The organism is Mycobacterium sp. NGS17 (assembly GCF_059813205.1).
Genome location: NZ_JCALED010000004.1, coordinates 57,672 through 115,342 on the forward strand (window position 1 = coordinate 57,672; position 57,671 = coordinate 115,342).

At 67.3% G+C, this 57,671-nt stretch carries 41 protein-coding genes and 1 pseudogene (2 of these 42 cut by a window edge); 13 read left to right on the forward strand and 29 right to left on the reverse strand.

What is annotated here, in order from left to right:
- A protein-coding gene (locus AC5Y7E_RS10355) for a non-ribosomal peptide synthase/polyketide synthase (protein ID WP_499948857.1) crosses the window boundary here: on the reverse strand, positions 1-10,883 show its beginning. 12,130 nt of this gene lie to the left of the window's left edge; only the first 10,883 of its 23,013 coding nucleotides appear in the window; its start codon is at positions 10,881-10,883; its stop codon lies off the left edge, out of view.
- Positions 10,884-10,911: 28 nt separating this feature from the next.
- Complete coding sequence (locus AC5Y7E_RS10360; protein ID WP_499948858.1) at positions 10,912-11,142, reverse strand: MbtH family NRPS accessory protein; 231 nt, start codon at positions 11,140-11,142, stop codon at positions 10,912-10,914.
- Positions 11,143-11,899: 757 nt separating this feature from the next.
- Between AC5Y7E_RS10360 and AC5Y7E_RS10365 the strand changes: the two genes are divergently transcribed.
- From AC5Y7E_RS10365 to AC5Y7E_RS10375, 3 genes are read left to right on the forward strand one after another with little or no spacing between them, the layout of a single operon-like run.
- Positions 11,900-12,319, forward strand: coding sequence for an MmpS family transport accessory protein (locus AC5Y7E_RS10365; RefSeq protein WP_499919849.1), 420 nt, complete (start codon positions 11,900-11,902; stop codon positions 12,317-12,319).
- Complete coding sequence (locus AC5Y7E_RS10370; RefSeq protein ID WP_499948860.1) at positions 12,316-15,240, forward strand: MMPL/RND family transporter; 2,925 nt, start codon at positions 12,316-12,318, stop codon at positions 15,238-15,240. The genes AC5Y7E_RS10365 and AC5Y7E_RS10370 overlap by 4 nt, the downstream gene beginning before the upstream one ends.
- Before the next feature lie 7 nt (positions 15,241-15,247).
- A complete protein-coding gene (locus tag AC5Y7E_RS10375) occupies positions 15,248-18,172 on the forward strand; it encodes an MMPL/RND family transporter (RefSeq protein ID WP_499948861.1) in 2,925 nt (974 codons plus the stop codon).
- Positions 18,173-18,219: 47 nt separating this feature from the next.
- On the opposite strand, the gene lipL is transcribed toward AC5Y7E_RS10375, so the two are convergent.
- The 4 genes from lipL to mutA form a co-directional block, all read right to left on the reverse strand.
- The gene (lipL, locus tag AC5Y7E_RS10380; RefSeq protein ID WP_499948863.1) at positions 18,220-19,506 is read right to left on the reverse strand and encodes an esterase/beta-lactamase LipL; all 1,287 of its coding nucleotides are present in this window, start codon (positions 19,504-19,506) and stop codon (positions 18,220-18,222) included.
- A gap of 62 nt (positions 19,507-19,568) precedes the next feature.
- The gene (gene meaB, locus AC5Y7E_RS10385) at positions 19,569-20,558 is read right to left on the reverse strand and encodes a methylmalonyl Co-A mutase-associated GTPase MeaB (protein ID WP_499919791.1); all 990 of its coding nucleotides are present in this window, start codon (positions 20,556-20,558) and stop codon (positions 19,569-19,571) included.
- Complete coding sequence (gene scpA, locus AC5Y7E_RS10390) at positions 20,559-22,811, reverse strand: methylmalonyl-CoA mutase (RefSeq protein ID WP_499919790.1); 2,253 nt, start codon at positions 22,809-22,811, stop codon at positions 20,559-20,561.
- 4 nt (positions 22,812-22,815) lie between these two features.
- Entirely contained in the window at positions 22,816-24,693 is a 1,878-nt protein-coding gene (gene mutA / locus AC5Y7E_RS10395) for a methylmalonyl-CoA mutase small subunit (RefSeq protein WP_499919789.1), read from the reverse strand.
- 180 nt (positions 24,694-24,873) lie between these two features.
- Between mutA and AC5Y7E_RS10400 the strand changes: the two genes are divergently transcribed.
- The gene (locus AC5Y7E_RS10400; protein ID WP_499919788.1) at positions 24,874-25,641 is read left to right on the forward strand and encodes a TVP38/TMEM64 family protein; all 768 of its coding nucleotides are present in this window, start codon (positions 24,874-24,876) and stop codon (positions 25,639-25,641) included.
- A 423-nt stretch (positions 25,642-26,064) separates the two neighbouring features.
- Here AC5Y7E_RS10400 and AC5Y7E_RS10405 read toward each other — a convergent pair whose 3' ends face one another.
- Complete coding sequence (locus AC5Y7E_RS10405; protein WP_499919787.1) at positions 26,065-27,564, reverse strand: sensor histidine kinase; 1,500 nt, start codon at positions 27,562-27,564, stop codon at positions 26,065-26,067.
- The gene (locus AC5Y7E_RS10410; protein WP_499919786.1) at positions 27,561-28,274 is read right to left on the reverse strand and encodes a response regulator transcription factor; all 714 of its coding nucleotides are present in this window, start codon (positions 28,272-28,274) and stop codon (positions 27,561-27,563) included. Before AC5Y7E_RS10410 ends, AC5Y7E_RS10405 begins: the two co-directional genes overlap by 4 nt.
- 104 nt (positions 28,275-28,378) lie before the next feature.
- Between AC5Y7E_RS10410 and AC5Y7E_RS10415 the strand changes: the two genes are divergently transcribed.
- Entirely contained in the window at positions 28,379-28,777 is a 399-nt protein-coding gene (locus AC5Y7E_RS10415) for a hypothetical protein (protein ID WP_499919785.1), read from the forward strand.
- Between the two features lie 104 nt (positions 28,778-28,881).
- Complete coding sequence (locus AC5Y7E_RS10420; protein WP_499919848.1) at positions 28,882-29,298, forward strand: nitroreductase family deazaflavin-dependent oxidoreductase; 417 nt, start codon at positions 28,882-28,884, stop codon at positions 29,296-29,298.
- Here the strand turns inward: AC5Y7E_RS10420 and AC5Y7E_RS10425 are convergent.
- Genes AC5Y7E_RS10425 through AC5Y7E_RS10435 form a run of 3 tightly spaced genes read right to left on the reverse strand, consistent with a single transcriptional unit; the run spans position 29,295 to position 31,258 of the window.
- Entirely contained in the window at positions 29,295-29,651 is a 357-nt protein-coding gene (locus AC5Y7E_RS10425) for a DoxX family protein (RefSeq protein WP_499919784.1), read from the reverse strand. The two genes, AC5Y7E_RS10420 and AC5Y7E_RS10425, sit on opposite strands and share 4 nt — an antisense overlap.
- Positions 29,652-29,660: 9 nt before the next feature.
- Positions 29,661-30,785, reverse strand: coding sequence for an SPFH domain-containing protein (locus AC5Y7E_RS10430; protein ID WP_499919783.1), 1,125 nt, complete (start codon positions 30,783-30,785; stop codon positions 29,661-29,663).
- Positions 30,786-30,820: 35 nt separating this feature from the next.
- A complete protein-coding gene (locus AC5Y7E_RS10435; RefSeq protein WP_499919782.1) occupies positions 30,821-31,258 on the reverse strand; it encodes an NfeD family protein in 438 nt (145 codons plus the stop codon).
- Positions 31,259-31,315: 57 nt separating this feature from the next.
- Here AC5Y7E_RS10435 and AC5Y7E_RS10440 point away from each other — a divergent pair, with 57 nt between their 5' ends.
- On the forward strand, positions 31,316-32,260 hold the full coding sequence (locus tag AC5Y7E_RS10440) for an Rv1486c family protein (protein WP_499919781.1): 945 nt from the start codon (positions 31,316-31,318) through the stop codon (positions 32,258-32,260).
- Here AC5Y7E_RS10440 and AC5Y7E_RS10445 read toward each other — a convergent pair.
- The 3 genes and pseudogenes from AC5Y7E_RS10445 to fabG1 all read right to left on the reverse strand — a co-directional run.
- Positions 32,229-33,294 (reverse strand): annotated as a pseudogene (locus AC5Y7E_RS10445) (ferrochelatase); the annotation flags it as partial. The gene AC5Y7E_RS10440 and the pseudogene AC5Y7E_RS10445 overlap by 32 nt on opposite strands.
- Before the next feature lie 21 nt (positions 33,295-33,315).
- Complete coding sequence (gene inhA, locus AC5Y7E_RS10450) at positions 33,316-34,125, reverse strand: NADH-dependent enoyl-ACP reductase InhA (RefSeq protein WP_499919780.1); 810 nt, start codon at positions 34,123-34,125, stop codon at positions 33,316-33,318.
- A 30-nt stretch (positions 34,126-34,155) separates the two neighbouring features.
- Positions 34,156-34,923 carry a 3-oxoacyl-ACP reductase FabG1 gene (gene fabG1, locus AC5Y7E_RS10455; protein ID WP_499919779.1) on the reverse strand — a complete coding sequence of 256 codons (768 nt, stop codon included), beginning with the start codon at positions 34,921-34,923 and terminating at the stop codon, positions 34,156-34,158.
- 124 nt (positions 34,924-35,047) lie between these two features.
- Here fabG1 and AC5Y7E_RS10460 point away from each other — a divergent pair, with 124 nt between their 5' ends.
- Entirely contained in the window at positions 35,048-36,598 is a 1,551-nt protein-coding gene (locus AC5Y7E_RS10460) for a hypothetical protein (protein ID WP_499919778.1), read from the forward strand.
- Between the two features lie 23 nt (positions 36,599-36,621).
- On the opposite strand, the gene AC5Y7E_RS10465 is transcribed toward AC5Y7E_RS10460, so the two are convergent.
- From AC5Y7E_RS10465 to AC5Y7E_RS10490, 6 genes are all read right to left on the reverse strand, one after another.
- Positions 36,622-37,629 carry a VWA domain-containing protein gene (locus AC5Y7E_RS10465; RefSeq protein ID WP_499919777.1) on the reverse strand — a complete coding sequence of 336 codons (1,008 nt, stop codon included), beginning with the start codon at positions 37,627-37,629 and terminating at the stop codon, positions 36,622-36,624.
- A complete protein-coding gene (locus AC5Y7E_RS10470) occupies positions 37,626-38,582 on the reverse strand; it encodes a DUF58 domain-containing protein (RefSeq protein ID WP_499919776.1) in 957 nt (318 codons plus the stop codon). The genes AC5Y7E_RS10465 and AC5Y7E_RS10470 overlap by 4 nt, the downstream gene beginning before the upstream one ends.
- Positions 38,579-39,709 (reverse strand): chaperone MoxR1, encoded by a 1,131-nt coding sequence (gene moxR1, locus AC5Y7E_RS10475; protein WP_499919775.1) that lies wholly within the window; start codon positions 39,707-39,709, stop codon positions 38,579-38,581. Before moxR1 ends, AC5Y7E_RS10470 begins: the two co-directional genes overlap by 4 nt.
- Before the next feature lie 121 nt (positions 39,710-39,830).
- Positions 39,831-40,568 (reverse strand): NlpC/P60 family peptidoglycan endopeptidase RipB, encoded by a 738-nt coding sequence (gene ripB, locus AC5Y7E_RS10480; protein ID WP_499919847.1) that lies wholly within the window; start codon positions 40,566-40,568, stop codon positions 39,831-39,833.
- A gap of 25 nt (positions 40,569-40,593) precedes the next feature.
- On the reverse strand, positions 40,594-42,042 hold the full coding sequence (gene ripA / locus AC5Y7E_RS10485; protein ID WP_499919774.1) for an NlpC/P60 family peptidoglycan endopeptidase RipA: 1,449 nt from the start codon (positions 42,040-42,042) through the stop codon (positions 40,594-40,596).
- A 239-nt stretch (positions 42,043-42,281) separates the two neighbouring features.
- On the reverse strand, positions 42,282-42,836 hold the full coding sequence (locus tag AC5Y7E_RS10490) for an Rv1476 family membrane protein (RefSeq protein WP_499919773.1): 555 nt from the start codon (positions 42,834-42,836) through the stop codon (positions 42,282-42,284).
- A gap of 233 nt (positions 42,837-43,069) precedes the next feature.
- Between AC5Y7E_RS10490 and AC5Y7E_RS10495 the strand changes: the two genes are divergently transcribed.
- Both AC5Y7E_RS10495 and AC5Y7E_RS10500 read left to right on the forward strand, forming a co-directional pair.
- Positions 43,070-45,883 (forward strand): aconitate hydratase, encoded by a 2,814-nt coding sequence (locus AC5Y7E_RS10495; protein WP_499919772.1) that lies wholly within the window; start codon positions 43,070-43,072, stop codon positions 45,881-45,883.
- Positions 45,884-45,906: 23 nt separating this feature from the next.
- Entirely contained in the window at positions 45,907-46,476 is a 570-nt protein-coding gene (locus AC5Y7E_RS10500) for a TetR/AcrR family transcriptional regulator (RefSeq protein ID WP_499919771.1), read from the forward strand.
- A 69-nt stretch (positions 46,477-46,545) separates the two neighbouring features.
- Here AC5Y7E_RS10500 and AC5Y7E_RS10505 read toward each other — a convergent pair whose 3' ends face one another.
- From AC5Y7E_RS10505 to trxA, 3 genes are all read right to left on the reverse strand, one after another.
- Complete coding sequence (locus tag AC5Y7E_RS10505) at positions 46,546-48,183, reverse strand: ABC-F family ATP-binding cassette domain-containing protein (RefSeq protein ID WP_499919770.1); 1,638 nt, start codon at positions 48,181-48,183, stop codon at positions 46,546-46,548.
- A 25-nt stretch (positions 48,184-48,208) separates the two neighbouring features.
- Positions 48,209-49,018: an enoyl-CoA hydratase gene (locus AC5Y7E_RS10510; protein WP_499919769.1), complete on the reverse strand. Its 810-nt coding sequence runs from the start codon at positions 49,016-49,018 to the stop codon at positions 48,209-48,211.
- Between the two features lie 81 nt (positions 49,019-49,099).
- Positions 49,100-49,435: a thioredoxin gene (trxA, locus tag AC5Y7E_RS10515; RefSeq protein ID WP_067132756.1), complete on the reverse strand. Its 336-nt coding sequence runs from the start codon at positions 49,433-49,435 to the stop codon at positions 49,100-49,102.
- 197 nt (positions 49,436-49,632) lie between these two features.
- Between trxA and AC5Y7E_RS10520 the strand changes: the two genes are divergently transcribed.
- The 3 genes from AC5Y7E_RS10520 (at position 49,633) to AC5Y7E_RS10530 (ending at position 53,181) form a co-directional block, all read left to right on the forward strand.
- Entirely contained in the window at positions 49,633-51,459 is a 1,827-nt protein-coding gene (locus tag AC5Y7E_RS10520) for an acyl-CoA dehydrogenase (RefSeq protein WP_499919768.1), read from the forward strand.
- Positions 51,460-51,531: 72 nt separating this feature from the next.
- The gene (locus AC5Y7E_RS10525) at positions 51,532-52,320 is read left to right on the forward strand and encodes a DUF5666 domain-containing protein (protein ID WP_499919767.1); all 789 of its coding nucleotides are present in this window, start codon (positions 51,532-51,534) and stop codon (positions 52,318-52,320) included.
- A 120-nt stretch (positions 52,321-52,440) separates the two neighbouring features.
- A complete protein-coding gene (locus tag AC5Y7E_RS10530) occupies positions 52,441-53,181 on the forward strand; it encodes a DUF5666 domain-containing protein (protein ID WP_499919846.1) in 741 nt (246 codons plus the stop codon).
- A gap of 43 nt (positions 53,182-53,224) precedes the next feature.
- On the opposite strand, the gene AC5Y7E_RS10535 is transcribed toward AC5Y7E_RS10530, so the two are convergent.
- The 6 genes in view from AC5Y7E_RS10535 to sufB are tightly spaced (at most 2 nt apart) and all read right to left on the reverse strand, a layout consistent with a single transcriptional unit that may run on beyond the window.
- Positions 53,225-53,572: a metal-sulfur cluster assembly factor gene (locus AC5Y7E_RS10535; protein ID WP_499919766.1), complete on the reverse strand. Its 348-nt coding sequence runs from the start codon at positions 53,570-53,572 to the stop codon at positions 53,225-53,227.
- Positions 53,547-54,047: a Fe-S cluster assembly sulfur transfer protein SufU gene (sufU, locus tag AC5Y7E_RS10540; protein WP_499919845.1), complete on the reverse strand. Its 501-nt coding sequence runs from the start codon at positions 54,045-54,047 to the stop codon at positions 53,547-53,549. Before sufU ends, AC5Y7E_RS10535 begins: the two co-directional genes overlap by 26 nt.
- Positions 54,044-55,297, reverse strand: coding sequence for a cysteine desulfurase (locus AC5Y7E_RS10545; protein ID WP_499919765.1), 1,254 nt, complete (start codon positions 55,295-55,297; stop codon positions 54,044-54,046). Before AC5Y7E_RS10545 ends, sufU begins: the two co-directional genes overlap by 4 nt.
- A gap of 2 nt (positions 55,298-55,299) precedes the next feature.
- On the reverse strand, positions 55,300-56,082 hold the full coding sequence (gene sufC, locus AC5Y7E_RS10550; protein ID WP_499948865.1) for a Fe-S cluster assembly ATPase SufC: 783 nt from the start codon (positions 56,080-56,082) through the stop codon (positions 55,300-55,302).
- Positions 56,079-57,272, reverse strand: a complete 1,194-nt coding sequence (sufD, locus tag AC5Y7E_RS10555) for a Fe-S cluster assembly protein SufD (RefSeq protein ID WP_499948867.1) — start codon at positions 57,270-57,272, stop codon at positions 56,079-56,081. The genes sufC and sufD overlap by 4 nt, the downstream gene beginning before the upstream one ends.
- On the reverse strand, positions 57,272-57,671 hold the 3' end of the coding sequence (gene sufB / locus AC5Y7E_RS10560) for a Fe-S cluster assembly protein SufB (protein ID WP_499919762.1). Its footprint extends 1,049 nt past the window's final position; the window shows 400 of its 1,449 coding nt (coding positions 1,050-1,449); its start codon lies beyond the right edge, outside the window; its stop codon occupies positions 57,272-57,274. Before sufB ends, sufD begins: the two co-directional genes overlap by 1 nt.

The window sequence follows — 57,671 nt, forward strand, 5'->3', positions numbered from 1 at the left end:
GCAGCGGCATCCAGCTGACCACTCAGCCGCAACGCCACCGCCATGTTGTACACGGCCGAAGGGCCCTGCAACTGGTCGATGAACCACAACCGGTTCTGCGCGAACGACAACGGCACCACCGCGGGCCGCTCCGCGGCCACCAGCGGCTCCAGCCCGCCCCCGGCGTCGCCCACCCGCAAAGCCAATTGGGCTACGGTGGGCGACTCGAACAACGTGCGGACCGAAATGTCGGCACCCGTGGACTTGTTGATCGCAGCGACCACTCGCATCGCCGACAACGAATCGCCACCCAAATCGAAGAACGAGTCCTGAACCCCGACGCGGTCGACACCGAGGACTTCCGCGTAGATGCCGGCCAGGATCTCCTCGATGCCACTGGCCGGGGCGTGGTAATCGTCGCCGGCGGCGTATTCGGGTGCCGGCAAGGCTCGCGTGTCGAGTTTGCCGTTGACGGTCAACGGCACGGCGTCGAGCACCACCACCGCGGCCGGGACCATGTAGGGCGGCACGCGCTCGGCCAGCTTCGCGCGCACCCGGGCGGGTTCGGCGGACCCGGTGATGTACGCGACCAGACGCTTGTCACCGGCGCGGTCCTCCCGCGCGATCACCACGGCCTGCTCGACCTCGTTCAGTTTGGCCAACGCCGCCTGGATCTCGCCCAACTCGATGCGATACCCGCGGATCTTGACTTGCTCGTCGGCGCGGCCCCGGTAGATCAGTTGCCCGTCACCACCCCAGGACACCAAGTCCCCGGTGCGGTACATCCGCTGCCCCGGTGCCCCGTCACCGGCGAACGGACAGGCCACAAACCGCGCGGCCGTCAGCCCCGCCCGGCGCGCATAGCCATACGAAAGTCCGGAACCGGCCACATACAACTCGCCGACGACGCCGACGGGTACCGGCCGTAGCCAGGTGTCGAGGACGAACAAAGCGGCCCCGGGCACCGGCGTGCCGATCGGAACCACGCCGGATCCCGCGCGCAGCGGCGCGCTGATCGACGCATACACCGTGGTTTCGGTCGGGCCGTAGCCGTTCATCATCAGCCGCCCCGGCGCCCACTGCTCGACCAGCTCGGCGGGGCAGGCCTCACCGGCCGCCATCAACGCCACGGAGTCCAGGCCCTCCCGCGACAGCATCGCGACCGCGGAGGGGGTTTGGCTCAGCACGGTGACCTGTTCGGCGATCAGCAACGCGTGCAGGTCTTCCGGCGACCGGACCACCGGCTCGGGGACCACGACCAGCCGCCCGCCGTGCAGAAGCGCACCCCAGATCTCCCACACCGAAAAGTCGAAGACCAGTGAATGACATTGGGTCCACACCTGCTCCGGCGCGAGCCGCAGGCCGATGTCGAGTGAGTCGAACAGGCGGACCACGTTGTGGTGGGTGACGGCAACGCCTTTGGGGACACCGGTCGTGCCCGAGGTGTAGATCAGATACGCGATGTCCTCGGGCGCCGGTGCCGGCAACGCGGTGCTGGGCCGGGCCGCGATACCCGCATCGGCCACGTCGATGACGGCCACGTCATGGCCGTCCACCCGCTCGGCCAGCTCTGCGGTGGTGACCACCGCAACCGGCGCGGCATCACCAAGCAAGAACTCGATGCGCGCCGCGGGCACCACCGGATCGATCGGCACATACGCCGCACCGGTCTTGAGCACCGCCACAATCGCCACGATCGCCTCCGCCGACCGCGACAACAACAACCCCACCCGCTCACCCGGACCAACACCCCGGTCCACCAACAGATGCGCCAACCGGTTAGACGCCTCGTCGAGCTCCCGATACGTCATCGACGAGCCCTCAAACGACAGCGCCACCGCCCCCGGCGCCCGCGCCACCTGCACAGCAAACAACGCCGGAATCGACACCCGCACAGTCGGATCGGGCCCAGCCAGCACCGCCCGATTACCGATCCGATCCAGGAGGGCGCGCTCGTCGGCATCCATCAGCTCGATCGAGGAAAGCCGCCGCGCCGGGTCGGCGGTCATAGCGGCCAACACCCGCCGCAACCGCTCGATCAGCGCGCCAATGGTTTCGGCATCGAACACGTCCGTGCGGAACTCGACCGCCCCGCCGATCCCCGCGGGCTCACCGGCTTCGCTCCAGCGTTCGGCCAACGAGAACGACAGGTCCATGCGGGCGGTGCGGGTGTCCGTCGGCACCGGGCTGACCTGCAGATCGTTCAACGCCAAGCCGGCGGCCGGGTCGCCGGCGAAGTTCTGCCAGGCCAACATCACCTGCACCAGCGGATGATGGGACCGGCTTCGGGCCGGGTTGAGCCGCTCCACCAGCACCTCGAACGGCACGTCCTGGTGCTCGAAGGCGGCCAGGCTGCGCTGGCGCACTCGAGCCAACAGTTCGGCAACCGTCGGATCACCGGACACGTCCACGCGCAGCACCAGCGTGTTGACGAATGACCCCACCAGCTCGTCCAGTGCGGGGTCGCGCCGCCCGGCGATCGGGAAGCCCACGGCCACATCGGAACTGGCGCTCATCTTCGCGAGCAGCACCGCCAGGGCGGCCTGCATCACCATGAAACCGGTCGCCTTGTGCTCCCCCGCCAGCCCAGCGACCCGCTGCTGCAACTCGGCCGGCCAATCCACCACCAACCGGGCCCCGCGGTAATCGGCCACCGCCGGATAGGGCCGATCGGTGGGCAACTCGAGCCGTTCGGGCAGCCCGGCCAACTGGTCTTCCCAGTAGGTCAGCTGCGCGGCGATCCGACTGTGCGGGTCCTGCAATTCACCGAATTGTTCGCGCTGCCATAGCGTGTAATCGACGTACTGCACCGGCAGCGGCGTCCAACTCGGGGGTCGTCCGGCACACCGACCGGCATAGGCCACCCCCAGATCACTGACCATCGGCGAGATCGACAGGCCGTCCGCGGCGATATGGTGCACCACGGCCACCAGCACGTGCTCCTCGTCGGCGACGCGCAAAAGCCTTGCTCGCAAAGGGATCTCAGAAGTGAGGTCGAACGGATCACGCACAACCGCGGCGACGGCCTGCTCCACCCGGCCGGCCGACCAACCGGTGGCATCCACGACCCGCCAACCAAAGTCGGCTTCCGCCACCGGGATCACCAGCTGCCGCGGAACGCCGTCCACCGACGGGAACAGTGTCCGCAGACTTTCGTGACGGCCCACCACATCGGCCAGCGCCGCACGCAGCGCCTCGGCGTTCAGGCGCCCGCTCAGCCGCAACGCCACCGCCATGTTGTACACCGCCGAAGGGCCCTGCAACTGGTCGATGAACCACAACCGATTCTGCGCGAACGACAACGGCACCACCTCGGGCCGCTCCATCGTCACCAGCGGCTGCAGCCCACCGCCTTCGCCGCCCAATTGCGGCGCCAACTGGGCCACGGTGGGCGCCTCGAACAAGGTGCGCACCGAAAGGTGGGTTTTCAGAGCCTTATTGGTCGCGGCGATGGCGCGCATCGCCGACAACGAATCGCCGCCCACATCGAAGAACGACTCATCGACGCCGACCCGGTCCAATCCCAAGACGTGCGCGAAGATTCCGGCCAGGATCTCCTCGACGGCAGTGGCCGGGGCCCGGTAATGATCGACATCGCCGTACTCCGGGGCCGGCAGCGCCCGCCGGTCGAGCTTGCCGTTGACCGTCAGCGGCAACGATTCCACCGCTACGATCGCCGCGGGCACCATGTATGCGGGCAGCCGCTCGGCCAACTCGGCACGAAGATCGGCCGGATCCGCGGTACCGGTGATGTAACCGACCAACCGCTTGTCGCCGGGACGGTCCTCCCGCGCGATCACCGCCGCCTGGTCGACACCATCGACGCCGGCCAGCGCGGCCTGCACCTCACCCAGCTCGATGCGATACCCGCGGATCTTCACCTGATCATCGGCACGACCCAGATACTGCAACTGCCCATCAGCGCCCCACCGCACCAGATCCCCGGTGCGATACATCCGTTGCCCCGGTCCGCCGAACGGACATGCCACGAACCGCGACGACGTCAACCCCGCCCGACGCGCGTACCCGTAGGCCAGCCCGGCACCGGCGACATACAGCTCACCCGCCACGCCGGCCGACACCCGGCGCAGCCCGGCGTCGAGCACGAACAACGCCGCCCCGGCCACCGGCGAACCGATGGGCACCACTGAAGAGCCCGGCTGCAACGGCGCACTGGCCGCCGCGTACACCGTCGCCTCGGTGGGGCCATAGGCGTTGATCATCACCCGACCCGGCGCCCACCGCTCCACCAGCTCTACCGGGCAGGCCTCACCGGCCACCACCAGCGCCGCCGACTCCAACCCCGCAGCCGACATGACCCCCACCGCCGAGGGCGTCTGGTTCAGAACGGTCACCTGTTCGCGAATCAGCAAGGCGTGCAGGTCATCCGCTGACGCGGCCACCTCATCGGGCACCACGACCAGCCGCCCGCCATGCAACAACGCCCCGAAGATCTCGTACACCGACACGTCGAACACGAGCGAATGCCATTGCGACCACACCCGCCCGGGCCCCACCGCCAGGCCGCCGGCCGCGGCGGTCAACAATCCGGTGACGCTGCGATGTGCGACTGCCACCCCTTTGGGCACACCGGTGGTCCCCGAGGTGTAGATCAGGTAAGCGACATCATCCGGGGCCGGCATCGCCGGCAACCCGGTGCCGGCTTCGCGTCCCACAGCCGGATCATCGACATCGACGACCGCCACTGCGGATCCGTCCAGTCGGTCCGCAAGCGCCCCCGTCGTCAGCGCGGCGACGGGCTTCGCGTCGGCCACCATGAACTCGATCCGCGCCACGGGCAGGGCGGGATCGATCGGCAGATAGGCCGCCCCGGACTTGAGCACCGCCAGGATCGCCACGATCGCCTCGGCCGAGCGCGGCACCAACAGCGCCACACACTCCGCCGGGCCCGCGCCCAATCCGATCAGCAAGTGCGCCAAGCGATTCGAGGCCTCGTCAAGCTCCCGGTACGAGATTGAGCGCCCGTCACAGGTCAACGCCAACGCTTCCGGCGTTCGCGTGACCTGCGCGGCGAACAACTCGGGAATCGACACCGACGCCGTCGGGCGGCCCAGCACCGCACGATTGCCCCACTCGTCCAGCCCGACCCGCTCATCCTCATCGAGCAGATCAATCGACAACAGTCGCCGAGCGGTATCGGCGGTCATGGCCGACAGCACCGTCCGCAACCGCGCGAACAGCGACTCGACCCCGGCCGCGTCGAACATGTCGGCGTCGTACTCGACGCGCAAGCCCAGTTCGGGGCCTGGAATGGCAGCGACCGCCAGCGGGTAGTGGGTGGATTCGTGCATGGCGAACCGGGTGATGGCCAGCTCATGGCCGCCAACCAACGCGGCGGTGTCCACCGGGTAGTTTTCGAAGACGAACAAGGTGTCGAACAACTGGTCGTGTCCGGTGGCGCGGTGGATCTCGGCCAGCGCCAGATGCTGGTGCTCCACCGTGTGGTTGTTGAAATCTTGCAGCTGATCCAGCAGGTCGGCGCCCGTGGTTGCCGCGGTGATGCGTGCCCGCATCGGCACGGTGTTGATCAGCAGCCCCACCATCGAATCCGCACCGGCCAATTCCGCCGGCCGCCCCGACACCGCGGTACCGAAGGCCACATCGTGCTGGCCGGTCAACCACACCAACATCTGCGCCCACGCGGCCTGCAGCACGACGGCGACGGTGGTGTGCTGCGTGCGCGCCAACTCGCCGATGGCACGGGTGAGCTCCGCAGAGATCCAAAACGATTGAACGCCTGGCGGTCCCGGCTCTGACCGCCCTGGCGGACTCACCAAGGTCGCGGCCTCGAGACCTGCCAGCACCCCACGCCAGGCGGCGTGGGCCGCCTCGCGATCCCGTTCGGCCAGCCAGCCGACGAAGTGGCGATACGACGGTGCCGCGGGCAACTGGCGTCCGTAATAGCCGGCGAAGACTTCGGCCATCAGGATGGGCAACGACCAGCCATCCAGGACGATGTGATGATTGGTCAGCACCAATCGGTGCCGGTCTTCCGCGGTGCGAAGCAACACCGCCCGGAAGGACGGCGGGTCGGTCAGGTCGCACACCGCGACCCGTTCGGCCGCACCAATCTCTTCGACCCATTCGTCGACGTCCAAGTCAACGCCGTCCAAGTCGATGTACCGCCACGGCAGCACGGGATCGGCCGGGATGATCTGCACCGGCTCGTCGAAATCTGCGCAGAATCGGGCCGCCAGGTTGGGATGCCGGGTCATCACGTTGTGCAGCGCCTCGCGTAGCCGACCCTGGTCCAGGGGGCCGCTGAAAGTGATGTCCAGCTGGACCGCGTACACATCGCGGCCGCCCTGGGCGCTGCTGGTGTGGAACAGCAGCCCCTGCTGCAAAGGGGTCAACGGCAACACGTCGGCGATGCGGTACCGCTCCTGCAGCTCATCGAGCTGGGATTGAGTCAACCGAGCGGGGGCGAAATCTGATGGCGTCCAACCACCCCCGCCACCGCGAACGTGCGCACATATCCCGGCCAGGGCCTCAAACCACAACCGGCCAAGCCGGTCGACCTGTTCGCGATCCACGGCCGACGGGGCCCATGTCCAGTTCGCGTGCAGCCGCGGGCCGGATTCGGTGTCCACCGTGCCGGCGTTGAGCTCCACGGTGTGCGACATCGGCATCGCCATCGGCATGCCCGCGACCGCGCCGCTCAGCGACAGTCCGTCCCGGCGCACCCGCCACACATCGTCGAATACCTCGGCCGCCGGACCCAGTCGGCCCAGATAGTTGAACCCGATCGCCGGGCTGGGGCCAACCAGCTCGACATCGGGATTCAAGTAGCGCAGCAAGCCGTAACTCAACGGATCCGGTAGGGCGCGCAGCTGCTCCTTGGCGTCCTTGACCAGCGCCCCCAACCCCGCCTCGCCGGCGACCACTTGGCCCCACGTCAGCCCTGAAACACTCAGCGCCGCAGGGTATTTGGTGGTGAACCAGCCCACCGTGCGGGTCAGGTCCACATCGGCGGCCAGCTCCTCGTGGCGCCCGTGGCCCTCGACGTCGATGCCGATCGGCGCGGCAGGGCGCCCGCAAAACTCCGCGACCGCCAGCGCGAACGCGATCAGCAAGATGTCGTGGACTCCGGCATGAAACGCCGTCGGCACCTCGCCGAGCAGGACCCGGGTGGTCTCGGCGTCCAGCGACAGCGACAAGTGACTGGCCGCGGCAAAAATATCCGCCCCGGGCTGCACCGCGGGCAACACCGCGGGCGTGGCCGCCACCTGGCGCCATGCCTCGACCTGCTCCACCACCGCGGGGCTTAGGGCGTGCTCCGCCAGCAGCGACGACCACCGGGCAAACGAGGTGCCCGCCGCTGGCAGAGCTATCGGCTGCCCACCGCGACGCTGGATCCACGCGAGGTTGAGGTCTTCCAGCAGGATCCGCCACGACACCCCGTCAACGGCCAGGTGGTGAATGACCAACGCCAATTCGCCCGTCGGGCCGGCCCACAGCGCACTGAGAATCACCCCGGCGGCCGGGTTCAGCCGCGACCGGGCCTCGGCCATCGCCTCCTCGGACAACACGTCCACCGTTCGCAGGCAATCGCCGGCATCCACCGACCCGGGTTCGGCAACCTCCAGCAACCAGTTTCCGGCGCCGTCGTCGTCAGCGCGCAGCCGCAACATGGCGTGGCGATCCAGCAGCGCCTGCAACATGGCCACCACATCGGGTTCGCTCACCCCGGCCGGGGCATGCACCACCACGGTCTGGTTGAACTGCTCGACCGGGCCACCGACGTCCCGCAGCGACCGCATGATCGGCGTCGCGATGACCGGCCCGACACCCTCGTCGATGCGGCCGGCTTCGCCGCTGGCCACCACGGCGACCCTGGCCAGTCGGGCCACCGTCTGCTCGACGAATACATGCCGGGGCCGAAACACCAGGCCGGCCGCCCGCGCCCGGGCCACCACCTGCATCGACAGAATGCTGTCCCCGCCCAGCTCGAAGAACGACTCGTCAACCCCGACCCGCTCGAGCCCCAGCACCTGGGCGTAGATCCCAGCCAGGATCTCCTCGGTGGCGCCGGCGGGCGCCCGGTAATGTCTGCCGTCCTGGTACTCCGGCGCCGGCAGCGCTCGGACATCGAGCTTTCCGTTGGTCGTCAGGGGCAGCGCGTCGAGGGGCACCACCGCGGTCGGCACCATGTAGGCAGGCAGCCGCTCCGCCAGCTTCGCGCGGACGGTGGCCGGGTCGGCGATGCCGGTGACGTAGCCGACCAGACGTTTGTCGCCGGGGCGGTCCTCCCGGGCGATCACCGCCGCCTGCTCGACCCCGTCCAGGCCGGCCAACGCCGCCTGCACTTCCCCCAACTCGATGCGATACCCGCGGATTTTGACCTGCTCGTCGGCGCGCCCGACATACCGCAACTGCCCGTCAACGCCCCAACACACCAGGTCACCGGTGCGATACATGCGCTGCCCCGCGCCCCCGAACGGACACGCCACAAAGCGCGACGCGCTCAAGCCCGCGCGGTCCAAATATCCGTAGGCCAGCCCGTCGCCGGCCACGTACAACTCACCCACCGCACCGGCGGGCACCGGATGCAACCACCCGTCCAGCACGAACAGGGCCGCGCCGGGCACCGGTGCGCCGATCGGCACCGACCCTGCGCCCGCCGACCCGGCCTCGAGCGGCGCGCTGATCGCCACGACCATCGTCGTCTCGGTCGGACCGTAGGCATTGCGCATCGTGCGCCCCGGCGCCCACCGCTCCACCAACTCGGCGGGGCACGGCTCGCCGGCCACCGCCACCGCCATCGATCCCAAGCCCTGCGGCGACAGCACCCCCAGGGCGGACGGGGTGCGGGCGAGCGCGTCGACGTGCTCGCTCACCAGCAACGCGTGCAGGTCGTCCGGGGAGCTGGCCACCTCTTCGGGCACCACCACCAGCCGTCCGCCACCCAGCAGCGAACCGAAGATCTCCCACACCGAGGAGTCGAACCCGTACGAATGACATTGCGTCCACACCCCGGGCCGGGGCAGGTAGGCATCGAGCACCTCGAGCAGCTGGGTGACGTTGCGGTGGCTCACGGCCACCCCCTTGGGCACACCGGTGGTGCCCGACGTGTAGATCAGATAGGCGATGTCATCGGGTGCGGGAGCCGGTAAGGCCGTGTCCGGGCAGGTCGCGATCAGGGGGTCGTCGACATCGACAACGCGAAGGCCGCATCCGTCCAACCGTGGGCGCAGGTCCGCCGAGGCGACCGCGACGATCGGCGCGGCATCGTCGACCATGAATTTGATGCGCGCGTCGGGGTGCGCGGGGTCGATAGGCACATATGCCGCACCGGTTTTGAGAACCGCCAGCATCGCGAGGACCGTCTTGGCCGAGCGCGCCAGCAGCAACGCCACCCGCTGTCCGGGACCCACGCCGTCGGCGGCCAAGAGATGAGCCAGCCTGTTGGACGCCTCATCCAGCTCTTGATAGGACATCGAGCGGCCGTCGTACGTCAGCGCTAACGCCTCCGGGGCGAGGGCGGCCTGCGCAGCAAACAACGCCGGAATCGAAACCGGCGTGCTCAGCGGCCGAGTCAACACCCCCTGGTTGCCCCAACCACCCAACCGATCGTGCTCGGTGGCGTCCAGCAGGTCGATCGTCGAGAGCCGCCGCGTCGGGTCGGCGGCCATGGCGGCCAAGACCCGTTCCAACCGTCTCGCGAGATCACGAACCTGGAAGTTCCAGGATGACTGCCCATTGGACGCTGTGCTGAGGAAGAGGTCGTCACCCGAGCTGGAAAACATGAGGCCGAAGCCGTCGACGACGCCGCTGTTGGTCAACGAAGCCGAAGCCGCGACACCGCCGAACGGCAGGGTGAATCGAGACGGGAGAAAGTTGACGGTCACCCTGTCGAATGACCGCCCATGCCCTCGAGCTTTGCGCTCGAGGGCTTCCACCGGAAACCTTTGGTGCTGCACCGCTTCCCGTATTCGGGTGTCCACGTATCCGCAGAATTCGGCAACCGTGGACGCGGGCGACAGCCTCAGCACCAGGGGCACAACTCCGGCCACCATCCCCGGCAGCGTTTTCGACTCCGGACGCACGCGCCTGCTGACGGGAAAGTCGAGTACCACCTCTGACGCATCCGCGTGGTACCCGCGGATCAGAAGCGCGCATGCCGCGGTGACGACCGATGAGCGAGGCACATTCCACGCACGGCATAACTCGTCGATACGCCGAATTGTCAACGGGTTCAACCGAACCGGGTCAGAAGGCGGCTCCGCCTGCCGCTCGCCGCCGGGTTGGGGCAAGCGATGTTGCTCTCCGCTTTCCGCCGGAAGGTTCTGCGTCCAGTAGTCCTGGTCCTCCAGATATTCCTTGGACGCCTCGTATTCGTGCTCGCAGTCGACCAAGTCCTGCAAGGAACCCAGGAGGGCGCCGGGGATGGGCGCCCCGGAGACAACCGCAGAGTAGACGGCCGCAAGCCGCTGGCCGATCAGCGCTATGCCGGACCCATCCAGGACGATGTGGTGGACGCACCAGAACAGATAGAACTCATCGCGGCGCACCTGAAAAAGTGCGAATTTGAACAGCGGCCCGGTAAAGGGCATCGGCGTGCTCTGTATGGACGACGCGATCCGTTGGGCTTCGTCTAGCGAATCGCTCGAGCAGGTCAGGTCATAGAAGTCGACCTTGACGTCCGGGTAATCGATCACGCTTTGCACAACTTGGCCGTCAACCTCGAAGAAGGCGGCCCGCAGTGGCTCGGCCTCGCTTACGGATCGGCGGATCGCCCACTCCAGGGCTTCACGTTCAATCGGGCCCTCGAACTTCACGAACAGGCCCAACTGCCATGCCGTGCCCAGCTGACCCGTCTCCTGCGCAAGCCAAATCTCGAGTTGACCCCGCGTCAGCGGAAGTGCCCGGTCCCCAAGCACCATCGACTCCTTTAAGTAACAGAGCTGCTGATCAGAAGGCCGGCCCGCTGGGATGATTCAACGGCCGCGTAGTGCTCCGGTTTTGTTCGATGGAAGCGAGACACGAAGTGCGCTTCGCCGTGCCGGAGGCCGGGCGACAGCCGGTCGGGACTCCGCCCCACAGACTGTGGTGCTCCACCTTGCTGCCCAAGACCAGAAAGCTCCCCGTACGGCCGTCGAACCGATCAATCCTCAATAGTTCCCCTAGCCGCCCGAAGGGCAAGGTATGTGAAACCGCTCCAAACCATAGTGGAGGTCAACACGCCCTGTGCGGGTTTCGGCAAACATTCTGGCGTAGCTCTAAGAACCGTGGCGGAACAAGCGCACCCGGCCAGCCAACGGGGTCCTGAAGTGCAGCGATCGGCTGACTGCAACTCTTATTTACGGACCTGTAAGGGGCGCCGCGGCAGCGCCCAAACGTTCGCTGACCGGCCGTCAGGGTTCGCCGTCGCGGCAGCCCGTCCCCCGAGTCCGAATTGGTGTGAACCATGTCGGCGCGCCGCGCCCGCGGGCCCAGACGGCGGTACCCTTCGCGGGCGTACTGTGCATTACGATCCAATATCGCGTTGAGAAAGTGCCGATACGGAGACCACGCACGTGGTTTACTCGTCAGAATCAGGTCGCGGTCCCTGATGCGCTGCACATTTGAGGTGATCGCCGCACGGCTAACCTGCGGCGTCCATGCTCGAAGTGCTTGCTCTTTGGTGGACCGCGATTGATGTGTAGGTTGCAAGTTCGAACAACTGACATACGCCAGTGTGGACGCGGGTGGAAGGTTGGATGCGATGGTCGAGCAGGGGGTGCGAGACGTTGCTGGAGCCGACTCCGATGTCGCTGACACGGCTCCCTTGCACACTGGACAGGAGTCCGGCAGCCGAGGCGGCCTCCCGCGACGTGCGGGCCGGCCTCCCGCTGCGCCACCAACGCTGAGCGGGTCTCGGGAGATCCGCCGAACTCGGGGGTTTTCGATTTTCAAAGTTCTGGGGCGGCTGTGGGTGCCGCTGGTCATTCTCGCCGTGGTCGTTGCAGGAGGCTTCACTGTGTCCCGACTGCACGGCATCTTCGGCTCCGAGAAGCAACTCTCGTATTCCGACACCAGGGCCGGTGATTCCAAGCCCTTCAACCCCAAGCATCTGCGATACGAGGTTTTCGGCCCGCCGGGGACCGTGGCCGCCATCAGCTACTTCGACGTCAATGGCGAACCCCAACACCTCAAGGAAGTAAGCTTGCCGTGGTCTCTGGAGTTCGCGATCAACACGGCAACGTCGGCCGGAAACGTTGTGGCTCAAGGCGATACGAACAGCATCGGCTGTCGCATTCTCGTCGATAACGTGGTGAAAGCCGAAAAGACTACTCACGAAACGGCCGCCTTCACCTTCTGCCTGCTGAAGGCAGCATGAGCCGGCCACAATTGCGCGACGAGCAGCAGTTGCGCGACGAGCAGGCCAGGCCCCCCTTCGCTCCGCGGACCATCCGTCGATTCTCGGTGCCGATCATTTTGGCCTGGGTGGCGCTCGTCGTATTAATGGGCATCACCATCCCTTCGTTGGAGAAGGTCGAGCAGACCCATTCAATGTCGTTGGATCCCAGCGATGCGCCCTCCTTCAAAGCGTCGAAGCGCATCGGCGACAAATTCAAGGAAAGCAATTCCGGCAGCGGCGCGATCATCGTCCTAGAGGGACAGGAGCCGCTCGGCGACGCTGCACACAGCTACTACAACAACATCATTCGTCAGCTGCAGGCCGATCCGAAACACGTGCAGCACATCCAGAATTTCTGGGGCGATCCGCTTACGGCGGGCGCTGCGCAGAGCGCCGACGGTAAGGCCGCTTATGTGCAAGTCGCCGTGCGCGGCAACCCGGGCACGAGCGAGGCAAACGAGTCGACCCTGGCCCTCGAGAACATCGTCGCCCGCACACAGGCGCCGCCGGGTGTCAAGGCGTATGTCACCGGACCCGCGGCGATCGTTGCGGATATGGGCCACAGTGGTGACCGCACGGTCATCCTCATCACCGCGGTGAGCCTCGCGGTCATCTTCATCACGCTGCTGCTGGTCTACCGATCGATCGTCACCGTCATCGTGTTGTTGCTGATGGTCGGGATAGAACTGCAAGTGGCCCGGGGAATTGTGGCATTCCTCGGCGATCACGGAGTCATCGGCCTTACGACTTTCGCCGTTAATCTGCTGGTGTCAATCGGGATCGCGGCGGGAACCGACTACGGCATCTTCTTCTTCGGCCGATATCATGAGGCGCGTCAGGCCGGCGAGGACCGGGAAGCGGCCTATTACACGACTTACCACGGCACCGCAAAGATTGTTTTAGCCTCCGGTTTGACCATCGCCGGCGCACTCTTCTGCCTTAAATTCACCCGGCTCCCCCATTTCCAGGCTCTCGCGATTCCCTGTGCGCTCGGCGTGGTGGTTGCCGTCGCGGTCGCCCTCACGCTTGTTCCCGCCGTTCTCCATGTGGGGAGCCGTTTCGGCCTCTTCGACCCGAAGCGACGGATTACGGCGCATCGATGGCGGCGGATCGGCACCTCGATCGTTCGGTGGCCGGCGCCCATTCTCCTCGCGACTTTGGCGGTCGCGCTCATCGGGCTGTTGACGCTGCCGGGCTACCGGCCGAGCTACAACGACATGAACTACATCCCGAAGAACATCCCCGCCGCGCAGGGCTTCGCCGCCGCGAAGCGGCATTTCCCGCCGTCGCGGATGATGTCGCCCGAGGTTCTGATGGTGGAGTCCGATCACGATCTGCGAAACTCGGCGGACGCACTGGTATTGGACAAGCTCGCCAAGGGCGTCCTCGCGGTTCCAGGCATTTCCACCGTGCAGGGTCTGACGCGGCCGGAAGGCACGCCGATCGCGCACACTTCGATACCGTTCATGATCGGCATGCAGAACGCGGCACAGCTCGAGATCATGCCGTTCCAGAAGGAACGCATGAACGACATGCTCGTGCAGGCCGACGAACTGGCCAAAATGATCGCGCTCATGCAGCACATGTACAGCCTGATGCAACAGCTGATGACGACCACTCATCACATGGTCGGCGAGACGCACGACATGCAGGCGATCACCAATGAGATGCGTGATCACATTTCGGATTTCGAGGACTTCTGGCGGCCGATCCGCAGCTACTTCTACTGGGAGAAGCACTGCTACGACATTCCGATCTGCTTTTCTCTGCGATCCATCTTCGACACACTCGACGGCGTCGACGAAATTACCGACAAGTTGAGAGATCTGGTCGCGGATCTCGATCAGATCGACCTGATCATGCCGCAGATCGTTGCGCAGTTCCCGACGATGATCGGGACCATGCAGAGCATGCGAACCATGATGCTGACCATGCACAGCACCATGTCCGGGATGTTTTCATCGATGGACGAGGCCGCCGGTAACTCGACCGCCATGGGCAAGGCTTTCGACGCCGCGAAGAACGACGACTCTTTCTATATCGCGCCCGAGGTATTCAAGAATGCGGACTTCAAACGGGTACTGGACATTTTCGTGTCGCCGGACGGCAAGGCCGCTCGGATGCTCATCACCCAGAAGGCCGATCCCGCGTCGCCCGAGGGCATCGGGAGGGTCGACGCGATAAAGAGTGCGGCCGAGGAGGCGCTCAAGGGGACTCCGCTGGAATCCGCCAGGGTTTACCTCACCGGTACCGCCGCCTTCACGAAGGACATCATCGACGGATCCAAATACGATCTGCTGATCGCGGGGGTCGCGGCCGTCTGCCTGATCTTCATCATCATGCTGATCGTGACGCGAAGTTTCGTCGCCGCGTTGGTCATCGTGGGAACGGTTCTGCTGTCGCTCGGTGCATCCTTCGGGTTGTCCGTGCTGGTCTGGCAGTACTTACTCGGCATCCAGATACACTGGCTCGTCCTCATCATGGCCGTGCTGGTACTGCTGGCGGTGGGGTCGGACTACAACCTGTTGCTGGTAGCGCGAATGCAAGAGGAATTGGGCGCCGGCATCAAGACGGGCATCATCCGCGCGATGGGCGGTACCGGCAAGGTCGTGACAAACGCCGGCCTGGTGTTCGCGTTCACCATGGCATCAATGGTCGTCAGCGACCTGGTCATCATCGGCCAGATCGGCACGACGATCGGGCTGGGTCTGCTGTTCGACACGCTGATCGTGCGTGCGTTCATGACCCCGGCCATCGCCGCGCTGCTGGGACGCTGGTTCTGGTGGCCGCAGCGGGTACGTCCCCGACCCGCTAGCGCCTTGCTTCGGCCGACGGGGTCCCGTCCGTTGGTGCGCGCCCTGCTGAAACAGCCGCCCGTCGGTAGCGGAATTCCCAGCTGATCGCCGCATGAGTACCAAATACTCTCGGGAGCCCGCCCTGGCGCGGATGATCCGCAGGCTGTCCGTGCCCATCATCTTGGCGTGGGTGGCGCTGGCTGCGGTGGTGACCCTGGCGGTTCCCTCGCTGGAGCATGTCGGGCAGAAGCATTCCGTGCCGCTGGCTCCCCAGGACGCGCCGGCGGTGCAGGCCATGAAGCGGATGGGCCGGGATTTCAAGGAATCCGACTCCGACAGTTTCGCGATGGTCGTCCTCGAGGGGCAGCAGCCACTCGGCCCCGATGCTCACACGTACTACGACAAACTGGTTCGCGATCTGAGGGCCGATCCGAAGCATGTTCAGCATGTGCAGGATCTGTGGGGAGATCGACTCACGGCCGGGGGTGCCCAAAGCCCCGACCGTATGGCCACCTACGTGCAGGTCAATCTGGCGGGCAACCAGGGCACCACCCTGGGGCAGGAATCGGTGGCCGCGGTCCGCGATATCGTGAATCGAACGCCGCCGCCACCAGGCGTCAAGGCTTATGTCACCGGTCCCGCAGCGCTCGTTTCGGATATGCAGCGAAGCGGTGACCGATCCATCCTGAAGATGACCGCGATAGGCGCCGTAATCATCTTCGTGGTACTGCTTTTCGTCTATCGGTCGGTCATCACCGTGGTTCTGTTGCTGGCCACGGTGGGAGTCGAAGTGCTGGCGGCCCGGGGAATCGTCGCATTTCTCGGTGACCACAACATCCTGGTGCTCTCGACGTTTGCGACCAGCCTGCTCACGGCCCTGGCGATGGCCGCCGGGACCGACTACGCCATCTTTTTCCTCGGGCGATATCAGGAGGCCCGTCATTCGGGCCAGCACCCGGAAACGGCTTACCACACCACGTACCGCGGGGTCACCCCCGTCGTCTTGGGATCTGGTTTGACGATCGCCGGGGCGATCATGTGCCTGAGTTTTACCCGGATGCCGATCTTCCAGACCATGGGCATGCCGTGCGCAGTGGGCATGGTCGTCGCGGTCGTGGTGGCGCTCACGCTGGTGCCGGCGGTTTTGACCTTCGGGAGCGGGTTCGGTCTGTTCGACCCCAAGCGTGCGATCGGTTACGGCCGCTGGCGCCGGATCGGCACCGCGATCGTCCGATGGCCCGGCCCGATTCTCGTGGCAACCATCGCGATCGCGCTGATCGGCCTGGTGACCCTCCCGGGCTATAGAACGAGCTACAACGACAAGCTCTACATCCCTAAAGACATTCCGGCGAACGTCGGGTACGCGGCCGCGGATCGGCACTTTTCGCAATCCCGGATGATGCCCGAGATTTTGCTTCTCGAATCGAATCACGACCTGCGTAACCCGGCGGACTTTCTGGTGTTGCACAAGGTCGCGAAGGCGATTTTCCGCGTTCCGGGCATTTCGCGGGTGCAGGGCATAACCCGGCCCGAGGGCACGCCAATCGAACACACCTCGATTCCGTTTTTGCTCAGTTTGAAAAACGCGACTCAGATGCAATACCAGCAATACATGCAGATGCGTGCCGATGACATGCTCAAGCAGGCAGACATCATGACGGCGCAGATCGCCACGATGAAGCACCTGTATGCATTGCAATCGCAACTCACCGACATCACGCATCACTCGATCACCGTCACTGCGGAAATGGTCGGCGTTGTGCACGACTTGAGGGACCACGTTTCGGACTTTGAAGACTTCTTCCGACCGATTCGCAGCTACTTCTACTGGGAGAAGCATTGTTACGACATCCCGATATGCAACTCGCTCAGAGCGATCTTCGACACGCTCGACGGTGTCGACGAGCTCAGCGACAAGATGGACGACCTTACTAAGGATCTCCTAAATCTGGACGCCCTGTTGCCGCAGCTGCTGCAGCAATTTCCGCCGCTGATCGCGTTCGCGGAAGACGCCAGGAACATGATCCTGAAGATGCACAGCACCATGGCCGGGATGCTCGGCGGGATGGATGAATCGACCTCAAACGCCGCCGCCATGGGACAGGCGTTCGACCAGGCTAAGAACGACGATTCGTTCTATCTGCCGCCGGAAGTTTTCGACAACGCCGACTTCAAGAAGGCGATGGAGTCGTTCTTGTCCCCGGATGGAAAAGCGGCGCGGTTCATCATCTCGCACCGGGGCGACCCCGCCACGCCCGAGGGCATCGCGAGGATCGACAAGATCAAGACGGCCGCAGAGGAGGCGCTCAAGTCGACGCCCCTCGAGAGTGCCAACGTCTATCTCGCCGGGACGGCGTCGACATTCAAAGATTTCCACGACGGGGCGAAATACGACCTGTACATCGCGGGAATCGGTGCGCTGTGCCTCATTTTCATCATCATGCTGGTCCTCACCCGAAGCTTTGTGGCCGCGCTGGTGATCGTCGGGACGGTGGCGCTGTCCCTGGGCGCGTCGTTCGGCCTGTCGGTGCTGATTTGGCAGTACGTTCTGGGCTTCAAACTGCACTGGATGGTGCTTCCGATGTCCGTCATCGTCCTGTTGGCGGTCGGATCTGACTACAACCTGCTGCTGGTGTCCCGAATGAAAGAGGAAATAGGCACCGGGATCAATACCGGCATCATCCGTGCGATGGCGGGCACCGGCAAAGTGGTGACGAATGCCGGCCTGGTCTTCGCTTTCACCATGGCCTCGATGGCGGCGAGCGATCTGCGCATCATCGGTCAGGTCGGCACCACCATCGGTCTGGGGCTGCTGTTCGACACGTTGGTGGTTCGCTCGTTCATGACGCCGACCATCGCGGCGCTGCTCGGACGGTGGTTCTGGTGGCCACAGATCGTTCGAACCCGTCCGCCCAGCCGGATGCTTCGCTCCCGGCCACCGCGGCCGGTCGTGCGCGAACTGCTCGGGGAGAGGTTCGGCGGCGACGACGCGGTCACCGCCCCGATTCCGAGGCCCTCGAGGCTTCCGTCCTACTAGTCAGGGGCCGCCTGGTACAGGGCGCGTTCCAACGCCCGTGATCAGGGTCAGCCCGCGACCGCTCCAGGCTCGAAGTAGGGCGCACCGTATTCGGTGACCGGTTCGAAACCCCGCTTGCGCGCTTTCTCGGCGGCCTTGCGGATCAGCGCATAGATCCCGACGAACGCCGCGTGATCGGTCATCACAAACGGTGTCAGCAGCCGGTTGTGCACCAGCGAGAAGGCCACTCCGCTTGAGGGATCGGTCCAGCCGAGGGAACCACCCAGGCCGACATGTCCGAAGCCGGGCATCACATTACCGAGCGGCAAGCTGTGGTAGCCCAGGTGGAAAGCCAATGGCACGTAGAGGTTTCGGTCCGGGCGCAGGCTCCGCTCCCCGGTCAGACCCGCGACCAGCTGACGGGACAGGAAACGCGTTCCGTCAACCTCGCCGCCGTTGGCGATCGCGCCGTACATCCGGGCCAGCCCGCGCGCCGTCGCTACCCCGTTGGCCGCCGGGATCTCCGCGTCCAGCAGCGGAGTGTCGCCTCGGACGGCGGCCGTCAGACCTTTGAAGTACATCGACCGGTACGCCCCGGACAACTCGTTGGCGACCCTGCGAGTCACGTAACCCAGGACAGGATTTCCGATCATGCTCTGCGGGCCGATGATCTCGGCGACCCGGGTCGGCGCCTCAACCGGCGGCCGGCCGAGGTGCAGACCGTCTGTGCCCAACGGCTGGGCAAGTTCCTCGCGGATCAGCGTGCCCATGCCCTTGCCCGTCACGGCGCGGCCCAGGCCCGACATCAGCCAGCCGAACGTCAGCGCATGGTATGCCGATTTGCCCAGTAGGCGGCCGGGAGCCGCCGCGGCCAGCTTTTCCTCCATCACGACGTGATCGAGCAGTTCGTCCACGGTGGCGCCTCGTAGGCCCGACAGGCCGGCCTGGTGACGCATAACCTGCCGCACCGTCAGGTCGGCCTTGCCGTTCGCCCCGAATGCCGGCCAATACTCGGCGACGGGAGCTTCGTAATCGATCAGCCCGCGGTCCGCGAGCCGGTGGATGACGGTCGCGGCCATCCCCTTGGTCGCCGAGAAAACCATCGGGGCGGTGTCGGCCGTCCACGGCCGCCGTCCGGCGCGGTCGGCCCACCCCGCCCAGACGTCCACGACGGGTTGGCCGTCGAGATACACGGCCAGCGCGCCGCCGCCGAAACGGCGGGCGGGGAACATGCTGGAAAAGCTGCGAACGACGCATCCGAAGTGTGAGTCCGCCGCGCCGGACACACGATGACCCGCGTCGAGGTCGTCGTGGACAGGGACCGCGCGGCGATCGACTCGGGTTTCCACCGTCACATTTTCGAATTTACTTGGATTTCACACCCGGCAGGAGCGTAATCAGATTGTTTATCTATCCGTTATTCTGACGCTGCCGATAATATTTGCTGGGCCGCCAGTGCGGGGGTCAACTCCCCCGCCTTGACCTGCCGTTCGATGTCGGCGCGCATCGTGCGAACCTTCGGGCTGGACAACAGTCGGTCCAGCACCGTGTCGCGCACCATCTGCCACGTCCAGTCGACCAGCTGGGCCCGGCGGCGCGCCTCGAATTCCCCGGCCTCGGTGAGGACCTGCCGATGACGTTCGATGGTGTCCCACAATTCCTCGAGGCCGGTTCCCTCGGCCGCGCTCATCGTGAGAACGGGCGGCCGCCAAAGGGTTTCGCGCGGATGTATCAACCGAATGGCCCCGGACAGCTCGCGCGCCGCCGAGCGGGCTTCGGCGAGATGATCCCCGTCGGCCTTGTTCACCACGACGATGTCGGCCAATTCGAGCACACCCTTTTTGATGCCCTGGAGCTGATCGCCACCGCGCGCCAGGGTCAGCAACACGAAGGTATCCACCATGTTCGCCACGGTCACCTCGGACTGACCGACCCCGACGGTCTCGATCAGGATCACGTCGAAACCGGCGGCCGCCAGCAGGACCGCCGCTTCGCGGGTGGCCTTGGCAACCCCGCCCAGGGTGCCCGACGTGGGCGACGGCCGGATGTATGCATCCGGATGCATGGCCAGGCGCGCCATCCGGGTCTTGTCCCCCAGGATCGAGCCGCCGGTGCGGGTCGACGACGGGTCGACGGCTAGCACCGCCACCCGATGGCCCAGTTCGATCAGGTGCATCCCGAGGGCCTCGATGCTGGTGGACTTGCCCACCCCGGGGATCCCGGTGATGCCGACCCGATACGCGGCACCGGCGTCCGGGGTCAGCTCCAGCAGCAGCCGCTGCGCTTGTTCGCGATGGTCCGCGCGGGTCGACTCCAGCAGCGTGATGGCCCGCGGCAACGCCGCGCGGTCACCGCCGCGAACCGCCTCGGCCAACCGCTCCACAGAGTCGTTCCGTTCGGAAGCCATTTAGTCGAGGGTGTAACCCAGCCGCTCGGCGAGCTTGTGCAGCAAGCCGATTGCGGCGTCGGCGATCACCGTCCCGGGCGGGAAGATGGCGGCGGCTCCGGCCTCGTAGAGCTCGTCGAAATCGCCCGGCGGGATGACGCCCCCGACCACGATCATGATGTCGGGCCGTCCGACGTCGGCCATCGCCTCACGCAGCGCGGGCACCAGCGTGAGATGGCCGGCCGCCAGCGAGGACACCCCGACCACGTGCACGTCGTTGTCGGCGGCCTGGCGGGCCACCTCCTCGGGCGTGGAAAACAGCGAACCGACGTCGACGTCGAATCCGATGTCCGCGAAGGCCGTCGCGATCACCTTCTGGCCGCGGTCGTGGCCGTCCTGGCCCATCTTCGCGACCAGGATTCGCGGGCGGCGGCCGTCGGCTTCCGCGAACTTCTCGACGAGTTCGGTCGCGGTTGCCATGTTTGTGGCCTTTCCAGCTTCGTCGCGGTAGACCCCGGCGATAGTACGGATCTCCGCCTGGTGCCGGCCATACACCTTCTCCAGCGCATCGGAGATCTCGCCGACGGTGGCCTTGTGCCGCGCCGCGTCGATGGCCAGGGCCAGCAGGTTGTTGCCCAACCCGTCCGCGCCGGCGCGACCGTGGGCGGCCGCCGCGCGCGACAGTTCCGCCAGCGCGGCGTCCACCGCCGACTGGTCACGGCTTTCCCGCAGCTCCTTCAGCTTGGCCAGCTGCTCGGCGCGCACCCGGCTGTTCTCGACCTTGAGGACCTCGACCTCTTGATCCTCTTCGACCTGATACTTGTTGATCCCGATCACCGGCTGGATACCGGAGTCGATGCGCGCCTGGGTGCGCGCGGCCGCCTCCTCGATGCGCAGCTTGGGGATGCCGTCGCTGATGGCCTGCGCCATGCCGCCGTGCTCGGCGACCTCGGCGATGTGGGAGCGGGCCCGCTGGGCGAGCTGATGGGTCAGCCATTCCACGTAATACGACCCCGCCCACGGATCGATCGGTCGCGTGGTGCCGGACTCTTGCTGCAGCACCAGCTGCGTGTTGCGGGCGATACGAGCCGAGAAGTCGGTGGGCAGAGCGAGCGCCTCGTCGAGCGCGTTGGTGTGCAGCGACTGCGTGTGTCCCTGGGTGGCGGCCATCGCCTCGATGCAGGTGCGAGCGACGTTGTTGAAGGCATCCTGCGCGGTCAGTGACCAGCCGGAGGTCTGCGAATGTGTGCGCAGCGAAAGCGATTTGGCGTTCTTCGGGCCGAACTGGGAGACCAGCTCGCTCCACAACAGCCGGCCCGCCCGCAGCTTGGCGACTTCCATGAAGAAGTTCATCCCGATGCCCCAGAAGAAGGACAGGCGGGGCGCGAACTTGTCGATGTCCAGGTCCGCGTCCAAACCGGCCTTGATGTAGTCGACCCCGTCGGCAAGCGTGTAGGCCAACTCCAAATCGGCTGTGGCACCGGCTTCCTGGATGTGGTAGCCCGAGATCGAGATCGAGTTGAACTTCGGCATTTTCGCGCTGGTATAGGCGAAGATGTCGGAGATGATGCGCATCGACGGCTTGGGCGGATAGATGTAGGTGTTGCGCACCATGAACTCTTTGAGGATGTCGTTCTGAATGGTGCCGGCCAGCTTCTCCGGCGCAACGCCCTGCTCTTCGGCGGCCACCACGTACAGCGCCAGGATCGGCAGCACCGCGCCGTTCATGGTCATCGACACCGACACCGTCGACAGGTCGATACCGTCGAACAGCTGGCGCATGTCGAGAATGGAATCGATTGCCACACCGGCCATTCCGACGTCACCCTGCACGCGGGGGTGATCGGAGTCGTACCCGCGGTGGGTGGCCAGGTCGAAGGCCACCGACAGGCCCTTCTGGCCCGCGGCCAGGTTGCGCCGGTAGAAGGCGTTCGACTCCGCGGCGGTGGAGAAACCGGCGTACTGCCGAATCGTCCACGGCTGGTTCACATACATCGTCGGGTAGGGTCCACGCACGAACGGCGGTTCGCCCGGGAAACTGTGCAGCGGGTACCCGTCGGCCTCTACCGCCGCCCGGTCTGCGCCGATATACACCGGTTTGACGTCGATGTCCTCCGGTGTCTGCCACTGCAGTTGATCGGGCGTGTACAGATGCGCGGCCGCGGCCGCGGCGACGTGTTCCTCGACGGCGGCCTGGTTCGGCGGCGTGACAGTCCGCTCGCCGTGCAGCGGCACGTCGGCGAAGCTGCCGACCGCAGGTGCAGTGGTCGTCATCTAACTACGCCCCCAGCCTTGTGAGCAGATCCGACAGAGCTTCGACCGCATTGATTTTCGCGGTCAGGAATTGGTCCGGTTGGTGCTCGGCGCCGGCCACGGCCTTGTCCGGCCCGGCCAGATAGACGCGCGCGGTGCCGGCGTCCCGCGCCGCCCGCACGACGTCCGAGGCCTCGTCCTGGTAGCGCTTGTCGGTGCCGCAGATGACCGCCGCCGCCAGCGATCCCGCGTCCGCCACCGCCGGCGCGACGCTGTCGGCGTCGACCGTGCCCGGGTTGATCGCCTCGATGCCACCGGAAGCCAGCAGGTTCGAGGCAAACGTTGCGCGAATGTTGTTCTCGGCCAACGGGCCCAACGGCAGCAACAGCACCTTCGGGCGCGATCCGGTGCGGTCCAGGTACGCATCCGATCGGTCCCGCAGCGCCTCGAATTCCGCCGCGTAACGCACCAGGTTTCCGGCCGCCAGCGGCGAATACGACGAGTCGCTTTGCGGCAGAGGAGCTTCGGTGAGGTCGGGAAATTCGTTGACGCCGGTGATCGCGGTCCGGCGGTGCGCGATGTCGTCGCTGCGACGGGCGGCGACCTCGGCGATCTGGCCGACGATGAGGTCGCGGGCTTTCGTGAATCCGCCGTGGGCCTCGATGGCCTGGAAATGCTCCCAGGCCCGCTCGGCCAGGCGCAGGGTCAGGTCCTCGACGAACCAGGAACCACCGGCCGGGTCCAACACCCGGCCCACGTGTGACTCTTCGAGAAGCAACAGCTGCGTGTTGCGCGCGATGCGACGGGCGAAACTCGTTGCTATGCCCGGGAATCCGCCGTCGATCGCGACGTCGAACGGAAATACCAGCAGCGAGTCAGCGCCGCCGACACCGGCGCCGAAGGCGGCCAGGGTGCAGCGCAGCATGTTCACCCACGGGTCGCGCTGGGTCATCATCGGCAGCGACGTCTCGGCGTGGACCACGGCCGCGCCGGCGTCCGGCTCGCCGACAACCTCGGCGACCCGCGCCCAAAGATTGCGCGCGGCGCGGAACTTGGCGATCGTCATGAACTGGTCGTCGTCGGCGGCGAATCGGAAGCTGATCTGCCCCAACGCCTCGCGGATCGACAACCCCGATTCGGTGAGCACCCGCAAGTAACTCACGGCGGCCGCGACACCGGCGGCGAGCTCCCACGTCGCGTTGGCGCCGAGGTTGTGAAACGCCGGCCCGTCGATGGTGATCGCGCGCACCCCGGTCCGACCGGCGGCCCGCTTGGCCACGGCGATCACGTCTTCGATCGTCGGCGCCGGTCGGTCACTGTGTGTCGCGCTCAGCGGGTCGCCGCCCAGGTCGATCGACAGGGTGGCGCGCTGATCAGGTTCCACCCCGTCCGCCAGCGCAAGCGCCACGTCGCTGGCCGCCAGGTAGTCGGCGCCGGCTTGCAGGATCAGCGGCGCCATGCTCAGGTAGACACCCTCGAGCGTCTCCCCCAGCTGATCGGGTGCCACACCCGATTCACCGATCCGCAGCACCACGGCGCCGGCCCCATTGCCCAGCGCGTCCAGCACCGCGGAGTTCACGTCCTTGGCCGCGACGCCGGGTACCGGGGTAGCCGGGAAGGCCTCGGCGACCTTCCAGCCGGATTTGACGTCCCGCGCTGCGTCACCGCCGCGCACATACGGCCACTCGCCCGGCAGCGGCGGCTCTGGCAGTTCGTCGAGCGCGGTGTAGAGCGCGCGGACCGCGATTCCGTCGTAGGTGGGGGTTTCCAGCAGCCGCTCGGGCGCGTCTCCCAACTGATCGGGGTCCTTCCGGGTGCTTTTGGCCAGCACACCGGCGACCGCACTGCGCCAACGCCCGCGAACCTGTTCTAGGTCGGCGAGCTCGGGTACATCAATGGACACCGATTGCTCCCTTTTCCCAGCATTTGGGCTACTGCTCTGGGGGTACCACTTAGCTACTGAGGCTAATTGATGACCGCTCGTCGCAAAAAACCGCCACTTGCGGCGGGCGTTGCCGATTTCGGAGGAAACGCCACCCTCGGGAAACGGCTTATTCATCTACGGCCCGTACCCTAGGAAGCCGTGCCGGGTTCCGCCACCAGCAAAATCACCGAAACGCTTCGCGATATCGGCTGCGCCATCGGCGTCGCCGCGCGGGGCGTGTCCCGGTCGCGGATCGCCTGGACAGTGGTGGGCATCACAGCGCTGGTGGTGTTGGCGTCGTGGTTGCCGCTCCCGTCGCCCGTGCAGATGCGCGACTGGGCGCACTCCGTCGGACCGTGGTTTCCGCTGGCGTTCCTTCTCGCCCACATCGTCGTGACGGTGGTGCCCGTTCCGCGCACGGCGTTCACTCTGGCGGCCGGACTGCTGTTCGGCCCACTGCTGGGCGTCGCAATCGCGGTGATCGCCAGCACCGCAAGTGCGATGATCGCGATGCTGCTGGTGCGCGCAGTCGGGTGGCGGCTGAATCGCTTGGTGCGCCACCGATCGATTGACTCGGTGGAACAGCGCCTGCGACAACGCGGCTGGCTGGCCATCTTGTCGCTGAGGCTGATTCCCGCCGTGCCGTTCTCGGCCCTTAACTACGCCGCAGGCGCGTCGAGCGTGCGGGTGCTGCCCTACGCGGTCGCGACGCTGGTCGGGTTACTGCCCGGCACCACCGCCGTGGTGGTCCTTGGCGATGCGCTCGCCGGTCACATCAGCGCGCTGCTGTATCTGGTGTCGGCGATCACCAGCGCTCTGGGTCTGGCAGGGCTCGTCGTAGAGATCCGCCACTTCCGTAGCCACCACCGCCGGGCGCACGGTCCCGTCGGTGACGAGCGCTCCCCCGAGCCCGCCACCATCGGCTGATCGCCGATTTCGCCCGGCGGCGATAGGCAACGTCTGATCTTCAGGTCCGCTTCAGGCTGAGTTTCTACCGTCGCGTTATCGCCTCCAACTCGGTGACGAGGGGCGAGTTGATCGGTTGAACAGCATCGACAGACAGGATGGATGAATCGGGTGAAGGTGAGACAAGTAATCGCTGGTTCACTGCTCGCGGGTGCGCTCGGGGTCGCGGCGGCGGGCTTCGGCGCCGCGATGGCGAGTGCGGATCCACCCCCGCCGCCGCCACCGGGCCCGGGGCAACCGTGGGGCCCGGGACCGGGCGGTCCGGGCGGGCCGCCGCCTCCTCCGGGTGGTCCACTGGGCCCACCGCCCCCGGGGGGACCATTCCGGCCGCCGCCGCCGGGCTTCTAATGACGGCGGCGCGATAGCAGCGCCGAGGTGGCCGTCTCAATCCGACGGATTGAGACGGCCATCGCTCACTGCGCGGTCGGTTTTCGATGTGGTCGGCAGGGTGAGCCGGAATTGAGCACCGCCGTGGTGCGGCAGGCACACCAGTTCGCCACCGTGAGCGCGCGCCAACGCCCGCGCGATCGCCAGGCCCAGGCCGGCGCCGCCGTGGTCGCGGGCGCGGCCCGAATCCAGGCGCACCAGCCGCTCGAAGATGTTGTCTCGCTGGTCATCCGGGATGCCCGGCCCGGTATCGGTGACGGTGATTTCCGTCAAGACCTCGGCTGCGCGAAGGTCAACGATGATGGCGCCGCCGGCCGGCGTGTACCGGCGGGCATTGTCGAGCAGGTTCGACACGATCTGCGACAGGCGGATCGCGTCGACGTTGAGATTCAACGTGGTCAGGCCGGTGCGGGTGACGCTGATCTGCGGCGCCAGCATGGCGGCGCGGTCGGCTTCGCCGTCGAGAACGGCGGCGACGTCGACGTCGTGCAGCTCGAGCGCAAGCCCGGCGTCGATGCGGCTCAGGTCGAGCATGTCGGAGACGAGTCGTCCGGCGCGGCGGGCGTCGGAGAGCAGCAGGCTCGCCCGACGGTATTGCCCTCGATGTTCGGAGGCGCCGTGAGCGAGTTGTTCGGCGGCGACCTGAATGCCGGCGATCGGGGTGCGCAATTCGTGGGCGGCGTCGACGAGAAATCGCCGGGTCGCCGACTCCGCGCGCTGCGCGGTATCGGCGGCGCGCTGGGAGCGGCGCTCGGACATTTCCAGTGCGTCCAGCATGCCGTCGAAAGCGCTTGCGGCGCGGCCGAGTTCGGTGCCGGTGCGATCCGGGTGCAGTCGCCGGCCGCGGTCCCCGGTGGTGATGGCGTTGGCCAGCGCGGTGAGCCGGTCCAGCGGGCGCAGCGCTGCTCGGCTGACCGCAACCAGTAGCAGCGCCGCGAGCAGCAGGGTGGCCAGGCCCGCCCCGATCATCAGGCCGCGCAGCTGATGCGCCACCTGCGTGGTCTGCGTGGTGTCGGCGACCAAGACCACCCGGCTGCCGTCGGGCAGCGGATGCACGACGGCCGTCGCGGTGGCATCCGGCGGAGGACCGGGCGGCGGTGGCGGTGGCGGATACGGCGGATACGGCGGGTAAGGCGGCGGCGGGTAGGGCGGCGGTGGCGGATACAGCGGTGGCGGTTCCACCTCGCCGTCACTGAGCTCGGGGCTGATCCCGCGGTCGCCGTAGGCGACGCCGCCGGCGGTGACCACGAGCGCGCGAATACCGCCGCCGTTGAGTTCGGCGGCGAGCAGATCGGGTGAGGTGTGTGCGGCGCTCAACGCGTCGGCGCGCGATGTCGCGGCCAGCAGCCGGTCGTGCAGATTGCGGTGAGCGAGAACGCCCATGGTGATGTCGATGGTGACCCCGAGCACCATCAGCAAAACGGCCAGCAGCGCGAGCACCACCAGGGTCACGCGGCGTTGCAGGGACGGGGTCGGCGTCGTCGTCGCGGCCGTCATGACCGCTCGGCCCGCAGGCGGTAGCCGATGCCGCGCACGGTGTGCAAAATTCTCGGCCCGTACGCCTCTAACTTGCGCCGCAGTCCACTGACGTGGACCTGCACCAGGTTGGGGTCGTAGGCGTCGTAGCCCCATACTCCGTTCAGGATCTGGCTTGCGCTGACGATTCGGCCGCGCTGCTCCACCAGAAACGTCAGCACCCGCAGCTCGGTTGCGGTCAGATTCAGCGGGTGACCGTCGCGCGCCGCCACACCGGCGCCGAGGTCCAGCGTGACGTCGCCAACCTGAATCACCTGGGACAGCCGTCCGCGCCGGCGTAGCACCGCGCCGACCCGCGACACCAGTTCGGCAAGCTCGAATGGCTTGATGACGTAGTCGTCGGCGCCGCCGTCGAGTCCGCGCAGCCGGTCCGGCAGCCCGTCGCGCGCCGTGATCAACACGATCCCGACGTCGCCCCATTCACGAATCACGTCGATCAGCTCGAAGCCGTCACGCCCCGGCAGCATTACGTCGAGCACCACCAGGTCGGGCCGCATCCCGTCGAGAACCTCCTCCAATTCGTCACCGTCGCACCGTGCCTCGGTGTGATAGCCGACATCGGTGAGGGCTTCGCCGACCATCTCCCTGATGGTCTCGGAGTCTTCGACGACCAACACCCGCGGCGCGCCAACACTGAACTGGCCGGCGACCGCACGGGGGCAATCCGTCATACGCCCATTGTCGACGCCGGTGCTGAAACGAACCTGAAGGCCGGGGTGGGCCGGAGCCGATTTTCTTCAGATCCACTTCAGCCCCGGCCCTTAATGTCCGTCACATGACCACGAATGACGACATCATCACCGATCCACCCGCGCCCCCGCCGGTCGCGCCTGTCGCACCCGAGCGCCGTCGCTACCCCACCGGCGTGGTGATCGGCGCCGGGGTAGGAGGCGCGCTGCTCGGCGCGGTCGGCACCGTCGCGGCGATCGCGTTCGCGTGGATCGTCAGCGTCGGACCGCCCCCGCCCCCGCCGCCGCCCCCCGGCCCACCGCCGATGCTCGCGGCGCCACCGTTCCACGGCCCCCCGCTTCCGCCGATGGGCGGACCCATGCCGGGCGGCTTCGGATTCGCTCCGCCGCCCGGGCCGCCGGGGCCCCCGCGTGGCTTCTGGCCCCCGGGCGAGGGTTCGGTGGCACCGCCCTCACCGACGACGCCACCCACCCCGCACCCCTAACCCGCATGGCCGAGCCCGCCGCAGTGCAGGATGGGAAGGTGCCACGAGATCGATCGTCGTTTCCCGCCAGCCTCGCCGCACGGCTGCTGCGCTCGCGTCGCCTCATGCGCGCGCCGATCTGGATCTACAAAGCCCGCGCGGGCGCGCTGTTCGGCTCGCGCATCCTGTTGCTCGAGCACACCGGCCGCAAGTCGGGCATGCCGCGCTATGCCGCGCTGGAAGTCGTCGACCACCCGGCGGCAGACAGCTACGTGGTGGCTTCGGGCTTCGGCCGAAAAGCCCAGTGGTTCCGCAACATCGAAGCCAATCCCCGGGTGCGCGTGTACGTCGGCAGCCACGCGCCCAGGACCGCCGCGGCGCGCGTGCTGACCACCCCGGAAGCCGATCGCACCCTGGCCGCCTACCGAACCCGCCACCCCAAAGCGTGGGAGCGGATGCGCCCGGTGCTCGAAGACACGCTCGGCGTCCCGATCACCGACACGGACACTCCGCTGCCGCTGGTCGAGCTGCGCCTGGACTAGTTCTCGTCGGGTCCCTTGATCGTCATCGCGGCGACCAGCGCCAGGAACAGCGCGGCCGGAAGGCCGTTGACGACTTTGTCGCGCACCCGGACATGCGCGCCGACCGCCAGTACGAAGTACAACGTCAGCATCGCAGTCGTCAGGCGCGCCAGAGCGGGAAACCGGTTGACCGACAGCAATCCCACCGCGGCGGCCGCTTTGACCACCGGCAGCACGGGCCGGATGTTCTCCGGAACGCCCACGGTGTCGAGGACCTTCTTGATGGGTGCCACCTGGACGCCGCACGCTACTGCGTCGGCGGCGTGGAACACGCCGAGCGCCGTGTAGGTCTTCGGGGAAGTCAACACGCTCATTCCGCAATCCTAGGGAGTGAGCTCCCCGGCCGGGCCATCTGCCGGCTGGCGGGCGATCGCCTCCGCCTTGGCCACCGCCTGGGCGATCGCGGGGTCGGTTTCGGTGGAGAACCAGTCGGCGACGTCGGCGTCGTCGTCGGCGCTGTGCTTGGGCGCGTCATCGACGGGCGATGGCTGGAAGCGGAACACGCCGTCCTGGCCCGGGGTTCCCAGCAGCTTGGTGAAGCCCTGCAACGCCGCGTTGAAGTCACTGGGCACCACCCACACCTTGTTGGCGTCACCGCGCGCCATCTCCGGCAACGTCTGCAGGTACTGGTAGGCCAGCATCTCGGGGGTGGGCCGGCCGGCCTTGATCGCCGCGAACGTCTTCTCGATCGCCTTCGCCTGGCCCTGCGCCTGCAGGTACGCCGCGGCGCGTTCACCCTGGGCGCGCAGCATCCGGGACTGCCGGTCGGCCTCGGCGGCCAGGATGGCGGCCTGCTTGGCACCCTCGGCGGCCAGGATCTGCGCCTGCTTGTTGCCCTCGGCCTCCTTGATCGCCGCCTCGCGCATACCTTCGGCGGTCAGGATCATCGCCCGCTTCTCGCGGTCGGCCTTCATCTGCTTTTCCATCGACGCCTGGATCGACGGGGGCGGATCGATGCTGCGCAGTTCCACGCGGGCGACCCGCAACCCCCAGCGGCCGGTCGCCTCGTCGAGCACGCCGCGCAGCTGCCCGTTGATCTGATCGCGCGAGGTCAGCGTCTGCTCGAGCGTCATGCCGCCGACGACGTTGCGCAGCGTGGTGGTGGTGAGCTGCTCGACGCCGACGATGTAGTTGCTGATCTCGTAGACGGCCGCCTGGGGAACGGTGACCTGGAAGTACACCACGGTGTCGATGTTGAGGGTCAAGTTGTCCTCGGTGATCACCGGCTGCGGCGGGAACGACACCACCCGCTCACGCAGATCCACCCGCGCGCGAACCCGATCGATGAACGGCACCAACAAGGTCAGTTGCCCGCTGACGGTGCGGCTGTACCGTCCCAGCCGTTCGATCACCGCCGCCTCCGCCTGAGGTATCAGCGCCACGGACTTGGCCACCACGACGATCGCGAAGATCACCAGAACGGCCAGCAGCACCAAACCAGCAACCATAGGAATTCCTTTCTCGCTGAAGCTCTTTGCGGTCGCTACAGACCGCTCTTGAAGACGACCGCGGTGGCGCCGTCGATCTGCATGACGGTGACCGGCTCGCCGGGTTCGTAGACGTCGGCCTCGTTGAGCGGGCGCGCGGACCACACCTGGCCGTCGAGTTTGACCTGGCCCGCGTCGCGCCCGACCCGTTGCAGCACCAGCGCGGTTTTGCCGCGCAGCGCCTCGATTCCCAGAGTGGGCGCCGCGGCCGGCGTCAGCCGCCGCTTCAGCGGCGGGCGAACCAGCACCAGCAGCAGCACCGACACGACCAGGAACACCGCCCCGTTCGCCCACACCGGGAAGTCGGTGAGCCAACTGGTGAGCGCCGCGGCCAGTGCGCCGCCGCCGAGCATCACCAGAAACAAATGACCGGTGAGCGCCTCCGCGCCGGCCAGCACCAGCGCGAATATTAGCCAAAGCAACGCCGCGGGCATGCGGCAAGAATACGCGTGATCCGCCTTTGCCGGGCAAAACAACTACACTGCGTGATCGTGTGGTGTCCCAGTGTTTCGCTGTCCCTGTGGGCCAATGCCTGGCTCGCTGGAAAGGCCGCGCCCGACGACGTCCTGGACGCGTTATCCGTTTGGGCGCCAAAGCAATCGGTGACCGCGTATGATGCCGTCGCCGCGGGCCACACCGGGCTGCCCTGGCCCGACGTGAACGACGCCGGGACGGTGACGCTGCTGCAGACATTGCGCGGCGCGATCGGGCGTCCGACGCCGTCGTGCGGCGGCGCGGGATTGATGCGCGGGACGATCAACGTGGTTTTGCCGGTACCCGGCGATGTGCGCGGGCTGGCCCCGGGGACGCAGTTCGAGCGGGACGCCCTGGCCGCCGGAGAGGCGGTCATCATCGCCAACCCCCGCAACCCCGGCACCGCCGTGGGCCTGGTGCCCGAACTCTCCTATGAGGACGACGAGGACGCGCCCGAGGACTACGAGAGGCGCCTGGCGGAAGTGTGCGGGCTGACGTGGACCGTGTACTCGCTGCCCGGTGCCCCGGTCCTGGACCACTACGAGCTCGGCGACGCCGAGTACACGCTGCGGTCCGCCGTGCGCTCGGCCGCCGACGCTCTGGGCGCCATCGGGCTGGGAGCCGCGGCCTCCGACGTCGACGACCCGCGTGGACTTGTCGAGCAGCTGCTGGAATCCGCACGGCAACACCGCATTCCGGACCATGCGCCGACGCGCGCGCTGCGGGTGCTGGAGAACGCCGCGCACGTCGACGCCATCATCGCGGTCAGCGCGGGCCTGAGTCGATCGGACTCGGCGGACCGTTTCACCGCGCCCGTCGCCGCCGGGCTGGAACCGGTGGGAACGCAATCATCGTCCGAGGCCCGCATCGCCAGCGATGCGCTGCGACCGCTGACCGCCGTGGTGCGGTCGGCGCGGATGGCGGCCGTGACCGCGATCCTGCATTCGGCCTGGGGCGACTAGGCGCCGGTCCCGGCCGCGCAGTGCGGCGGGCGGCACGGCGCACCGTTTGCGCTGGCCAGACAACCCGGTGCCGGGTCCGGCCCCCTCACCCGCTCGGGCGTGCGGCCGTAGCGCAGTTCGTCGATCAGGTCGGCGGCCAGTTGCGCGAAACGCGGGTGGGCGTTCGGCGTCGAGGCCCGCACCATCGCGACTCCCGCCACCTCCGCCTGGGCCGCCAACTCGGTGTCGAGGTCCCACACCACCTCGATGTGGTCGGCCACGAACCCGATCGGGCAGACGATGACCGCGTCGGTGCCGGCCCGCACCAAGGCGGTCAGGTGGTCGGCGACGTCGGGCTCCAGCCACGGAACCTGCGGCGGCCCCGACCGGGACTGCCACGCCAGGTCGTACTCGGTGTATCCGGCTGCGGCCGCCACAAGGCTTGCGGCGTAGGCGACTTGGCGGCTGTAGAGCCGCGGGCCCACGCGGTCGTCGGCGGCCACCGGGATGGAATGCGCGGTGAACACCAGACGCGCGGCGGTATGTTGTTCGGCGGTCAGGGCGCCCGAGGCCGCGCCGATGGTGTCGGCGAAGATCTGGACGAACCGCGGATGGTCGAAATAGGGCCGCAGCTTGACCAATTCGGGCGCATCAGGCCCGGCCGCATCGCGCGCCCGGGCGATGTCCTCGATGTACTGTGTGCAGCTGGAATAGCCGCTCCACGCCGATGTGGTGAACACCGCGGCCCGACGAATTCCGTTGTCGCGCATCGTCGTCACGGTGTCTTCGACGTAGGGCGCCCAGTTGCGGTTGCCGAAGTAGACCGGCAGATCCAGGCCGCGGTCATGCAGTTCGGCTTCGAGCTGCTGGATCAGCGCCAGGTTGATCCGGTTGATCGGCGACACCCCACCGAAGTGCAGGTAGTGCTCGGCGACATGGTCGAGACGTTCCGGGGGCACGTTGCGGCCGCGGGTGACGTTCTCCAGGAACGGCCGAACCTGCTCGGGACCTTCCGGCCCACCGAAGGACAGCAGCAGGACGGCATCGAATTCCATTGGGCTCTAGAGCAATCCGCTTTAAAGCAATTGGGTACTTGCGCCGCCGTCGGCGTAGATGATGGTCCCCGTGGTCGCCGGCAGCCAGTCCGAGAGCAACGCGCACACCGTCTTGGCCACCGGCGTCGGGTCTTTCATGTTCCAGCCGATGGGGGCGCGCTGGTCCCAGCCCTCTTCGAGCAGCTGCATCTGCGCGCCGGCCTCTTCGCCGAGCGCACCGCCGACGATCGCGCTCATGGCTAGCGTCCGGATCGGGCCCGCGGCAACGAGATTGGAGCGCACACCGAACTTGCCCGCCTCACGCGCCACGAATCGGTTCACCGATTCCAGCGCGCTCTTGGCCACCGTCATCCAGTTGTAGGCCGGCATCGCCCGGCTGGGATCGAAGTCCATACCCACGATGGAGCCGCCCGGGTTCATGATCGGCAGCGCGGCCTTGGCCAGCGAGGCGTACGAATAGGCCGAGATGTGAATGCCTTTGGAGACGTCCTCGTAGGGAGCGTCGAAGAACGGGTTGATGCCCATCCCCGTCTGCGGCATGAAACCGATCGAATGCACCACACCGTCGAGCTTGTTGCCCTCGCCGATCTCGGCCGTCACCCGGTCGGCGAGCGAATTCAAGTGCTCCTCGTTTTGCACGTCGAGTTCGATCAACGGCGCCTTCTCGGGCAGCCGGTCGGCGATGCGCTGAATCAGGCGCAACCGGTCGAATCCGGTCAGCACCAATTGCGCACCCGCCTCCTGGGCCGCCTTGGCGATGTGAAACGCGATCGACGAATCGGTGATGATTCCGGAGATCAGAATCCGTTTGCCGTCGAGCAGTCCTGCCATGTCCGTCCTTAAAGTCGTTATGTCGTTAACTCAGTGGCCCATGCCCATGCCGCCGTCGACCGGGATGACGGCGCCGGCGATGTAACTGGCGTCCTCGGACGCCAGGAAGCTGACCACCCCGGCGACCTCCGCGGCGGTGCCGACCCGCTTCGCCGGGATGAACTCCAGCGCCCCGGCCTGAATCCGCTCGTCCAGCGCGCGGGTCATCTCCGTGTCGATGTAGCCGGGGGCCACGACGTTCGCGGTCACCCCGGCCTTGGACAGCTCCCGGGAGATCGAGCGGGCCATGCCGATCAGGCCGGCCTTGGCGGCCGCGTAGTTGGACTGGTTGCCGATGCCCCAGCTCCCGGAGACCGAGCCGATGTAGATGATCCGGCCGAACCGCTTCTTCTGCATGCTGCGCGCCGCGCGCTGGGTTACCCGGAACGCCCCGGTGAGGTTGGCGTTGATGACCTCTTCGAACCGCTCCTCGGTCATCCGGATGAGGAACGCATCCTTGGAGATGCCGGCGTTGGACACCAGCACCTCGACCGGGCCCTGGTGCTCCTCGACCTCCTTGAAGGCGCGATCGATGGCGTCGTTGTCGGTCACGTCGCACTCGACTCCGAACAGTCCCTCGGGCGCCCCGGATCCGCGGTGCGTGACGGCCACCTTGTGGCCGTCGGCGGCCAGCCGTTGCGCGATCGCCAGCCCGATCCCCCGGTTTCCGCCGGTGACCAGGACTGATCGGGATACGAATGGGGGTTTGCCGCCGCTCGCGGCGGGTTCGGTGGCTTGCTCGGTGGACGTCTCAGTCACCCGGCCAACTTATCGCCTCGGCCGGCCAGGGCTGCAATCGGCTCAGCGCGAGCGCAACGTCGATTCACCCCGGGCGGCCGCCGCCGCGCGAACCCGCCGTTGGCTCGCTTAGGATTTGACCCTCATGGCCGCAGCCCCGACCCGACACTTAAGGCTCAACGCCCAAGCCACGGCGATTTTCGCGGCCTGCTGGGGCGGATTGCTCGTCCTGCTGCTGGTGCGCAACCGCGGGCTGTTCACCTACCCCGTCTACGAGGCCGGAGACCCCGCGGCCAACTCGATCCTCACCCTGCAGGCCAAGCACTTCGCCCTGCTGACCGGGCATTACTCCAGGGTCGGCTTCCACCATCCCGGTCCGGCTTTCTTCTACGTGCAGGCCGGCGGCGAATGGCTGCTGCACGACCTGACCCGTCTCGTTCCGGCGGCCTATAACGGGCAGGCGATCGCGATCATGACGCTCAACGCGACACTGATCGCGCTGGCGCTGGCCATCCTGTACACGTGGGTGCGCTCGGCGCCGGCGGTACTCACCGCGGCCGGCATCACCCTGATCTTCCTCGCCGAACACCCCCAGCTGGTGTGCTCCACCTGGATGCCCCACGCCTGCTTCGCCCCGTTTTTGCTCTACGTCTTCGCGGTCGCGTCGGTGGCTGCCGGACGGCTGCGCCATCTGTGGATCATGGTGCTCGCCGGCGGCCTGCTGGTGCACGGGCACGCGGAATTCCTGCTACTGGTGCCCCTGCTGGGGCTGGCGGCACTCCTGCCTCAGCGGCGCCGGTTGCTCACGCACCGCCGTGAAGTGCTGATCGCCTCGGCGGTGTTGGCATTGTTTCTGCTCCCCATCGTGCTCAACGTGACCCTGCACTGGCCGGGCGAGATTCCGCAGTACCTGGCCTACGGTCACCGCGCGCCGAACCCGCCGGTGGCGGCCGCGCGGTTTCTCGCGCAGTTCTGGGGTCCGGGTCCCGCCCTCGGGACGGTGTTCCTGGTGGTGCTGTTCGTCGCGGATCTGGCGCTGGTCCGCAGGCTGACGCGTCCCGGTGTCGACGAGGCGGTGCACGAGTTCTCCCGCCGCCTGCTCAGAGTCACCGCCCTGGCCACCGCGCTGTTCGCCTTCTACTGCTGGTACGGCGTGGACCATCTCTGGCAGTCGTACATCGGCGTCTTCTCTTACGCGTTGCCCCTGGCTTTGCTCATCTTGGGCTCCTCGGCGCTGATGGTGCTGGCGGCGGCGCGGGAAAAGCCGATAGCCCCCCGGCTGGCGGCCGGCGCCGCGGCGGGGAGCCTGGCGGTCGGGGTGGTGCTGGCACTCACGACGGACGCCTTACGCAGAGACCGCGACGAGCTGACGGGCGTGCCCATCGCGCTGGACTACCTGGCCGCGCACGCCCACGGTAAGCCGATCGTGCTGGAGACCCGCACCGACGAATCCTGGGCCGACGCGCTCGCGCTGCTCGACGCCGCCACCCGCGCCGGGCGGCGCGCCTGCCTGGCGCAGGACCGCTGGCGGCTCCAGGCCACGCGGGAGTTCATCTGCACGCCGCAGGAGCTGGCCGGCGGGGCGCGCTTCACGCTCAGCCGCATCGACCCGGTGTCCCCCGGCACCCCCGTGGTGCCGAATCTGAATCCGATCCCCGCGTCGTATCCGCCCTCGGCGGTGATCGCCGCCGGCTGACGGTCGCCCTGAGCGACGCGACGTCAGGTCGGCAGGCGCCGGTTGATCAGCAGCGCCGCCAGCGCCGCCAGCGCCAAGGCCAGCGCACCCAGCCGCACCCAGCCCACGCTGGCATCGCCCTTGATGGTCTCGTAGCCGATCTGCTGCTGCAGCGTCCCGTACACGGACTTGAGTTCCTGCAATGACGCTGCGCTGTAAGCGTTTCCGCCCGAAAGCTGGGCGACCTTCTTCAGCGTCTCGTCGTCGACGGGTACCGGCTGGCGCTGGTCGTTGATCTCGACGAAGCCGTACGGGGTGCCGAAGGAGATGGTCGAGATCGGCACGCCCTGGTCCTTGGCGGTGCGCGCGGCCGTGAAGGCGCCCTTGGGGTTGTCCGGGTTGGTCGGCATCGTCTCCTTGCCGTCGGAGAACAACACGATGCGCGCCGGCGGCGGTTTGTCGCCACCGCCGATCACCGCGCCGACCGTCGCGATGGCCTGCAGGGCGGTGAAGATGCCCTCCCCGGTGGCGGTGCGGTCGGCGAACTGGAGCTTGTCCAGCGCGGTCTTCGTCGATTCCCGGTTGGTCGTCGGCGACACCAGCACCGTCGCGGTGCCGGCGTAGGCGATCAGCCCGAGGTTGATGCCCGGGGTCAGTTCGTCGGCGAACTGCTTTGCGGCTTCCTGGGCGGCCGCCATCCGGTTGGGCTGCACGTCGGTGGCGCGCATGGACTGCGAGACGTCGATGACCAGCATCACCACCGCACGGTTGCGGGGAATCCGGACGTCGTTCGTCGGGCCCGCCATCGCGATGGTGAACAGCACCAGCGACGCGATGAGCAGGATCGCCGGCAGGTGCCGCCACTTGGGTGGCCTCTTGGGGGCGACGCTTTCCAGCAGCTCCATGTTCGCGAACCGCAGCATGCGCCGCTGCCTGGCCAGCTGCATCAGGATGTAGAGCGCGGCCAGCCCGAAGACGACGAGCAGGAACAGGAAGAACCACGAATGTTCGAAGCCCGACAACGACATCGGGCCCAGGAGCGGCAGGGTCACTGCCGCCCTGCCAGGGCTCCGCGCCGGCGGGATTCGACGAAGCGCACGATGTCGGCGATCCAGTCGCGGTCGGTGCGCAGCGTCAGGATCGGGGCCCCGCAGCTGCGGATCGTGCGCGCGACATCGGCGCGGTGCGCCGCGGCGGCCTTGGCGAAATCGTCGCGCAGCTGAGCGTCGATGGTGAATTCACGCGTGACGCCGGACTCGGCGTCCTGCAACACCACGTCGCCGATGTCGGGCAGCTCGACGTCGCGGGGGTCGAGCACCTCGACGGCCAGCACCTCGTGCCGGGCCGCGACGGCCCGCAGCGGCCGCATCCAGTTGATCGGCCCCAGGAAGTCGCTGATGATCACCGCCATGCCGCGGCGGCGTTCCGGACGGCGCAACGCGTCGATCGCCGTCGCCAGGTCGCCGCGCACCCCGACCGGAGCGCGCGGCGTGGTGGCGATGGTGCGCAGCAGCGTCTGCTCATGCTGGCGTCCGGAACGGGCGGGCACCCGGGTGATGTTGGCGCCGGTGGACACGATCGCGCCGAGCCGATTGCCGCCCCCGCTGTTGAGGAAGGTGATCGCGGCCGCGGCCGCCACGGCCAGGTCCCGCTTCTCGCACACGGTGGTGCCGAAGTCCAGGCTGGCCGACATGTCGACCACCAGCCACGTTTCGAGCTCCCGGTCGGCGATCATCTGCCGCACGTGCGGGTGCGTCGTGCGCGCGGTGACGGCCCAGTCCATGCGGCGGACGTCGTCGCCGGGCTGGTACTCCCGCGACTCCCCCGGCTCCGAGCCGGGGCCCGGGATCAGGCCGAGGTGATCGCCGTGCAGCACCCCGTCGAGCTTGCGTTTGACGGTGAGTTCGAGGGTGCGCAGCGCCGCCGACAGCTTCGGGTCGTCGATCTGGCCCCGCTGCATCGATGGCGGATGCACAGGCCCCGCCGGCCTCTTTGGATCGGTCACCGACCGCTGGCCGCACCGGCGGGTTGCATCACCGGGGGCACCGAATGCCCTTGCTGCGGAACGGCATTCACCTGAGGCAGGGCCACCGTCTGCAACACCCGGTTGATGACGATCTCCGGCGAGATCTCGTCGGCCAGCGCGTCGTAGGTGAGCACCAGCCGGTGCCGCAGCACGTCGGGAATGACGTCCACGACGTCCTGCGGGATCACGTAGTCACGGCCGCGGACCAGCGCCAGCGACCGGGCCCCGGCGATGATGCCCAGCGAGGCGCGCGGCGACGCCCCGAACGAAATCCAGGTCTTGACGTCGTTCATGCCGAGCTGCTCGGGGTGGCGGGTGGCGGTCACCACGCGCACGACGTAGTCCACCAGCGCGTGGTGGACGAAGCCGTTGGCAGCGATGTCCTGCAGCCGCAGCAGGTCACCGGTGTTGAGGATCTGCTTGGGCTCCGGCGGGCGCACGCCCATCCGGTAGATGATCTCCCGCTCCTCCTCCGGCGACGGGTAGCCGACGTTGATCTTGAACAGGAAGCGGTCCCGTTGGGCCTCGGGCAGCGGGTACACACCCTCGTGCTCGATCGGGTTCTGCGTCGCCATCACCAGGAACGGGTTGGGCAGCGGGAACCTCTTGCCGCCGATCGAGACCTGGCGTTCCTGCATGACCTCCAGCAGCGCCGACTGCACCTTGGCCGGCGCACGGTTGATCTCGTCGGCGAGCAGGAAATTGGCGACCACCGGGCCGAGCTCGGTGTCGAACTCCTCCTTGCCCTGCCGGTAGATGCGGGTACCGATGATGTCGGTGGGCACCAGGTCGGGCGTGAACTGGATGCGCGCGAACGTCCCGCCGACCACCTTGGCGAAGGTCTCGACGGCGAGGGTCTTGGCGACGCCGGGGACACCTTCGAGCAGCACGTGCCCTTTGGACAGCAGGCCGACCAGCATGCGCTCCACGAGCTGGTCCTGGCCGACGATGATGCGTTTGACCTCGAAGATGGCCCGTTCCAGGGTCTGCACCTCGGCGGCCAGTCCGTTGCCACCGCCCGCCGGCGCTTCGTGAGCCGGGCCGGATTGCCCGCCCGGGCCCGAGTAACCGCTGGCGCCTGGCGGCGGCCCACCTGCTGCTGTCATCAAGAACCCTCCACGCTCAAACGGACACGACTGCCGGGCAGCGACGTGCCCGCGTCCAACTATTCCAGGCCCACCGAATTCCGTCGACGCTCGCCCAGCTGATGCGTCGCCGGCCCCGCGTTCAGTACTCGATGATCCTGGTCAGGAACGGGGTCATGCCGGGCTTACGAACCGGGCTGACCGTAACCTTGGCGGCGCTGCCCGATGCCTCGAGCATCTGACCGTTGCCCAGGTACATGGTGACGTGCTGGCTGCCGTTCGGGCCGTAGAAGATGAGGTCGCCGCGCCTGGCCTGATCCTGCGGGATGTGGCGCCCGGCGTTGTACTGGTCACCGGAGAACCGCGGGATCAGCACGCCGACGCCGGCGAACCCGTAGCGCATCAGGCCCGAGCAGTCGAAGCCGGTGATGTTGGCGCCGTCGCCGACGCCCTTGCTGGGGCCGTCCAGCGAGCCCCCGCCCCACGAGTAGGGCACCCCCATCTGCGCACCCATCCGCTTGATCACGTACTCGATGGCCTGCCGGCCATAGACCCGCGGGATCTTGCCGCCGGGGTTGGAGGGTGTGGCGGCCGCAGCGGGTGCGGGATCGCCCAGGATGTTGATGCCGAGACCGCCGAGAAACTGCCTGCCCAGGTCCATCGTGGTCTGGGTGGCCTGGGCGGTGGCCTGCAGCGAGGCGTTGGCGACGGCGAGCGGGTCGCCGGGCGCACCGGCACTGATCTGGGCGGGCAGGGTGGGGTCCCATTCGCCCGGGTCGGCCCCGGCGAGCGGAGCCGGGGCTGTCACGGACAACATCAGCCCGGCCACCACTGCGGTGATCCAGGCGAGGTTGACGATACGAAACCGATTGCGGCGCATGCCCGTCCGTTCAGCACTCACTCGATCACCACTCGATGTACCGGACCACGTAGGGCGTCATGCCGCTGGTGCGCACCGGGGCGACACGGACCTTCAGCCCGATGTCGGGGGCCTCGAGCATCTGGCCGTCGCCGAGGTAGATCGTCACGTGCTGGCTGCCGCCCGGGCCGTAGAAGATGACGTCGCCGCGGCGCATCTGCGAGGACGGGATCTTGCGGCCCAGGTTGTACTGCGACCCCGAGTAGTGCGGCAGCTTGATGCCCACCCCGGCGAACGAATACAACACCAGGCCCGAACAGTCGAAGCCGGTGATGTTGGCACCGGAGTCGATGCCCTTGCTCGGGCCGGCCGCGTTGCCGCCGCCCCAGGAGTAGGGCACGCCGATCTGCGACATGCCGCGCCGGATCACGTATTCGGTGGCCTGCCGGCCGTAGACCCGGGGAATGCGCCCCCCGACCCCGCCGGGAGCCGCGTTGGTGATGCCGGTGTCGTCGGGCTTGAGGATGCCCAGCTGCTGCAGGAAGTTGCGGCCCAGGCCCGCGGTGACCTGGGTCGAGGTCGCCGAAATGCCGAGCACCTGGTTGATCACCGCGATCGGATCGCCGGGCACGTTGGCGCTCGGGATCATCGGCAGGGTGGGGTCCCAGGCGCCATCCCACTGACGGCCACCGGACGACGGCGCCGGCGCGCCCGGCGACCCGGTCTCCCACCGGTCACCCGACGCCGGCGCTCCGGGGCCGCCGGCGCCCGCGGACCAAAGACGGGCGGCCTCGCGCTTGGCCGCGTCGAGCTTGACCTGAGCCTGATCTCGTTGCGCGGCAAGGCGAATGATGTCTTCGCGTTGCTGGTCGAACTTCTGCTTGGAGGTGGTCAGCGCCCGCACCGCGGCGTCCTGGCTGGACTTGGCATCGGCGGCGGCCTTGTCGGCGTTCTGCTTGGCCAGCCGCGCCGCCGATTCCCTGTTCACCTGCTCGGTGCGGGCCTGCTGCAGCTTGGCCATCACGGCCTGCGAGCTCGTGGTCAGGTTCTTGGCGGCGGCTTCGGTGGCGATGATGTCGTCGGGGCTGCTCGCGGTCAGGTAGCTGTTGGACGGACCGTTCATATAGGTGGCCGCGGCGAAGGTGTCGAAGCGGTGCTGCGCCCCGGCGATGGCGATGTTGGCGTCTTTGACCGACTGCTGGCTGGTCTCCAGGTCGTGCTGGGCGGTGGCCGCGTTGTCCCGCGCGGTCTCGACGTCGACGAGGGCCTTGTTGACGCTTTCCTGTTCGGTCTGGATCTCGGCGCTCAGATTCTGCAGCCGCTGGTTGGCTTTGGCGACGTCGGCGATGAGTCCGGCCAGGTTGTCGGCGGTGGGATCGGCCTCCGCGAGGCCGGGCGTCGCTATCAGTAGGGCCAGGCTCAACACGGAGGGGACGACGGGCCGCACCAGCCTCGCGGCCGGTCGCGCAGAAGACCCCCAGCGTGTGCGTCTCATTCGACTCAGGTCTCCTACAGCTCAACGCGACGGGTGGCGCCAGCCACAGGATCCCCGAAAGGCGCCAAAGACAACACCAGCATCATTTGCACCGTACGTCACACGGGTGGGCGTGCAAACGCCCCACCGAAATCGCACTCTCTACGTGCGTTTAATGTGACCGAACGGTGACCTAACCGGTTTGCCGCAGCACGTCGCGACGGTTGGCCGAAACAACCTGAAAAAGCGAATACCTGTGGCTAGACCGCAGTATTGGCGTCGGTGGCGGTGGTTGTCGCGGTCTCGTCGGATGTTGCTGCGCGCCTACTGCGCAACTGCAGCAAGCGGGTGCCGACGGCCGCGGCGAAGACGGCGATCAACAGGAAAATCGTCAGGCCGGTCCAGGGAAACTCGGGCGTGTCCAGCTCGTGCAGGAAATGCTGCGCGGAGACCACGGGGTTGCCCGTCTTGGCGTTGTCCTCACCGGCCTCGAGCGTGACGCGGGGGAACTGCGTGCTGTAGCTGCCGACGTAGCTCGGGCTGAGCGTCAGCACCGTCGCGTCGTGATAGTCCGCGCCGACCACCGTCGAGATGTCGCGCAGCGGGGTGTCGTTCGGGGGGTTGTGGTCGAGCAGCACGATTTTGAGGTTGATGCCCTCGGCATGCGCGTGGTTGACCACATCGAGCAGCCCCGGCATTGCCGCCGGCGTCGCGCTGACTCCGGTCGCGGCGACCTGGGCCTTCACCATGGTCATGTCGACGTCCACCGGAATGTAGAGCGGCAAAGCCTGGCCGGTCATCGCGTCCCTCCTCATGTGCCCGTCACGCTGGCGTGACTCTCGGCCACGGCGGTCACTTTAGCGTGACGCTCGACCAGGGATTGGAGCGCTCGCGGGGGTTTTCAACCGGCGGCCACGGCGACAAGACTGGACCACGAGTGCCGTCGCAATGCAGGACAAGCGTACTGTTAAAGTCGGCACGATAGTTTGGACGACCCGCCGGCGCCAGCCCGTCGCGGCGGGAGAACTAAAGACTCTGGGAGTTTCAAGTGACTGATTCCGTGAATTCGTTCGAAGCCCGCGACACCCTCGAGGTCGGCGACCAGAGCTATCAGATCTATCGTCTCGACGCCGTTCCCAATACCGAGAAACTGCCCTACAGCCTCAAGGTGCTGGCCGAGAACCTGTTGCGCAATGAAGACGGCAGCAACATCACCAAGGATCACATCGAGGCCATCGCGAACTGGGATCCCAAGGCGGAGCCCAGCATTGAGATCCAGTACACGCCGGCCCGCGTGGTGATGCAGGACTTCACCGGTGTGCCGTGCATCGTGGACCTGGCCACCATGCGCGAGGCCATCGGCGACCTCGGCGGCAAGGCGGACAAGGTCAACCCGCTCGCCCCCGCCGACCTCGTGATCGACCACTCGGTGATCGCCGACCTGTTCGGCACCGCGGACGCGTTCGAGCGCAACGTCGAGATCGAGTACCAGCGCAACGGCGAGCGCTATCAGTTCCTGCGCTGGGGGCAGGGAGCTTTCCAGGACTTCAAGGTGGTGCCCCCGGGCACCGGCATTGTGCATCAGGTCAACATCGAATATCTGGCCAGCGTGGTGATGACCCGCGACGGCCTCGCCTATCCCGACACCTGCGTGGGGACCGACAGCCACACCACAATGGTCAACGGCCTTGGCGTGCTGGGCTGGGGCGTCGGCGGCATCGAGGCCGAGGCCGCAATGCTGGGCCAGCCGGTGTCGATGCTGATCCCGCGGGTCGTCGGCTTCAAGCTGACCGGTGAGATCCAGGCAGGCGTCACGGCCACCGACGTCGTGCTGACCGTCACCGAGATGCTGCGCAAGCACGGCGTGGTCGGCAAGTTCGTCGAGTTCTACGGCAAGGGCGTGTCGGAAGTGCCGCTGGCCAACCGCGCCACGCTGGGCAACATGAGCCCCGAATTCGGTTCCACCGCAGCGATTTTCCCGATCGACGAGGAGACCATCTCCTACCTGAAGTTCACCGGTCGCACGGAGGCGCAACTGGCGCTCGTGGAGGCCTACGCCAAAGAGCAGGGACTGTGGCATGACCCGGACCACGAACCCGCGTTCTCGGAGTACCTCGAGCTCGACCTCTCCACAGTGGTGCCCTCGATCGCCGGTCCCAAGCGCCCGCAGGACCGCATCGCCTTGTCGGCCGCCAAGTCCACCTTCCGCGAGCAAATCCTGAGCTACGTCGACGGCGACGGCCAACAGGGCTACTCGAAGCTCGACGAGTCGGTCGAGGAGACGTTCCCGGCCAGCGATCCCGGCGCGGTGTCGAACGGACATGCCGACGACGTTCCCGAGGTGCACTCGGCGGCCGCCCATGCCAAGGGCCGCCCGAGCAACCCGGTCACCGTGAAGTCGGACGAGCGAGGCGAATTCGTGCTCGACCACGGCGCGGTGGTGATCGCCGCGGTCACCTCGTGCACCAACACCTCCAACCCCGAGGTGATGCTGGGCGCCGCGCTGCTGGCCCGCAACGCCGTCGAGAAGGGACTGACGTCCAAGCCGTGGGTGAAGACCACCATGGCGCCGGGCTCACAGGTGGTCAACGACTACTACGACAAAGCCGGCCTGTGGCCGTATTTGGAGAAGCTCGGCTTCTACCTGGTCGGCTACGGCTGCACCACCTGCATCGGCAACTCCGGGCCGCTGCCCGACGAAATCTCGAAGGCCATCAACGACAACGACCTTTCGGTGACCGCCGTGCTGTCGGGTAACCGCAACTTCGAGGGCCGCATCAACCCCGACGTCAAGATGAACTACCTGGCGTCGCCGCCGCTGGTGGTGGCCTACGCGCTGGCCGGAACCATGGACTTCGACTTCGAGTCACAGCCGCTCGGCAAGGACAAGGAGGGCAATGACGTCTTCCTGAAGGACATCTGGCCCTCGCAGAAAGACGTCTCCGACACCATCGCCTCGGCGATCAACTCCGAGATGTTCACCAAGAACTACGGCGACGTGTTCAAGGGTGACGAGCGGTGGCGCAACCTGCCCACCCCAAGCGGCAACACCTTTGAGTGGAACGCCGATTCGACATACGTCCGTAAGCCCCCGTACTTCGAGGGCATGCCGGCCGAGCCCGAGCCGGTCGCCGACATCACCGGCGCCCGGGTGCTGGCGCTGCTGGGCGATTCGGTGACCACCGACCACATCTCGCCGGCCAGCAGCATCAAGCCGGGCACCCCGGCCGCGCAGTACCTCGACGAGCACGGCGTGGAGCGCAAGGATTACAACTCCTTTGGCTCGCGGCGCGGCAACCACGAGGTGATGATTCGCGGCACGTTCGCCAACATCAGGTTGCGCAACCTGCTGCTCGACGACGTGTCCGGCGGCTACACGCGCGACTTCACCCAGGACGACGGGCCCCAAGCGTTCATCTACGATGCGGCGCAAAACTATGCGGCGCAAGACATTCCGCTGGTGGTGCTGGGTGGTAAGGAGTATGGGTCGGGCTCGTCCCGGGACTGGGCCGCCAAGGGAACGCGGCTGCTGGGCGTTCGCGCGGTGATCGCCGAGTCGTTCGAGCGCATTCACCGCTCCAACCTGATCGGCATGGGCGTGATCCCGTTGCAGTTCCCCGACGGGAAGTCGGCCAAGGATCTGGGTCTGGACGGCACCGAGGTCTTCGACATCACCGGGATCGAAGAGCTGAACAACGGCAAGACGCCGAAGACGGTGCATGTCAAGGCCAGCAAGGGATCCGGCGGGGACGCCGTCGAGTTCGACGCGGTGGTGCGCATCGACACCCCCGGTGAGGCCGACTACTACCGCAACGGCGGCATCCTGCAGTACGTGCTGCGCAACATGCTCAAGTCCGGTTAACCCCGACCCGGTTTCGGCCACCCGTGCCTAAGGTCAGCGAGGACCATCTGGCGGCTCGCCGCCGCCAGATCCTCGACGGCGCCCGCCGTTGCTTCGCCGAATACGGTTACGACAAAGCCACGGTCCGCCGGCTGGAGAAGGCGATCGGGATGTCGCGCGGCGCGATCTTCCACCACTTCCGGGACAAGGACGCGCTGTTCTTCGCCCTCGCCCACGAAGACGCCGAGCGGATGGCCGACGTGGCTTCCCGCGCGGGACTCATCCAGGTGATGCGCGACATGCTGGCCGCGCCGGACCAATTCGACTGGCTGGCAACCAGATTGGAGATCGCCCGCAAGCTGCGCAACGATCCCGCGTTCAGCCAGGGCTGGGCCGAGCGTTCCGCCGAGCTTGCGGCGGCGACCACCGATCGGCTGCGGCGGCAGACCGAAGCACACCGAATCCGCGACGACGTGCCCGGCGACGTACTGCAGTGCTACCTGGAATTGGTCCTCGACGGCCTGGTGGCCAGGTCGGCGGCCGGCGAGGACCCGCAGCGGTTATCCGCGGTCCTCGACCTGGTGGAAAATTCGGTGCGGCGCAACGATTCTTGAGAAACGGCCGTAGCGTCGCAGGCACCCGAGTGAAAGCCGCGGGCCGATTCACCCAGATCGCAGCCGAACTCAGGCCAGCTCGATGAGGTCCCGGTACTCGTCGGACCAGAAGTCCTCGGTGCCGTCGGGCAACAGCACGACGCGCTGCGGGTCGAGGGCCTCGGCGGCACCGGGGTCGTGCGTCACCAAGACCACCGCGCCCCGGTAACTGCGCAGCGCGTCGAGCACCTGCTCGCGCGAGGCCGGGTCGAGGTTGTTCGTCGGCTCGTCGAGCAACAGCACGTTGGCGGTCGAGGCCACCAAACCGGCCAGCGCAAGGCGCGTCTTCTCACCGCCGGACAGGGTGCCCGCCGGCTGGTCGAGTTGGGCGCCGCTGAACATGAACGCGCCCAGCAGGCCACGCAGATCCTGCTCACCCGAATCCGGTGCGGCGTGGCGGATGTTCTCCCACACGGTCGCATCGTTGTCGAGCGTGTCGTGTTCCTGGGCGAAGTACCCGATCCGCAGCCCGTGCCCGGGCTCGAGCCCCCCGGTGTCGGGGGCCTCGGTGCCGGCCAGGATCCTCAGCAGCGTGGTCTTGCCTGCGCCGTTGAGGCCGAGCACCACCACCCGCGAGCCCCGGTCGATCGCCAGGTCGACGCCGGTGAAGACCTCCAGCGACCCGTAGGACTTGCTCAGCCCGGTAGCCACCAGCGGCGTGCGCCCGCAGGTGGCCGGGTTGGGGAACTTGATGCGGGCCACCTTGTCGGCCACCCGCTCGTCGTCGAGCGCGGCCATCATCCGGTCGGCGCGACGCAACATGTTCTGCGCGGCAACGGCTTTGGTGGCTTTCGCGCCGAGCTTGGCGGCCTGTGAGCGCAGCGCGGTGGCCTTGCGTTCGGCGTTCGCACGCTCCCGGCGCCGGCGCTGCTCGTCGGTGGCCCGCGCGTCGAGATACTTTTGCCACGTCATGTTGTAGACGTCGACCTCGCCGCGCACCGCGTCCAGAAACCACACCCGGTTGACGACGTCGGCGAGCAGTTCCACGTTGTGGCTGATGATCACCAGGCCGCCGGTGTGCGCGCGCAGGAAATCCCGCAGCCAGCCGATGGAGTCGGCGTCCAGGTGGTTGGTCGGCTCGTCGAGCAGCAGCGTGGTCGACGAACCCGACATTCCCGCCCCGCCTTCCGACGCGGCGAACAGGATGCGGGCCAGTTCCACCCGCCGCCGCTGCCCGCCGGACAGGGTGCGCAGCTGCTGGGTCAGCACCCGTTCCGGCAGGCCGAGACTCGCGCAGATGCGGCTCGCTTCGCTTTCCGCGCCGTAGCCGCCCAGGGCGACGAAACGCTCCTCCAGCTGCCCGTACCGGCGGATCGCGCGGTCGCGGGCGTCGTCGTCGGCGACCTCGGCCATCAACGCCTGCTGCTTTTCCAGGTCGGTCAGCAACACGTCAAGCCCGCGGGCCGACAGAACCCGGTCGCGGGCCAGCACATCGAGATCACCCTCTTTGGGATCCTGTGGTAGATAACCGATTTCGCCGACGCGGTTGATCGCCCCGGCATAGGGTTCGGTCTCCCCCGCCAGAATGCGCAGGGTGGTCGTCTTACCGGCGCCGTTGCGGCCCACCAGCCCGATGCGGTCGCCGGGCTGCACGCGCAGGTCGGGACCTTCGGGCGAGAGCAGGATGCGCGCACCAGCGCGGACCTCGAGGTCCGTGGCCGTGATCACGATCGCTCTCCTTGTGAAAAGACGCCTATTTGTCGTCGGTGAACACCGGTGGTCGTCGTTCTGCGCGCGCGGCAACCGCTTCTTCGAAGTTGGCGGTGAGCAGGCGGACGAAAAGCTGTCCCAAGCCTTCGGCTTGCATGTGCCCTTCCAGGCTACCGGCATCCAGCCCACTCCACAGCGTGCGCTTGGTCAACTCGACGCCCGGCCGCGAGAACGCGGATATCCGCGTGGCGATTGCGTAGCACGTGTCCAGCAGCTGCTCGTCGGGCACCTGGCAGGACACCAGCCCGATGCGCTCGGCCTCCTCCGCCGTGACGTCGCGGCCGGTCAGCATGATCTCGAACGCGCGTGACGAGCCGATGGCCCGCGGCAACAGGTAGGAAAGACCCAGTTCGCTGGCGGTCAGCCCGTTGTTGATGCCGGCGGCGCGAAAGTAGGCGCTGGTCGAGGCCACCCGGATGTCGGCGGCCAGGGCCAGGCACAAGCCGCCGCCGATGGCGGGGCCGTTGACCGCGGCGATCACCGGTTGGTGCAACCGGCGCAGCGCCAGGATGACCTCGTCGAGGATCTCCATGGAGCGCAGCGCATAGGTGGGGCGGGTCAGCTCCTCGACGTGGGGCACCGAGCCCGCGGACTTGTGATCGGCGCCGGACGAAAAGCCGCGGCCCGCCCCGGTCAGCACGACCACCCGCACCGAATTGTCGTAGGTGACCTTTTCCAGGGCCTCTTTGAGCGGAACCATGACGTCGAACGCCATCGAGTTCATCCGCTCGGGCCGATTCAGGGTTATCAGCGCGACACCGGGTCGCGGGTGATCTACCAGTACCAAACTCACCCATGCAACCTAGCGCGTAGCTAATCGTGGTCTCGCCCCCAGCGCGGTGTGGCCCACCGGGCCCCGCCGGTTCCGGCGGCCCTAGACTTCCGAGACGTCGAACGCGCGGACTTGCTGGACCAGATCCTCCAGGGCGGCCGGCGGCAGTGCACCGGGCTGGTTGAACAGCAGTTTGCCCTTCTTGAATGCCATCAACGTGGGGATCGACCGGATCTGGGCGGCCGCGGCCAGCTGCTGCTCGGCCTCCGTGTCGACTTTGGCGTGCACGATGTCGGGGTGTTTCTCCGACGACGCCGCAAAGGTTGGGCCGAACTGGCGGCACGGACCGCACCAGGAGGCCCAGAAGTCGACGAGCACGATGTCGTTGCCCTCGATGGTTTCGTTGAACTTCTCAGCGGTGAGATCAAGTGTTGTCACATTTGCTCGAACGCCCGGCGGCGACGCGGTGTTCCCCGCTGCCCTTCAGAGTTCGGAATGCGGCTGTCGGCGTGCGCGCAGCTACCGCCGCATGGCGCACTACCCGGTCGTCGCTGGTTACGGTTGCGTACGTTTTCCCGCGTCGGACAGACTGAGCCTGACGATCCGCCGTCTCGAGGACCAGTGAGGGAATCGCCTTGAGCCACTACATCGCTAACGTTCGTGATATCGAGTTCAACCTTTTCGAGGTTCTCGATGTCGGCGCGGTCCTGGGCAGCGGGGGCTACAGCGACCTCGATGCGGACACGGTCCGCACCATCTTGGCCGAAGCCGCGCGCCTCGCCGAAGGTCCGGTGGCCGAAACCTTCGCCTTCGCCGACCGCAATCCGCCGGTGTTCGATCCGGCCGAGCACAAGATCACCGTGCCTGACGAGCTGGTCAAGACGGTGGCGGCGCTCAAGGAGGCCGGCTGGTGGCGGCTGGGTCTGGCCGAAGACATCGGCGGCATGGCCGCCCCGCCGCCGCTGGCGTGGGCGGTCAACGAGATGCTCATCTGTGCCAACCCGTCGGCGAATTTCTTCAATCTCGGCCCGTTCATGGCTCAGGCGTTGTACGTCGAGGGCACCGAGCAGCAGCGGCAATGGGCCGCTCATGGCGTGGAGCACGGCTGGGCGGCCACCATGGTGCTCACCGAACCCGACGCGGGCTCCGACGTCGGTGCCGGCCGCGCCAAGGCCGTCGAACAACCCGACGGCACATGGCACATCGAGGGCGTCAAGCGCTTCATCTCCGGGGGCGATGTCGGTGACACCGCCGAGAACGTCTTCCATCTGGTGCTGGCCCGCCCCGAGGGCGCCGGGCCGGGCACCAAGGGGCTGAGCCTGTTCTACGTGCCCAACTTCCTGTTCGATCCCGAGACCTTCGAACTGGGTCCCCGCAACGGGGTTTACGTCACCGGGGTGGAACACAAGATGGGCATCAAGTCCTCCCCCACGTGCGAATTGACCTTCGGCGCAACGGATGTGCCCGCTGTCGGTTACCTGGTCGGTGATGTGCACCGGGGCATCGCGCAGATGTTCACCGTAATCGAGCACGCGCGCATGACGATTGGCGTCAAGGCCACCGGCACCCTGTCCACGGGTTACCTCAACGCGCTGGCCTTCGCCAAGGAACGCGTGCAGGGCGCGGACCTGACGCAGATGTCCGACAAGACCGCGCCGCGGGTCACCATCATTCACCATCCCGACGTGCGTCGCAGCCTGATGACCCAGAAGTCCTACGCCGAGGGCTTGCGGGCGCTCTACATGTATGCCGCAGCCCATCAGGACGACGTTGTGGCACAACGGGTTTCGGGTGCCGATCCCGGAATGGCGCATCGGATCGACGACCTGCTGCTGCCGATCGTCAAGGGGGTGAGCTCGGAGCGGGCCTACGAGGTGCTGACCGAGTCCCTGCAGACGCTGGGCGGTTCGGGCTTTTTGGCCGACTATCCGCTCGAGCAGTACATCCGTGACTCCAAGATCGATTCGCTCTACGAGGGCACCACCGCCATCCAGGCGCTCGACTTCTTCTTCCGAAAGATCGTGCGCGACCGGGGGGAGGCCCTGCAGTTCCTGACGACTCAGATCACCGCGACGATCGACAGCTGTGACGAGGCGCTCAAGCCGATCGCGGCGCTGGTGCAGACCGCGTTCGATGACGTGACGGCGATGACGGGCGCGTTGACCGGTTACCTGATGTCCGCGGCGCAGCAGCCGGGCGAGATTTACAAGGTGGGCCTGGGGTCGGTGCGGTATCTGCTCGCGGTCGGCGATCTGCTGATCGGCTGGCGACTGCTGGTGCAGGCCGACGTCGCCACCCGCGCGCTGGCTGACGGCGCCGAGCATGACGAAGCGTTCTACCGGGGCAAGATCGCGACCGCGAAGTTCTTCGCCAAGAACATGCTGCCGCGGCTGACCTCGCTGCGCGGGGTCATCGAGGCCATCGACGACGAAATCATGACCGTGGCCGAAGAAGCGTTCTGACAGCGCACAGCTTAGGCACAGGTTAAACGGGTAAACCATAGCGTTGGTCAACCGACGAATGGAGAAACGTTGATGTCTGCCAGCTGTCAAGTGCCCCGGCTCACTCGCTTCGCGGTAGTCGCCGTCGCGGGAGCCACCGCATTGTCCCTGTCCGCCTGCGGCTCTTCGAACAATTCCACGTCCACCTCCACCTCCACATCGACGTCGACATCCACTGTCACGTCGACCACCACCTCGTCCACCCCTAACGCAGAAGCGCGCGTCAGCGGGCTCATCGCCTCGGTGGCGGGCAACTCGATTCAGGTCACCAAGGAAGACAACTCAACCGCGTCGGTCAACTTCACCTCGACCACCAAGATCACCGAGGCCGTTCCGGCCGGCCTGCCGGACGTCACCCCGGGCAGCTGCCTCAGCGTGAAGCCGACCGAGGGGTCGGCACCCGGCCAGGCGGTCACCGCCGCGTCGGTGAAGATCAGCGAGTCCGTCAACGGCGCCTGCCCGAAGCCCCCGCAGTCCGCGCCCGGCGGTTCGACCACCACGCCGCCGTCCCTCCCGCCGTCGAATGCGCCGACGAAACCGGCCTGGGTCCGCGGCTCGGTGGCGTCGGTGGCCGGTAACACCATCAATCTGACCAACACCGATCCCAGCGGCAACACCACGCAGACGACCGTGACGGTCGATGATAAGACCAAATACACCAAGCAGTCCTCCGCCAAGACCGACGCGATCACACCGGGCAAATGCCTGTCCGCGCGCGGAACTCAAGAGAACGGCGGCGCGCTGCAGGCGACGAGCATCAAGCTGCGACAGGCCGTCGACGGCAAGTGCGGCAAGCCCAAGCAGCCCGGCCATGGTGGCTGAATCCGGCTGACTGAGATTGCCGTCACTCCCGCCGGACGCGGCGTGAAAACCGCGCCCGGCGGGGGTGATTGCGCAGGGCGGCGAAACGCGTGATCGGAGATGAGAGCTGTGCCTGCCTTATTGAAGACCCGGCGGACGCAGATCGCGCTCGGCGTCGTCATTGCCTTCGTCGCGGTGTGCGTGGCCATGTGTGGCTCCTCGCACGACACGTCGAACACCGGCGCGCCGCCCGTCGTCACCGCGGTCCCACCGAGCGCGGCTCCCAGCGCCGCACCGCCGCCGGCGCCCCCACCACCACCGCCTCCGGTCGGCAAGGACTATGTCGAGGGCATGGTGCAATCGAATTCGGGTCAAACGGTCGCGCTTCGGACGCGGACCGGCTCCGCGACGGTGGACTACACGCCGCAGACGATCGTCATGGACGTCGCCCCGGCGAAGCTGGCGGATGTGACGCCGGGCAGCTGCGTGAATGTCAAAGCCACCCCGCAGAGCGCCCCGCCCCCCGGGTCCATCACCGCGCAGACGGTGACCGTCACCGCCGCCGCGGACGGCAAGTGCCCGCCGCCGGCCGGCTTCTACGGCACCGTGTCCTCGGTGTCGGGCGACACGATCGCCGTCAACGGCCTGGGCGCCGGCGGTCCGGGAGCCTCCACTAGCGTGACCGTCACCGACTCCACCTCATACCAGCGGCAGACCCCGTCGGACACCCAGGCGATCACGAACGGCAAATGCATTGGGGCTCAGGGGACTCAGGATGGCGGCGTCCTGCACGCCGCGATGATCAGTGTGGAGGCCTGCCCGCCGATGGGGCGCCCACACCCGCACCTGCACCTGCCTCATCTTCCGCACATCCACCTCTAGGCCAAGGGGCGCGGCGGCCGCGCGACTAGCGCGAAAGCCTGGCTCAGACGGTGAAGCCGAGGGCGCGCAGCTGCTCGCGGCCGTCCTCGGTGATCTTGTCCGGACCCCACGGCGGGTTCCACACCCAGTTGATCCGCAGGTCGTCGACCAATCCGGCCCCCACCAGCGCACTGCGCGACTGGTCTTCGATGACATCGGTCAGCGGGCACGCCGCCGACGTCAGCGTCATGTCGATGAGGGCGACGGTTCCGTCGTCGCCGTCTTCGACGTTCAGCCCGTAGACGAGTCCCAAATCGACGACGTTGATGCCGAGTTCGGGGTCGACGACGTCACGCATCGCCTCCTCGAGGTCGGCAAGGAATTCCTCACCCTGCGCGGTGGTGTCGCTCATCTGTAACCTCCTGAAAGTCTGCGACTTGGCCCGAATAGGCTTTGGCCAAAGCATCTTTGAACGCCATCCAGCCCAGGAGGGCGCATTTCACCCGGGCGGGATATTTCGCCACCCCGGCGAACGCGATCCCGTCGCCCAGCACGTCCTCGTCGCCCTCGATGGTGCCGCGCGAGGACACCATCTCGGTGAACGCGGCAACGGTCTTGAGCGCCTCGCCGACACTTTGGCCGATCACCTGCTGGGTGAGCACCGAGGTCGCCGCCTGGCTGATCGAGCAGCCCTGCCCGTCATAGGACACGTCGGCTACGGTTTCGCCGTCCCCGGACAGCGCGACCCGCAGCGTCACCTCGTCACCGCAGACCGGATTGACGTGGAACACCTCGGCGCCGAACGGCTCGCGCAGCCCGCGGTGCTGCGGGCGCTTGTAGTGGTCCAGGATCACGTCCTGATACATCTGCTCGAGACGCAATGTCAGCCTCTCCCAAAGAAATCCAGCGCGCGGCGCACGCCGGCCACCAAACGCTCGACCTCTTCGGCGGTGTTGTACACACCGAACGAAGCCCGCGCGGTGGCCGCCACACCGAACCGGCGATGCAGCGGCATGGCGCAGTGGTGACCCACCCGCACCGCCACGCCCTCGTCGTCGAGCACCTGCCCGACGTCGTGCGCGTGCACGCCGTCGACGACGAAAGACACCGGCGAGGCGCGGTTCTCCATGGTCACCGGCCCGACGATGCGCACGGCGTCGATGCCGGACAGGCCGTCGATGGTCGCGGCGACCAGCTGGTGCTCGTGGGCCTGAACGGACGCCATGCCGAGGGCGCTGAGATAGCGGGTGGCCGCGCCCAATCCGACCACCTGCGACGTCATCGGGGTGCCGGCCTCGAATCGCTGCGGCACGGCCGCATAGGTCGACGATTCCATGGTCACGGCTTCGATCATCGAGCCGCCGGTCAAGAACGGCGGCAGAGCCGACAGCACTTCGCGCCGTCCATACAGGACGCCAATGCCGTTGGGGCCCAGCATCTTATGTCCCGAGAAGGCGGCGAAGTCCACGTCGAGCGCGTGGAAGTCGACGGGCTGGTGCGGCACCGACTGACAGGCGTCCAGCACGGTCAGGGCGCCCACGGCCCGGGCCCGGCTGACCAGCTCGGCCACCGGCGCCACCGCACCGGTCACGTTCGAGTGGTGGGTGAAGGCGACGACTTTGACGCGCTCGTCGAGCTCCAGCGAGTCGAGGTCGATGCGCCCGTCGTCGGTGACGCCATACCAGCGCAGACTCGCCCCGGTGCGCCGGGCGAGTTCCTGCCAGGGAACCAGGTTGGCGTGGTGCTCGAGCTCGGTGGTGACGATGACATCGCCGGGCCGGACGGCACGCTCGAAACGCTTGTCCCCCAGCACATACGACACCAGGTTCAGCGCCTCGGTGGCATTCTTGGTGAACACCAGCTCGTCGCACTCGGCGCCGACGAACGCCGCGACGTCCGCGCGCCCCTGCTCGTAGGCGTCGGTGGCCTCCTCCATCAGCTGGTGTGCACCGCGGTGGACCGCACCGTTGGAGGTCAACAGGAACTCCCGCTCGGCGTCGAGCACCTGCAGCGGCCGCTGCGACGTCGCACCGGAATCCAGGTACGCCAACGGATTTCCGCTGCGCATGACGCGCTTCAGGATCGGGAAATCGGCGCGGATGGCCGCGACGTCCAGTGGATTCACGGAGGCCGCCATTTCTAGGCCCCGGTTGCCGCCGCTTGAGCGAAGCGCACGTAGCCGTTCTGCTCGAGCTCATCGGCCAGCTCAGGACCGCCCGATTCGGCGATGCGCCCGCCGACGAACACGTGCACGTATTCGGGGCGGATGTAGCGCAGGATGCGGGTGTAGTGCGTGATCAGCAGGACGCCGCCGTGCTCTGTCTCCGCATAGCGGTTGACTCCTTCGCTGACCACCCGCAGGGCGTCGACGTCGAGCCCGGAGTCGGTCTCGTCGAGGATGGCGATCTTGGGCTTGAGGAGCTCCAGCTGCAGGATCTCGTGGCGCTTCTTCTCGCCGCCGGAAAAACCCTCGTTGACGCTGCGCTCGGCGAAGGCAGGGTCGATCTCGAGCGAACCCATCGCCGCCTTGACCTCTTTGACCCAGTGCCGCAGCTTCGGGGCCTCACCGCGCACGGCGGTCGCCGCCGAGCGCAGGAAGTTCGACACTGACACGCCCGGCACCTCGACGGGATACTGCATGGCCAAAAAGATTCCGGCCCGGGCGCGCTCGTCGATGCTCATCGCCAGCACGTCGTCGCCGTCCAACGTGATGGAGCCCGAGGTCACCGTGTACTTGGGGTGACCGGCGATGGCGTAGGACAGCGTCGACTTGCCCGAACCGTTGGGGCCCATCAAGGCATGTGTCTCACCGGATTTCACCGTCAGGTCGACGCCGTTGAGGATTCCGATCTCGCGCTCGGATTCGGCGGCGTTCGGGTTGACGACGCTGACGTGTAGGTCCTTGATTTCCAGAGTGGTCATGAGGCTGTTGTTTCCGTCTTTTCGGTTAAGGCCAGTTCGTGTTCGATGGCGTCGGTCAGGCGTTCCCGGATCTCGGGCACCGCGATCTTGGAGATGATTTCGGCGAAGAAGCCGCGGATCACCAAGCGGCGCGCCTGCTCTTCGGGGATGCCACGGGAGCGTAGGTAGAACAGTTGCTCGTCGTCGAAACGGCCGGTGGCACTGGCGTGTCCGGCTCCGACGATCTCGCCGGTCTCGATCTCCAGGTTGGGCACCGAGTCGGCGCGTGCCCCGTCGGTGAGCACCAGGTTGCGGTTCACCTCGAAGGTGTCGGTGCCGGTGGCTTCGGCGCGGATCAGCACGTCGCCGATCCAGACGGTGTGCGCGTCGGGCAGTGCGGAGCTCGGATCGCCTTGCAGCGCACCCTTGTACAGCACGTTCGACTTGCAGTCGGGCTGGGCGTGATCCACCAGCAGCCGCGATTCCAGGTGCTGGCCGTCGTCGGCGAAGTACAGGCCGAGCAGCTCGGCGTCCCCGCCCGGAGCGGTGTAGCGCACGTTGGCCGTCAGCCGCACCACCTCGCCGCCGAGCGTGACGGCGACGTGGCGCAGCACCGCGTCCTTGCCCAGCTTGGCGTGGTGCATGCTGACGTGCACGGCGTCGTCGGCCCAGTCCGCGAGCCACACCACGGTGAGCCGCGCGGCGTCGGCGACGACGAATTCGACGTTGTCGGCGTAGGTTCCGCTGCCCCGCTGGTCGATGACGACGACCGCCTCGGCTAGCTCGGCGACCCGGATCTGCAGGTGCCCGTAGGCCACCGCCCCCTGGCCGGGACCGGTGACCGTGATGCTGACAGGCTCGGCGATGCGGGTGTCGCGCTCGACGGTGACCAGGGTCGCGGAGTTGAACGACGAAAACGCTTGCGCCGCAACCCGGTCGGTGGGGACCCCGCTCTGGCCGAGCCGCTCGTCGCCGCGGGAGACGGTCTCGACCCGCAGGCCGGGCCGCTCGGTGACGCTGATCCCGGCCTTGCCGGTGGCGCGCGCCGAGCCGTCGTGCAGGCCACGCAGCCGGCGCAGCGGGGTGAACCGCCAGATTTCGTCGCGGCCGTGCGGGACCTCGAACGCGTCGACGTCGAAGGAGGCGAACAGCTCGCCCTTGTTGGCAGCGGCGAGGGCCGAACCCTCAACCGCCTCGGTCAGATTCGTCACTAGCCGACCGCACCTTCCATCTGCAACTCGATCAGCCGGTTGAGCTCGAGCGCGTATTCCATCGGCAGCTCTTTGGCGATCGGCTCGACGAAGCCACGCACCACCATGGCCATCGCCTCGTCCTCGGTCAGGCCGCGGCTCATCAGGTAGAACAGCTGGTTCTCGCTGACCTTGGACACGGTGGCCTCGTGGCCCATGGTGACGTCGTCCTCGCGGATGTCGACGTAGGGGTAGGTGTCGCTGCGGCTGATCGTATCCACCAGCAGCGCATCGCATTTCACGCTGGAGCGCGATCCGTGCGCGCCCTTGTTCACCTGCACCAGGCCGCGGTAGGAGGTGCGGCCGCCGCCGCGCGCCACGGACTTGGACACGATGTTGCTCGACGTGTTCGGCGCCAGG

Excerpts from the sequence above, each read along its gene's own strand:
- AC5Y7E_RS10370 (WP_499948860.1), top strand. The coding sequence starts at position 12,316 with ATGAGCCGGCCACAATTGCGCGACGAGCAGCAGTTGCGCGACGAGCAG.
- AC5Y7E_RS10375 (WP_499948861.1), top strand. The coding sequence starts at position 15,248 with ATGAGTACCAAATACTCTCGGGAGCCCGCCCTGGCGCGGATGATCCGC.
- meaB (WP_499919791.1), bottom strand. The coding sequence starts at position 20,558 with ATGGCTTCCGAACGGAACGACTCTGTGGAGCGGTTGGCCGAGGCGGTT.
- scpA (WP_499919790.1), bottom strand. The coding sequence starts at position 22,811 with ATGACGACCACTGCACCTGCGGTCGGCAGCTTCGCCGACGTGCCGCTG.
- AC5Y7E_RS10405 (WP_499919787.1), bottom strand. The coding sequence starts at position 27,564 with ATGACGGCCGCGACGACGACGCCGACCCCGTCCCTGCAACGCCGCGTG.
- AC5Y7E_RS10410 (WP_499919786.1), bottom strand. The coding sequence starts at position 28,274 with ATGACGGATTGCCCCCGTGCGGTCGCCGGCCAGTTCAGTGTTGGCGCG.
- AC5Y7E_RS10415 (WP_499919785.1), top strand. The coding sequence starts at position 28,379 with ATGACCACGAATGACGACATCATCACCGATCCACCCGCGCCCCCGCCG.
- AC5Y7E_RS10420 (WP_499919848.1), top strand. The coding sequence starts at position 28,882 with ATGCGCGCGCCGATCTGGATCTACAAAGCCCGCGCGGGCGCGCTGTTC.
- AC5Y7E_RS10425 (WP_499919784.1), bottom strand. The coding sequence starts at position 29,651 with ATGAGCGTGTTGACTTCCCCGAAGACCTACACGGCGCTCGGCGTGTTC.
- AC5Y7E_RS10430 (WP_499919783.1), bottom strand. The coding sequence starts at position 30,785 with ATGGTTGCTGGTTTGGTGCTGCTGGCCGTTCTGGTGATCTTCGCGATC.
- AC5Y7E_RS10435 (WP_499919782.1), bottom strand. The coding sequence starts at position 31,258 with ATGCCCGCGGCGTTGCTTTGGCTAATATTCGCGCTGGTGCTGGCCGGC.
- inhA (WP_499919780.1), bottom strand. The coding sequence starts at position 34,125 with ATGGCAGGACTGCTCGACGGCAAACGGATTCTGATCTCCGGAATCATC.
- AC5Y7E_RS10460 (WP_499919778.1), top strand. The coding sequence starts at position 35,048 with ATGGCCGCAGCCCCGACCCGACACTTAAGGCTCAACGCCCAAGCCACG.
- moxR1 (WP_499919775.1), bottom strand. The coding sequence starts at position 39,709 with ATGACAGCAGCAGGTGGGCCGCCGCCAGGCGCCAGCGGTTACTCGGGC.
- ripB (WP_499919847.1), bottom strand. The coding sequence starts at position 40,568 with ATGCGCCGCAATCGGTTTCGTATCGTCAACCTCGCCTGGATCACCGCA.
- ripA (WP_499919774.1), bottom strand. The coding sequence starts at position 42,042 with ATGAGACGCACACGCTGGGGGTCTTCTGCGCGACCGGCCGCGAGGCTG.
- AC5Y7E_RS10490 (WP_499919773.1), bottom strand. The coding sequence starts at position 42,836 with ATGAGGAGGGACGCGATGACCGGCCAGGCTTTGCCGCTCTACATTCCG.
- AC5Y7E_RS10525 (WP_499919767.1), top strand. The coding sequence starts at position 51,532 with ATGTCTGCCAGCTGTCAAGTGCCCCGGCTCACTCGCTTCGCGGTAGTC.
- AC5Y7E_RS10535 (WP_499919766.1), bottom strand. The coding sequence starts at position 53,572 with ATGAGCGACACCACCGCGCAGGGTGAGGAATTCCTTGCCGACCTCGAG.
- AC5Y7E_RS10545 (WP_499919765.1), bottom strand. The coding sequence starts at position 55,297 with ATGGCGGCCTCCGTGAATCCACTGGACGTCGCGGCCATCCGCGCCGAT.
- sufC (WP_499948865.1), bottom strand. The coding sequence starts at position 56,082 with ATGACCACTCTGGAAATCAAGGACCTACACGTCAGCGTCGTCAACCCG.